We start from the raw sequence: 56,806 nt of genomic DNA, 5'->3' as shown, positions 1-56,806 counted from the left end.
TGGCGGCAGTGGTTGTGGATAACCGGGTTATTCACAATCAGGGCCTGAAGATGCGGCAGTTGAAGTTCCTGCACATCAGCCGTGCCTGGCGCGGGCAGGGATTGGGCGGGCGCTTGTTTGCGATGGCCTGCGCCCATGGCCGAGAGGTCGGCGCCGAGGCGTTGTATGTCTCGGCGACCGAGTCGCGCAATACCGTGGAGTTCTATCAGCGCCAGGGTTGCCGGTTGCTGGCGCAACCGGATCCCGAGCTGTTTGCACTCGAACCTCACGATATCCACTTTTACTGTCGCCTGGGCTGACGCCCTCGAAAGCGAGCTCCCACAGGTTTTCGGTTGTACACAAACTCGGTGATCAATCGATATCCATGTGGGAGCTGGCTTGCCAGCGATGAGGCCCGATCTGACGCTAGAGAATCATCAAGGGTATTTGCGCTTGTCCGGTGCCGGCGGGAAGTACTGGTACAACCAGGTCTCGCTCAGCGTGCGGTCGTTGGTGCGGATGAACAGACGCAGTTCTACAGGATCCACGCTGTCATTGGTCGGGTACCAGTCGAACAGGATGCGGTAACCCTTGATGTCATCCAGCACCAGCACGCTGAAGTCCTGCACCTTGCCGTTGGAGCACGTCACCACCGGTTCGATCCCGGTGCCCTGCGGCAGGCGATCCAGACCGCCACCGGTGAAGTCCACGGCAAAACGACGGGCCCAGACCGGCGGGTAATGCTCGCCCGGTGCCCAGCCTTCGACAAATCCACCCATGCCCGAACGGGTCGCATGAACCCGCGCCAGCGGCGTGCCGACCGGCGGCAGGGCGCTCCAGTAGAGCTTGTAGCCGTAGTTCAGCGAATCGCCGGCCGCCACCGGTTTCTTCGGCGTCCAGAATGCAACGATGTTGTCGAGGGTTTCGCCGGTTGTAGGAATTTCCAGCAGATCGATAGAGCCTTCGCCCCACGCGGTTGTAGGTTCTACCCACAGGCTCGGACGTTTGCTGTACCAGTCGACGGTGTCCTGGTAGTTGGCGAATTCGTGGTCGGTCTGCACCAGACCGAAACCTTTCGGATCGGTGTCGGCGAAAGCGTTGAATTGCAGGGTCGCCGGGTTGTTCAGCGGGCGGCAGATCCACTCGCCGTTACCGCGCCACATGGCCAGACGATCCGAGTCGTGGATTTGCGGGTGAATGGTGTCGCACATCCGGCGCTCGTGGGTGCCGCAACTGAACATGCTGGTCATCGGCGCGATGCCCAATTGCTCGATGGCAGTGCGGGCATTGATGTGGGCGTCGATCTCCATCACCACGCGCTCGGCCTGGCAATCGATGTCGAAGCGATAGGCGCCGGTCGCGCTCGGCGAGTCGAGCAGGGCGTAGACCACGAAGCGGGTCGCGTTCTGATCCGGGGTCTCGAACCAGAACTTGGTGAAGTCAGGGAATTCTTCGCGTTTCTTGGCGTAGGTGTCGACGGCCAGGCCACGGGCGGAGAGGCCATATTGGCCAGTGGCATCCACCGCGCGGAAGTAGCTGGCGCCGAGGAACGACACCACGTCATGCCGATCCAGTTCCGGCGCCTTGAACAGCTTGAAGCCGGCAAAACCCAGGTCGCCCTTGAGCTGCTGGGTATCGACCGAAGTGTTTTCGTAGTTGAACAGTTGAGGGCGGAAATGCACCTCGCGCGCCATGCGCGTCTTGGGATCGACGCTGTACATGCGCACTGGTTGGCGGAAACCCATGCCGACGTGGAAAAACTGCACATCGAGCTGACCCTTGTTTTCCTTCCACAGCGAATGCTCGCCGTCGTAGCGGATCGCGTTGAAGTTCTGCGGGGTCATGGTCGCCAGGGTCGGCGGCAGCACCTGTTTGGTGTCCTGATACGCGCTGCCGGCCAGTTGTTTGGCCTGGCGCTTCAGCGTTTCAAAGTCGAAGGCCTGGGCTTCACCGTCGGCGGCACCGCCAGAGGCGGCCCAGGCGCGAGCAGCGAGCAGGCCCGAGGCGGATAGGCCGGTGTAAGCCGCAATGGCCATGGACGCTTTGAGCAAATTCCTGCGGTGCATAGATACAACCTGTCGTGGACAATCCCGCGCCCTTCCTGGCACGTACTGGATCAGAAATTACGGTTCGGACAAGCCTTCGGCCAAACGCTACGGACTAGTAACAGATGCGCGCTAGCTTAATCCGTTCGCTGATTTTGCAAAATTCCCTGATAGCACGGCGCTAGCCTCTCAATGAAACAAGACGTTACGGTTACTTATCCCACAGCCTTTTCTGATTTATAGGGCATATCTGCTTTTTTCGACTAATTACTCTAAAAACAGCTTTTCAGCGCCGATTTAATTTCTATTCTATGGGCATCGCCGGTCATGACCCATCCGACCGGCAGGGCTCAAATCGCTGCTTAAGGAGCGGGGCGATGCGGTTTTCGAAAATTTCTGACGTACTGGAAAAGGACATCGTCCATGACAAAAGGACAAGGCATCACCGAAATGTTGGGCATCTTTCCCTGCCTCACCAACGTCCGGCGAAGACGCCGGCTCAGCCCTGACGAACTGAAACTGGTGGAGCGTTACCGCGAGTTGTCGGAAAGCGACCGGATTGCGATGCGGTATCTGGTGGATGCGATGAGGAGTGTTTCGCGGTTTTGAAGTGAAAAACCAAAGGGGCGGACTGTGAAGTTCGCCCCTTTTTCATTCTTGAGGTTTACCGGGGACGCTGTGCCTGCATCAACTCAGGCATGTCCCGCCATTTCACCCACGCCTGTTGTTGCCAGTGCAGCAGCGGCACGGTGACGCCGGCCCAATGCATCGAGCTCAGGCTCGGGCAGTTCTCCGCTGTTACTGAGCTGGTTTCCCGCAGGATGGGAATCACCTCATTGCTCAGCCATTGCCGCAGGTTGCGGTTTTCCGGGATGAAATGATGGACGAGCAGCGCGTACATGCCGGACTCACTGACCATTGGCGTCTCGATAACTTTGCCGTACTTGCGCAGCCGGACGGTGCGGCGTTGGTCGGGGTCGAGTTTCAGGGTGACGCGTACGTTCAAGGGATGGCCCATCATGCGGCCGAGATCCTGAGCGCAGAACCAGGCTTGGTGATCGAGGAGGAGAGCGTGGAGGAAGCGGTTGTGGCGGGTGAAAACCGTAGGGATGAAGTGCGTCTGGGTCTCAGGTGAATTTTGCGCGTGCATAGTCATTTTCTACTCCATGTTGAAATGAGAGTCGCCACTAATCCTTCGACAGATTTGGGTGGCGAACCGCGCGGCGTTCGAAGTCGGAACATTCTCGATCAACATGGAAGCCGAGAGGCCCGCGCCACACGGTCCGCCATAACGCGAATCCGAAAGGCAAAAAAGCCTCGGTTTCTATGGAGGACGCAGTTGCGCCATGTTGATGATGTACCGGCTTCGACCCCGGGCCGCTGATTGGGCAGCGACGGGACAAAGCCTATCGGTCAGGCGCTAGCGGCGCCAAGTCTACGCTGTGGACGCGTAGCGTAGGAAATGTGGCTTTCTTTTGAAGCCTGCATCTGTAGGAAATGCCTGTTTTTGTATGGCCGCCAGCCAGACTGCACCTGAGGCGTGACTTTTCCTTTATGAATCTCCGGCATCCTCCGGGGTGGGCGGCAGCTCAAAGGATTCTTCCGAAGGCGGGGAAGATCTACGTAGCGGCGCTAACCTGGAAGTGAATTCAATGACGACTGTATTTATTGCTGGCTCTATCAATATCAAGAACCTTGATCCGAAGGTTAAGGAGCGTATCAGTAATATCGTTGCGTCTGAATTCGAGGTGGTCGTTGGTGATGCAGGTGGCGCCGATACCTCCATTCAGGAGTATCTGCTGAGTCTCGAACGATCCAGAACCACTGTGTTCTGTAGCGGTCCGGCGCCGCGTAACAACCTCGGACAGTGGCCCGCCAGAACAGTGGACTCCAAACATTCCAAAGGATCGAGGGCTTTCTTCACCGAGAAAGACGTGGTGATGGCCGAAGCTGCTGACTACGGATTGATGATATGGGATGCGAAGAGCACCGGTACGCTCAGCAACGTCATAGAACTGCTGTCTAGAAAGAAGAAGTCCCTTGTCTTCGTCAACAAGGAGAAGGAATTCAAAGTGGTGGGAGACGTCAATCAGCTCGAAGAGTTGATTGCATTCATGTCTGATCACGCCAAGCAAAAAGCCAACGAAAAAATCAAATTGTTCGATCGTATTTCCTCGCTGAAATACGATCAGTGCGAACTTTTGTTTTGATGTTTTGCGTCGGCTTTCTTGAACCCCGGCACTCTATCGGTGCCGGGGCCAAACGTTTTTAGCGACTCACCTTCCAGGCATCCCCAGCCGGCGCCTTCCCATGGTCATACGGCTTGCCAATCCACATGTAAACCAGCCCCAGCCCAACCACGATCGCCGTGCTCAGCACCATCGCGTAGTTGATGTACCACGCGGCATCCGGCGTGCGGGGCCAGGCCATGTTGATGATTGCGCCGACGCCGTACACCAGCGCGCCGATGTTCACCGGCCAGCCCCAGGCGCCGAGGGTGAATTTGCCGCTGGGTTTCCAGCCTTTGCTGCGGGCGTACAGGGCGGCGAGGACGATCATCTGGAACGCGAGGTAAATGCCGATGGCGGCGAAGCTGACGATGGTGGCCACGGCGTCTTGCAGGAAGAAGCCGAGGGCGATGATCAGGCCGGGCAGTACGCCGGACACGAACAACGCAGCGACCGGAACCTGGGTCGTAGGAGAAATCTTTTTCAGCAGTCGGCTGCCGATGACCATTTCATCGCGGGCGTAGGAATACAGCAGACGACTCGCCGCCGCTTGCAGGCTGATGACGCAAGAGATGAAGGAAATCATCACCACGCCCATCACCACTTTCGAACCGACCGGGCCGAAGGCGTTGTTGAGGATGGTGGTGACCGGATCCTTGTCGGTGCCGTTGATCACCGCTTGCATGTCCGGCACGGCGAGAATCAGCGCCAGGCAAGCGAACATCGCTGCGATGCCGCCGATGTAGATGGTCATGCGCATGGCCACCGGGATTTTCTTGCTCGGGTTCGGAGTTTCTTCGGCCACGTCGCCGCAGGCCTCGAAGCCGTAATAAAGGAACATCCCCGCCAACGAAGCGGTGAGGAAGGCCGGCAGGTAGGAGCCGTCGACGCTGATATCGAAGGTGTTGAACAGCACGCTGATCGGCTGGTGACGCTCGAAAATCAGCAGGTACACGCCGACGATCACCGCACCCACCAATTCGCAGAGGAAGCCGAACATGGCGATCCGCGCCAGCACTTGGGTGCCGCTGAGGTTGACCAGTGTGGCGAACAGCGTCAGCACCAGGGCGATGACGATGTTGGTGTTGTTGCTCGGCTCAAAACCCAGCATGGCGGCGAGGTACGGGCCGGCGCCGACCGCAACGGCGGCGATGGTTACGCACAGGGCGATGGAGTAGATCCAGCCGACCATCCATGCCCATTTCTTGCCCACCAGACGCCGCGCCCAAGGGTAGACACCGCCGGAAATCGGGAACTGCGACACCACTTCGCCGAAGATCAGGCACACCAGCAATTGCCCGCAACCGACCAGCAAATAGGCCCAGAACATCGGTGGCCCGCCAGCGGCCAGGCACAGGCCGAACAGGGTATAAACCCCTACGACCGGTGAAAGATAGGTGAAGCCCAGCGCGAAGTTTTCCCACAGGCTCATGCTGCGGTTGAAGTTGGAGGTGTAGCCCAGTTGGCGCAGTTGTTCGGCATCGCTGTCGGCAACGGCGGCTGAGAGATCGGGTGATGCACTCATGTGTGTTTGCTCCGTGAAATCGGCAGATTTCGGATGGCCGAAACCGTGGCGGGGCTTGGTGAGCGCCGCCCGGATCGGTAGTTATTGTTTTGAATGCCTTGTGGTGCGGATAACCGGCTTCTGCCATGAAACCGGGGGGATGCCTTTAGTGCTTGAACATCACATGCCGAACCGTGGTGTAGTCCTCCAGCCCGTACATGGACATGTCCTTGCCGTAGCCGGACAGTTTCTGACCGCCGTGAGGCATTTCGCTGACGAGCATGAAGTGGGTATTCACCCAGGTGCAGCCGTACTGCAAGCGTGCGGACAGGCGATGGGCGCGTCCTACATCCGCCGTCCATACCGAGGACGCCAGGCCGTAGTCCGAATCGTTGGCCCATTCCAGCGCTTGGGCTTCATCGGTGAATTGAGTCACCGACACCACCGGCCCGAACACTTCGCGGCGGACGATTTCGTCATCCTGCTGGGCGTCGGCCAGAACGGTCGGTTCGAAGAAGAAACCATTGCCTTCGACAGCCTTGCCGCCGGTGATCAAGCGAATGTGCGGTTGCGCCACGGCGCGCTCGACAAACCCGGCCACGCGGTCGCGATGCTGGGCGGTGATCAGCGGCCCCAGCTCGGTCGAAGGATCATCCTGCAAGCCGTACTTGATGCTGCTGACCGCCGCGCCGAGCTTCTCGACGAACTTGTCGTAAATGCCTTGCTGCGCGTAGATCCTGCACGCAGCGGTGCAATCCTGGCCGGCGTTGTAAAAGCCGAAAGTACGAATGCCTTCGACGGCGGCATCGATATCGGCGTCGTCGAAGATGATCACCGGAGCCTTGCCGCCCAGTTCCATGTGCATGCGTTTGACGCTGTCGGCGGTGCTGGAAATGATGTTCGAGCCGGTCGCGATGGAGCCGGTCAGCGAGACCATGCGCACTTTCGGATGGGTCACCAACGGGCTGCCCACGCTCGGCCCACGACCGAACACCAGATTGAGTACACCGGCCGGGAAAATATCCGACGCCAGTTCGGCCAGACGCAACGCGGTCAGCGGGGTTTGTTCCGACGGCTTGAGCACCACGGTATTACCGGCGGCGAGGGCCGGGGCGATTTTCCAGGCGACCATCATCAGCGGGTAGTTCCACGGCGCGATGGAGGCGATCACGCCCACCGGGTCGCGGCGGATCATCGAGGTGTGGCCGGGCAGGTATTCGCCACCGGCCGAACCGCTCATGCAACGGCTGGCGCCGGCGAAGAAACGGACCACGTCGGCAATCGCCGGGATCTCGTCGTTCAGCGCGGCGCTGTAGGGTTTGCCGCAGTTGTCGGATTCCAGTTTCGCCAGTTCTTCGCCGTGGGCTTCGATGGCGTCGGCGAGTTTGAGCAACAACAGCGAACGGTCTTTCGGCGTGGTCTGCGACCATTCGGCGAAGGCACTGTCGGCGGCGCGCACGGCGGCATCGACCTGGGCCTCGGTGGCCTCGTTGATTTCCACCAGCACTTCGCCACGCGCCGGGTTGAGCACCGGTTGCGCCGGGCCTTCGCCGTTGACCAGTTGGCCGTTGATCAAGAGTTTGGTTTGCATGTTGTTGTCCTCTTTGCAGCCATCGTTATTTTTCAGAAGAAACCGAAAATCCTGTGGGAGCGAGCTTGCTCGCGAAAGCGGTGTGCCAGTCGACATCAATGTTGGATGTCATGGCCTCTTCGCGAGCAAGCTCGCTCCCACAGGGGAAAGTGGTGTCTGTTATGAGTTCATTTGCCGCCGCTGCCGGCCACGCTCTCGCCACCCCGGGTCAGGTAGTAGGCGCCGAGGATCGGCAGCATGGTCACCAGCATCACGAGCATCGCCACGACGTTGGTCACCGGCACGTCCCGTGGGCGGCTCAACTGATTGAGCAACCACAGCGGCAAGGTGCGTTCATGCCCGGCGGTGAAAGTGGTGACGATGATTTCGTCGAACGACAGCGCAAACGCGAGCATGCCGCCGGCGAGCAGCGCCGAGCCGAGATTCGGCAGGATGATGTAGCGGAAGGTCTGCCAGCCGTCTGCGCCAAGATCCATCGACGCCTCGATCAGACTGTGCGAGGTGCGGCGCAAACGGGCGATGACGTTGTTGTAGACGATCACCACGCAGAAGGTCGCGTGACCGACGATGATGGTGAACATCCCCGGCTCGATCCCCAGTGTCTTGAAGGTCGCCAGCAGCGCGATCCCGGTGATGATCCCCGGCAGCGCAATCGGCAGGATCAGCATCAGCGAAATGCCTTGTTTGCCGAAGAAGTCCCGGCGGTAGAGCGCGGCGGAAGCGAGGGTGCCGAGCACCATGGCGATCAGCGTGGCGATGGCCGCGATCTGCAACGACAGCTTGATCGCCTCCAGCACATCCGGCCGGGAAAACGCCACGCTGAACCAGTGCAGCGTGAAGCCTTTCGGAGGAAAGCTGAACGCCGCGTCTTCGGTGTTGAAGGCGTAGAGGAAGATGATCAGGATCGGGAAGTGCAGAAACACCAGCCCGCCCCAGGCTGCGATGCGCAGACCGAGAGATGCTTTTTCAGAGTGCATCGAAAGCCCCCAGTCGTTTGACGATGGACAGGTAAATGGCGATCAACACGATCGGCACCAGCGTGAATGCGGCAGCCATTGGCATGTTGCCGATTGCGCCTTGCTGCGCGTAGACCATGCTGCCGACGAAGTAGCCCGGCGGGCCCACCAGTTGCGGCACGATGAAGTCGCCCAACGTCAGCGAGAACGTGAAGATCGAACCGGCCGCAATCCCCGGCACCGACAGCGGCAGAATCACTTGCATGAAGGTTTGGCGCGGTTTGGCCCCGAGGTCGGCGGAGGCTTGCAGCAACGACGGCGGCAGGCGCTCCAGCGAGGCCTGGATCGGCAGGATCATGAACGGCAGCCAGATGTAGACGAACACCATGAACCGCCCCAGATGCGAGGTCGACAAGGTGCTGCCGCCGACCCCGGGAATCCCCAGAATGAACTGCAACACCGGCTCCAGCCCCAGGTGCTGAACGAACCACTGCGCCACGCCGCCCTTGGCCAGCAGCAACGTCCAGGCGTAGGCCTTGACGATGTAGCTGGCCCACATCGGCATCATCACCGCGATGTAGAAAAACGCCTTGGTCTTGCCGGTGGTGTAGCGCGCCATGTAGTAGGCAATCGGGAACGCGACGATGGCGCTGGCGATCGATACCACGACGGCCATGCTCAGCGTGCGCAGGATGATGTCGAAGTTCGATGGCTGGAACAGTGCGGCGAAGTTGGCCAGGGTCAGGTCGGGCGTGACCGCCATGGTGAAGTCGTCGAAGGTGTAGAAACCTTGCCACAACAGCACCAGCAGCGAGCCCAGATAGATTGCGCCGAACCACAGCAGCGGCGGCACCAGCAGCATCGACAGATACAAATTCGGTTTGCGATAGAGCAGGTTGGAAAACCTGCGCAACGGCGCCGATTGAGGGAGGGCGAGGGCGGTCATGTCACACCTCGCTCGCAACGGTGTCGTGCAGCGCGATCATCGCTTCCCGCGCCCAGCGTGCGCTGATGCGCTGACCGGTCTGGTGCTGCGCGCTGCTGTCGATCCACTGATTGTTGGCCTGACTGATGCTCAGGGTCTGGCCGTTTTCCAGTTTCAGCTCGTAGCGCGTGGCGCTGCCCTGATACTGGATGTCGTGGAGCAGGCCACTGACTTCGATTTCATGGCTGGCCAGCGGGCCTTCGGCGAAACGCACATGTTCCGGGCGGATCGAAAACGGCTGCGGATGGCCGCTGAGCTGGCGCGCCAGATCACCGCGAATCACGTTCGAAGTGCCGACGAATTCGGCGACGAACGTGGTGGTCGGTTTCATGTACAGAGTGCGCGGCGTGTCGACCTGTTCGATGCGACCCTTGTTGAACACGGCCACGCGGTCGGACATCGACAGCGCTTCAGTCTGATCGTGGGTGACGAAGATGAAAGTGATGCCGAGCTGGCGTTGCAGCTTCTTCAGTTCGCTCTGCATCTGTTCGCGCAGCTTCAAGTCGAGAGCGCCCAACGGCTCGTCGAGCAACAGCACTCGCGGGCGATTGACCAACGCGCGGGCGAGGGCGACACGCTGGCGCTGACCGCCGGACAACTGCACCGGTTTGCGCGCGCCGTAGCCGCCGAGGGCGACCATGTCCAAGGCTTCTTCGGCGCGTTTATGGCGCTCGGTCTTGCTTACGCCTTTGACTTTCAAACCGTAGGCGACGTTGTCCAGCACGTTCATGTGCGGGAACAGCGCGTAATCCTGAAACACCGTGTTGACGTCGCGCTGATAGGGCGGCAGACCGGCGGCTTCGGCGCCGTGAATGCGGATCGAGCCCGCGCTCGGTTGCTCGAACCCGGCGATCAGGCGCAGGCACGTGGTCTTGCCCGAGCCGGAGGGGCCGAGCATGGAAAAGAACTCGCCGTCCTGGATATCGATGGAAACCCGGTCAACGGCCTTCACTTCGCCGAACTGCCGGGAAACGTTGGTGAACTGGACTGCAAGCGTCATGGTGCGGTGCTCCAAAAAGGCGAGGGCCGTCGCAGCGGCCCTGCCTGGACTTCTGAAAAACGAACAACGGTTATCTGTTGCCAGGTGAGATCGCGGTATTGGCGGTGATCTCATGTGGGAGCGAGCTTGCTCGCGAAGACGGTGGGTCAGTCACCTGCAATGTTGGATGTGATACCCACTTCGCGAGCAAGCTCGCTCCCACAGGAAAGATCGATTACCTACCGCCCATGATCGCAATGTAGTCCTGCGTCCACCGGCTGTACGGCACAAACTTCCCACCCTCGGCCTGCGGAGTTTTCCAGAAAGCGATTTTGTCGAACTGGTCAAACCCGTTGGTCTTGCAGCCTTCAGCGCCGAGCAACTCACTGCCCTGACACGCCGCCGGAACCGCCGGCAACGAACCAAACCACGCCGCCACATCACCCTGGACTTTCGGCTGCAGCGACCAGTCCATCCACTTGTACGCGCAGTTCGGGTGCTTGGCCTCGGTGTGCAGCATGGTGGTGTCGGCCCAGCCGGTGGCGCCTTCTTTCGGCACGGTCGAAGCGATCGGCTGTTTGTCGTTGATCAGACCGTTGACCTGATACGGCCAGGCGCTGGACGCCACCACGCCTTCGTTCTTGAAGTCGCTCATCTGCACCGTGGTGTCGTGCCAGTAGCGGTGGATCAGCTTCTGCTGGGCACGCAACAGTTCCAGAACTGCCTTGTACTGATCTTCGGTGAGCTGGTACGGATCCTTGATCCCCAGCTCAGGCTTGATCGATTTCAGATAAAGTGCCGCGTCGGCGATGTAGATCGGGCCGTCGTAGGCTTGCACGCGACCCTTGTTCGGCTTGCCGTCGGGCAGGTTCTGTTCCTCGAACACCACGTTCCAGCTGGTCGGGGCGGTCTTGAACACACTGGTGTTGTACATCAACACGTTCGGGCCCCACTGGTACGGGGTGCCGTAGGTCTGGTTGTTGACCACGTACCACGGCGCGTCTTTCAGGCGCGGGTCGAGGGATTTCCAGTTCGGGATCAACGCGGTGTTGATCGGTTGCACACGCTTGCCGACGATCAACCGCAGCGACGCATCGCCCGACGCGGTCACCAGGTCGTAACCACCCTTGGCCATCAGGCTGACCATTTCGTCGGAGGTGGCGGCGGTTTTCACATTGACCTTGCAGCCGGTTTCCTTCTCGAAACCGGTCACCCAGTCGTAGGCCTTGTCGCTTTCACCGCGTTCGATGTAGCCGGGCCAGGCGACGATATCCAGCTGGCCTTCGCCGGCGCCGACGGCTTTCAGCGGCTCGGCGGCCTGCAGGCTGGCGCTGGCCAGCAGGGCCGTGGTGATTGCACTGAGCAGTGCGGTCTTGTGCACGAACATGGTGAACCCTCTTCTTTAAATTATGGTCGGGGCAGTTGTGAACGCGGTGAAGCATGCCGTCAGCGGCTTGTTATTAGCGTAGTCAGAGATGCTGGCCGTGGCGGGCCATGATGTGCCGCACCACGCTGTAGTCCTGTAGCGAATCGCTGGATAAGTCTTTGCCGTAACCGGAGCGTTTCAGGCCGCCGTGGGGCATTTCGCTGACCAGCATGAAATGGCTGTTGATCCAGGTGCAGCCGTATTGCAGGCGCGCGGCGACCTGCATCGCCTTGTCCAGGTTCTGGGTCCACACCGACGAGGCGAGGCCGTATTCCGAGTCGTTGGCCCAGTCCACCGCTTGCGTCAGTTCGTCGAAGCGGGTCACGGTCACCACCGGGCCGAACACTTCGCGCTGGACGATTTCATCGCTCTGTTTGCAACCGGCCAACAGCGTGGGTTGATAGAAGAACCCGGCACCCGAATGCACCGCTGCGCCTGTGACCCGCTCGATGTGCGGCTGACCGAGGGCGCGTTCGACGAAGCTGGCCACGCGGTCGCGCTGGCGCGTGCTGATCAGCGGGCCGATTTCGTTGTCGGCGTCACGCTTGCCGGCGAAACGCAGCCTGCTTACCGCCGCGCCAAGTTCGGCCACCAATTTGTCGTGAATCCCGGCCTGGGCGTAGATCCGGCAAGCCGCCGTGCAATCCTGCCCGGCGTTGTAATAACCATAAGTGCGCACGCCTTCGACCACAGCTTTAATGTCGGCATCGTTGCAGACGATTACCGGAGCCTTGCCGCCGAGTTCGAGGTGCGTGCGTTTGAGGGTTTTGGCGGCGGCCTGGAGGATTTTCTGGCCGGTGACGATATCGCCGGTTAGCGACACCATGCGCACTTTCGGATGCCCGACCAGATGACTGCCAACGCCTTCTCCGCCGCCGCAGACGATGTTGATCACTCCGCGCGGCAGGATTTCGGCCAGTGCCGGAGCCAGCGCCAGGATCGACAGCGGCGTGTGCTCGGACGGCTTGAACACCAGCGTATTGCCGGCGGCGAGGGCCGGGGCGATCTTCCACGCAGCCATCATGATCGGGTAGTTCCACGGCGCAATCGACGCGACGACGCCAATCGGATCGCGACGCACCATGCTGGTGTAGCCCGGCACGTATTCGCCGCTGAGCTGGCCGGTCTGGCAGCGTACGGCGCCGGCGAAGAAGCGGAACACATCGACGGTCGCGGTCAAATCATCCTGCCGCGCCAGATGCAGCGGCTTGCCGCAGTTCAGTGCTTCGAGGCGGGCGAGGTGGTCAGCGTGCTTTTCGACGGCGTTGGCGATTTCCAGCAGCAGATTCGAACGTTGTTGCGGGGTGGTGCGCGACCACTCGGCAAAAGCGCGGTGGGCGGCGAGGATGGCGGCTTCGACTTGCTCGGTGCTGGCTTCGGCGATCTGGGTCAGGACTTCGCCGGTGGCCGGGTTGAGGATCGGTTCGACAAAACCCTGGCCGGTGACCAGTTCGCCGTCGATCAGCAACGCGGTATGCATGTGGGTCTGCGCGCCAGCCATTTTGAGGGTTCTCTTTTCTTGCGTTTCTTTTTGTTTGAAAGGCATGTTGCTCCCTGTTCCGGGAGCCGACCGTCTTATCGATGCAGCAAGACTAGTGCGCGGCTCCGGGGTCGACAAATTCTAAATACTGAAGGTGGCATTCGATTAAATAGATGGCTTGCGTCCGCCGTGGGGCTGCTCGCGGGCCACGGTCAGGAACGGATCGACCAGCGCGGGGCGGGCGGTGCCGCGACGCCAGGCCAAGCCGACGTCGAGGGTCTGATTGAGGTCGGCAATCGGCCGCGCTTCGATGATGTCGCCTTCCAGCGACCAGGGGCGGTAGGTCATGTCCGGCTGGATCGAAACGCCGAGACCCGCCGCCACCAGACTTCGCACTGCTTCGGTGGACGCGGTTCTGAGGGTGATCTTCGGTTGCAGCCCGGCGCCGCGCCACAGGCGTTGGGCATTGCGATCCATCTCGTCGACGTACAGCTGAATCAACGGCTCCCGGGCAACATCGGCGAGGTTGATGCTGTCGTGTTCCAGCAGCGGATGCTGGGCCGGCAGCCACAAACGGTGCGGCGAGTGGGTCAGCACTTCGGTCTGCAAGGCATGGCGGTCTTCGAGGTTGGAGAGAATCAGCACACCGACGTCGATCTCGCCGCTGACCAGCAGATGCTCGATGTACGGCCGTTCGTCCTCCATCACCCGTATCTCGACATTGGGATAGGCGCGCTGGAAACGAGTGAGCAAATCCGCCAGGTAATAACCGGCCACCAGGCTGGTCACGCCGACAATCAACTGCCCCGCGACCTGATCGGTGCTTTGTTGCAGGCTGCGTTTGGCGTTGTCCACGGTGGCCAGAATCAGGTGCGCCTGGCGCAGGAACTGGTGGCCCTGATGGGTAAGGGTCATGCCCTTGGCGTGGCGGTTGAACAGACTGACCCCGATTTCTTCCTCCAGTTGCTGGATGGCCAGGGTCAGGGTCGATTGGGAAATGAACGCGGTTTGCGCGGCGGCGGAGATCGAGCCGGTCTCGGCCACGGCGATGAAATGGCGGATCTGACGCAAGGTCATCATGGACGTTTTACCCGGTGGGCGGTTTTTATAGATTGCCCCGAGTGTATATCTATTTTCGCGAATGGCTGCTCCGGGCCAGGCAACATCTGGAAGCACACTCGCACCCGAGTGACGGGCACTTTCGAACTAGGCTGAGGGCCTTATTGATCCGGATAAAACCAGTTTGGAGACGGAACATGAACACCCGTGGATTGCTCGATCAACTCCTCAAGTCCGGCCAGGATCTGCTGCAGAACAAGGCGGGCGGGGCGCAGAACAAACCGGCTGCCGGTGGCTTGGGCGGCTTGCTGGGCGGATCTTCCGGTAATGGCGCACTCGGCGGTTTGCTCTCAGGCGCAGGCGGCGGTGCCCTGGCGGCCGGCGCCATGGGCCTGCTGCTGGGCAGCAAAAAGGCCCGCAAGGTTGGCGGTAAAGTCGCCCTCTACGGCGGCCTCGCTGCACTGGGCGTAATCGCCTACAAAGCCTACGGCAACTGGAACGCCCAGAAAGGCACCGCTCCACAAAACGAACCGCAAACCGTCGATCGCCTGCCACCGGCGCAAGTCGAACAACACAGCCAGGCCATCCTCAAAGCCCTGGTCGCCGCCGCCAAGGCCGACGGCCACATCGACGACCGCGAACGCCAACTGATCGAAGGCGAATTCACCAGACTCGACAACGATCAGGATCTCAAGCACTGGCTCCACGCCGAACTCAACAAACCCCTCGACCCCACCGACGTCGCCCGTGCAGCGAGCACACCGGAGATGGCCGCCGAGATGTACGTGGCGAGCGTGATGCTGGTGGACGAGGAGAACTTCATGGAGAAGAGCTATCTGGATGAACTGGCGCGGCAGTTGAAGCTGGAGCCGGGGTTGAAGGTGGAGCTTGAGAAGCAGGTTCGCGTAGCTACCCAGTAAAACCGGTGTCAGCGATATCAGAACCCGCAATCCCGCACAGGATGGCGGGTTCTTTCGTTGCAGCAGCTGAAATGACCAATCCATCGCCCCTTTTTGCCATTGCGTCACTGGCACGCCACCCTCCGATTCCTTGAAAGTCCCTGTCCAGAGCCCACCCCGTTGACTACCGGAAGGCCTGAGCGCGGCAAACCGTCTTATAAATGAACCACCGCCCTCAGCTATACTCCCCCGCAATTTCGATCTGGCCCTGAGGACTGACTGTGAAGAACTGGACGTTGCGCCAACGCATTTTGGCGAGCTTTGCGGTGATTATCGCCATCATGCTGTTGATGGTGGTCGTCTCGTATTCACGGTTGTTGAAGATCGAAGCCAGTGAAAACAGCGTCCGTGACGACGCGATTCCCGGCGTCTATTACAGCTCGATGATTCGTGGCGCGTGGGTCGACAGTTATCTGCAGACCCAGGAACTGTTGGGGCTCAAGGAAGGGCAGGGCATCAGCAGTGAAGATGCGGCCGATTACAAGGCTTTCGAATCCCGACTTCAGGAGCAGATGGCCAATTACCGCAACACGGTCGTTACGGACGAGGACAAGCTCGAATTCGCAGCGTTCGAGAAGTATCACGACTCCTACATGAAGATTCAGGACGCCGTGCTTGATCTGCACAAACGCAATCTTGAAGCCGAAGCCGTCAAACTGTTCAACGAGCAACTGACACCGACCTGGTACTCGGGCCGAATGAAACTCAACGACATCATCGGCGAGAACAAGCGAGTCGCCGACCAGGCCATGGCCAACATCGACGAGGCTGTGGCAGCGGCCAAAGTCAGCATGTTCGTCTCGCTGCTGGTGGCTGTGCTGGCTGCCGGCCTCTGCGGTCTGTTGCTGATGCGCGCAATCATGGCGCCGATGAACCGCATCGTGCAGATCCTCGACATCATGCGCACCGGCGACCTGAGCAGCCGCTTGAATCTCGAGCGCAAGGACGAGTTCGGCGCAGTGGAAACCGGCTTCAACGACATGATGACCGAGCTCACTTCGCTGGTGTCCCAGGCCCAGCGCTCGTCGGTGCAGGTCACCACGTCGGTGACCGAAATTGCCGCCACCTCCAAACAACAGCAGGCCACCGCCACCGAAACCGCCGCGACCACCACTGAAATCGGCGCAACGTCGCGCGAGATCGCGGCGACTTCCCGCGACCTGGTGCGCACCATGACCGAAGTCTCCACCGCCGCCGATCAGGCCTCGGTGCTGGCCGGCTCCGGGCAGCAAGGCCTGGCACGCATGGAAGACACCATGCACTCGGTGATGGGCGCGGCGGATCTGGTGAACGCCAAACTGGCGATCCTCAACGAGAAGGCCGGCAACATCAATCAGGTGGTGGTGACCATCGTCAAGGTCGCCGACCAGACCAACCTGCTGTCCCTGAACGCTGCGATCGAAGCGGAGAAGGCCGGCGAATACGGTCGCGGTTTTGCCGTGGTCGCCACCGAAGTGCGGCGTCTGGCGGACCAGACCGCTGTCGCGACTTACGACATCGAACAGATGGTCCGCGAGATCCAGTCGGCGGTGTCCGCCGGGGTGATGGGCATGGACAAGTTCTCCGAGGAAGTGCGTCGCGGCATGGCCGAAGTGCAGCAGGTCGGCGAGCAACTGTCGCAGATCATCCATCAGGTGCAGGCGCTGGCGCCGCGGGTGTTGATGGTCAACGAAGGCATGCAGGCCCAAGCCACCGGCGCCGAACAGATCAACCATGCGCTGGTGCAACTGGGTGATGCCAGCAGCCAGACGGTCGAGTCGTTGCGTCAGGCCAGTTTCGCCATCGACGAACTGAGCCAGGTGGCCGTGGGCCTGCGCAGCGGCGTTTCGCGATTCAAAGTCTGATGAGCGAAATCACCGCCAAACGCAGCGCTGCACCGGTGGCGAAGCAGGCGCTGTTCCTGCTGTTTCGCATCGGCAGCGAACGCTACGCCTTGCGCGCCACGGAAGTAGCCGAAGTGCTGCCGCGCCTGCCGTTGAAGCCGATTGCCCGGGCCCCGCACTGGGTGGCAGGGGTGTTCGCCTATCGCGGCACGGTGGTGCCGGTGATCGACCTCAGTGCCCTGACGTTCGGCCATCCTGCGCAAGCGCGCACCAGCACACGGCTGGTGCTGGTGCATTACCGCGCGGATGAATCGCAGCCGTCGCACTGGCTGGGCCTGATCCTCGAACAGGCCACCGACACCTTGCGTTGCAACCCGGATGATTTTCAGCCGTACGGCCTCGACAATCGTCAGGCGCCGTACCTGGGCCCGGTGCGTGAAGACGCGCAAGGGCTGGTGCAGTGGGTGCGGGTCAACGACTTGCTGGACGAGTCGGTGCGCACGCTGCTGTTCCCGTCGCCGCCGCTGGATCCGGCGCAGCTTGAGGAGCAGCCATGAGCAGCGATCAGCGCTTCTTCGATTTCCTCAAGGAACGCATCGGCCTTGACGTCGCCTCGGTCGGCCCGGCGATCATCGAGCGGGCTGTACGCCAGCGCATCACCCTGTCGCAAACGGTGAATGCCAATGAGTACTGGCAGACCTTGCTAGGCTCTCGGGATGAACAGCAGGCGTTGATCGAAGCGGTAATCGTCCCCGAAACCTGGTTTTTCCGTTACCCGGAATCCTTCGCCACACTGGGCAAACTGGCGCGCAAACGCCTGGGTGAGCTGAACAACATGCGCGCGCTGCGCATCCTCAGCCTGCCGTGTTCCACCGGTGAAGAACCCTATTCGATTGCCATGGCTTTGCTCGATGCCGGCCTCAAGCCCCATCAGTTCAAGGTCGATGGCATGGACGTCAGCCCCTTGTCGGTGGACAAGGCGCGGCGGGCGCTGTACGGCAAGAACTCGTTTCGCGGTCAGGAACTGGACTTTCGCGAGCGGCATTTTTTTGCCGAGAACGAGGGCTATCGGGTGAATGAAATCGTCCGCGAGCAGGTACGCCTGCATGTCGGCAACGTGCTCGATCCGTCATTGCTGGTCAACGAGCCGCCGTTCGATTTCGTGTTCTGCCGCAACCTGCTGATCTATTTCGATCAGCCGACCCAGCAGCAGGTATTCGCGGTGCTCAAACGCCTGACCCATGTTGATGGCGTGCTGTTTATCGGCCCGGCCGAGGGCAGTCTGCTCGGGCGGTTGGGCATGCGATCGATCGGGATCCCGCAGTCGTTTGCCTTCAGCCGTCACAGCGATCCACAACCCGAACCGTTGTCGATGCCGACCGCGATTCCCGTGCCGTTGCCTGTGCGCCAACCGGTACGCAGCACGCCACCGCCGCCGGTGCGTAACCGCCCGTTTGCGGGCGTGACGCCTTTGCCCGCGACGGCTAAAAGCAACAATCCCGATGCCGCAACGCTGCTGGCCAACATCGCCGCCCTGGCCAACGAAGGCAAAAGCGCCGACGCCCGTGCCGCATGCGAACAGTATTTGCGCAGCCACGAGCCGGTGGCCCAGGTGTTTTACTGGCTCGGCCTGCTGAGCGATGTCGCCGGCAGCGCCCTCGAAGCCCAGGGTTTTTACCGCAAGGCGCTGTACCTCGAACCGCAACACCCTGAAGCCCTGATGCACCTGGCTGCGCTGTTGCAGGCCCAGGGCGACGCGGCCGGCGCCAGACGATTGCAGGAGCGTGCCGCCCGCAGCGACCGCACCGCCGACAGTGAGCGTAAACGATGATCCCGTCCGACACCTTGAATGTCACCCACGAAGACGCCCGGGCCATCGACGATTGCTGGAACCGCATCGGCATTCACGGCGACAAGTCCTGTCCGCTGCTGGAGGAGCACATCCATTGCCGCAATTGCTCGGTGTATTCCGCCGCCGCCACGCGCCTGCTCGACCGCTATGCGTTGCAGCAGGACGAGCGCGATCCGGTGGCGACCCAGGTTGAAACCGAGCTGAAGACCCGTTCGCTGCTGATGTTCCGCCTTGGCGAAGAATGGCTCGGCCTGGCCACCCGCAGTCTGGTGGAGGTCGCGCCGTTGCAGGCGATTCACTCGCTGCCGCACCAGCGCTCCCGGGCCTTGCTCGGCGTGGCGAACGTGCGCGGTGCGTTGGTGGCGTGCCTGTCGCTGGTCGAACTGCTCGACCTCGACAGCAACGCGGCCCCGGCGACCGGCGCGCGGATCATGCCGCGCATGCTGATCATCGCGGCCCAGGGCGGGCCGGTGGTGGTGCCGGTGGACGAAGTCGACGGGATTCACGCCATCGACGAGCGCATCCTCGACGCCGCGTCGCGGTCCGGCGCACAGGCCAGCGCCAAATACACCCGAGGCGTGCTGCCTTTCAAAGGTCGCAGTCTGCGTTGGCTGGATGAAGAACAGCTGTTGTCCGCCGTCTCCCGGAGCCTCACATGACCCCCGAGCAAATGCGCGACGCCTCCCTGCTCGAGCTGTTCAGCCTCGAAGCCGAAGCCCAGACCCAGGTGCTCAGCGCCGGGCTACTGGCGCTTGAGCGCAACCCGACTCAGGCCGATCAGCTCGAATCGTGCATGCGCGCGGCGCACTCGTTGAAAGGCGCGGCGCGGATCGTCGGCATCGACAGCGGCGTCAGCGTCGCCCACGTGATGGAAGATTGTCTGGTCAGCGCCCAGGAGGGACGGTTGTTCCTGCGCCCGGAACATATCGACGCGCTGTTGCAGGGCACCGATTTGTTGATGCGCATTGCTACACCGGCCAACGGCCCGCAACCGGCGGACATCGAGGCTTACGTGGCATTGATGGGCGGGTTGCTCGATCCGACGGCGCCGGCAGTGGTCCCTGCGGTTCCAAGTGCGCCACCGATGGCCGAGTTGCAGATTCAGCCACCGCCGGTGGCTGAGCCCGCGCCCGTTGAAATCCCCGCCGAGGTGGCCGAGCCGGAGCCTGCGCCCGCGCCGCGCAAGAGCAAACGCACCCCTGAGGGCGGCGAGCGGGTGCTGCGGGTTACCGCCGAGCGCTTGAACAGCCTGCTCGATCTGTCGAGCAAATCCCTGGTGGAAACCCAGCGCCTCAAACCGCACCTGGCCACCATGCAGCGCCTCAAGCGCATGCAGAACAACGGCCTGCGGGCGCTGGAAAGTCTCAACGTTCATCTCAAGGAACATGCCCTGAGCCTTGAAGCTCAAGAGGCACTGGAAGACGCGCGCCGTTTGCTCGCCGAATCCCAGCAGTTGCTGGCAGAGAAAAACGCCGAGCTCGACGAGTTTGCCTGGCAAGCCAGTCAGCGCGCACAAGTGCTGTACGACACCGCCCTGGCCTGCCGCATGCGCCCATTCGCCGATGTGTTGTCGGGGCAGGTGCGGATGGTCCGCGACCTCGGTCGCAGCCTCGGTAAACAGGTGCGGTTGGAAATCGAGGGTGAGAAGACTCAGGTCGATCGCGATGTACTGGAAAAACTCGAAGCACCGCTGACGCACCTGCTGCGCAATGCAGTCGATCACGGCATTGAAACTCCGCAGGAGCGCCTGCTCAAAGGCAAGTCCGAGGAAGGGCTGATTCGTCTGCGCGCCTCGCATCAGGCCGGTCTGCTGGTGCTGGAATTGAGCGACGACGGCAACGGCGTGGATCTGGAAAAAGTCCGCCGCAGCATCGTCGAACGCCAGTTGTCTCCAGCGGAAACCGCCGCTCAGTTGAGTGAAGAAGAACTGCTGACCTTCCTGTTTCTGCCGGGCTTCAGCCTGCGAGACAAGGTCACCGAAGTGTCCGGTCGCGGCGTCGGCCTCGATGCCGTTCAGCACATGGTCCGCCAGTTGCGCGGCGCGGTGGTGCTGGAGCAGACGGCGGGCGAGGGCAGTCGCTTCCATCTGGAAGTGCCGCTGACCCTGTCGGTGGTGCGCAGCCTGGTGGTGGAAGTCGGCGACGAGGCCTACGCCTTCCCGCTGGCGCACATCGAACGCATGTGCGATCTGGCGCCGGACGACATTGTGCAGGTCGAAGGCCGCCAGCATTTCTGGCACGAAGGTCGACATGTCGGGCTGGTTGCGGCCAGTCAGTTATTGCAGCGTCCGGCCAGCCAGAACAGCGGCGACACCTTGAAAGTCGTGGTGATCCGCGAGCGCGATGCGATCTACGGCGTGGCGGTCGAACGCTTCATCGGCGAGCGCACGCTGGTGGTGCTGCCGCTGGACGAGCGGCTGGGCAAGGTGCAGGACATTTCCGCCGGGGCCTTGCTCGACGATGGCTCGGTGGTGCTGATTGTCGACGTCGAAGACATGCTGCGTTCGGTGGACAAACTGCTCAACACCGGGCGTCTGGAGCGCATCGCACGCCACGGCAATCAGGCCGCAGAAGCCGCGCGCAAGCGGATTCTGGTGGTCGATGACTCGCTGACCGTGCGCGAACTGCAACGCAAGCTGCTGCTCAATCGCGGCTACGAAGTGGCCGTTGCGGTGGACGGCATGGACGGCTGGAACGCCCTGCGCTCAGAGGATTTCGATCTGCTGATCACCGACATCGACATGCCGCGCATGGACGGCATCGAACTGGTCTCGCTGCTGCGCCGGGACAACCGTCTGCAATCGCTGCCGGTGATGGTTGTTTCCTACAAGGATCGCGAGGAAGACCGCCGCCGTGGACTGGACGCCGGCGCCGACTATTATCTGGCCAAGGCCAGTTTTCATGACGACGCCTTGCTCGACGCGGTGGTTGAGCTCATCGGAGGAGCGCGGGCATGAAGATCGCAATTGTCAACGACATGCCTTTGGCGGTGGAGGCCCTGCGCCGCGCACTGGCCTTCGAACCGGCGCATCAGGTGGTGTGGGTCGCCGGCAACGGCGCCGAAGCGGTGCGCCTGTGCGCGCAAAATACTCCCGACCTGATCCTGATGGACCTGATCATGCCGGTGATGGATGGCGTCGAGGCCACCCGCCGGATCATGGCCGAGAGCCCTTGCGCGATCGTTATCGTCACCGTGGACCGCCAGCAGAACGTGCACCGGGTGTTTGAAGCCATGGGCCACGGCGCGCTGGACGTGGTCGACACCCCGGCCATCGGCGGCGGCAATCCTCAGGAAGCGGCGGCGCCGCTGCTGCGCAAGATCCTCAACATCGGCTGGCTGATCGGCGAGAAAACCGCCCGCGCGCGTCCCGCACCTGCGACCCCACGCAGTACCGCCTCGCGCCAGCGACTGGTGGCGATCGGCTCCTCGGCCGGTGGCCCGGCGGCACTGGAAGTCCTGCTCAAAGGCCTGCCGCGCCAATTTTCGGCGGCCATCGTGCTGGTGCAGCATGTCGATCAGGTGTTCGCCGCCGGCATGGCCGAATGGCTGGCCAGCGCCAGCGGCCTGGACGTGCGTCTGGCCCGCGAAGGCGAACCGCCGCAGGCCGGCGCAGTGCTGCTGGCCGGCACCAACCACCATATTCGTTTGCTCAAGAACGGCACGCTGGCCTACACCGCCGAGCCGGTCAACGAGATCTATCGCCCCTCGATCGACGTGTTTTTCGAAAGCGTCGCCAACTACTGGAACGGTGACGCAGTAGGGGTTTTATTGACAGGGATGGGACGCGACGGGGCTCAAGGGCTTAAGCTCATGCGCCAACAGGGTTATCTGACCATCGCGCAGGATCAGCAAAGTAGTGCGGTGTACGGCATGCCCAAGGCTGCCGCAGCCATCGACGCGGCCGTAGAAATCCGTCCACTGGAAAAGATAGCGCCACGATTGCTGGAGATTTTCCCCAAATGAACATGTTCGTCCGCAATCCTGGCCCCCGCAGCACTCAGGTGACCGCCCATGAATGACTTACAGATCGATGACATCAAAACCGACGAGAACGCCGCCATGGTGTTGTTGGTGGACGATCAGGCGATGATCGGCGAAGCCGTGCGCCGTGGGCTGTCGAACGAAGAGAACATCGACTTCCACTTCTGCTCCGACCCGCATCTTGCTGTGGCCCACGCGGTGCGAATCAAGCCGACCGTGATCCTCCAGGATCTGGTGATGCCCGGCCTCGACGGCCTGAGTCTGGTGCGCGAATACCGCAATCACCCGGCGACCAAGGACATTCCGATCATCGTCCTGTCGACCAAGGAAGACCCGCTGATCAAAAGTGCGGCGTTCTCCGCCGGGGCCAACGATTACCTGGTGAAACTGCCGGACAACATCGAGCTGGTGGCGCGTATCCGCTATCACTCGCGCTCCTACATGACATTGCTGCAACGGGACGCGGCCTACCGCGCATTGCGGGTCAGTCAGCAGCAATTGCTCGACACCAACCTGGTGTTGCAGCGCCTGATGAACTCCGACGGCCTGACCGGGCTGTCCAACCGTCGGCACTTCGACGAATACCTGGAACTGGAATGGCGCCGCTCGCTGCGTGACCAGAGCCAGCTGTCGCTGCTGATGATCGACGTCGATTACTTCAAGTCCTACAACGACACCTTCGGCCATGTCGAGGGCGACGAAGCGCTGCGCAAGGTCGCCACGGCGATTCGCGAGGCCAGTGCCCGGCCGTCCGATCTGCCGGCGCGTTATGGCGGCGAAGAATTTGCGCTGGTGCTGCCCAACACCTCGCCGGGCGGGGCGCGACTGGTGGCGGAGAAGCTGCGCCAGACGGTTGCGGCGCTGAAAATTCCGCACAATGCCCCGGCCGAAGGCTCGAGCCTGACCATCAGCATCGGTCTGGCGACCATGGTGCCGGAGTCGGGCAGCGACTGCCGGTTGCTGATCTCGGCGGCGGATCGCGGCCTGTACCTGGCCAAGAACAACGGGCGCAATCAGGTGGGGATCGAATGAACCATTGAGTTCATTCGCCTCAAGAGCCGCCAGACGGGCTGCCGTGACAGCGTGATTACGTTATACTCGCCGGCTTTCAAAAGTTCGCCAACGAGTGCTGCCCGTCATGGAAATCAACCCGATCCTGAACACCATCAAGGACCTGTCCGAGCGCTCCGAATCTATTCGGGGGTATCTTTGACTACGATCAAAAGCATGAGCGTCTGATCGAAGTCAATCGCGAGCTTGAAGATCCTGCAGTCTGGAACAAACCTGAATACGCCCAGGAACTGGGCCGCGAGCGCTCGACGCTGGCGCAGATCGTCGACACCCTGGACGAGCTGGCCACCGGCCTGGCCGATTCCCGCGAGCTGCTCGACATGGCCGTTGAAGAGAACGACGAAGGCGCCGTGAATGACGTCGTCGAAGTCCTCCAGGGTCTCGAAGAGTCCCTGGCCAAACTGGAATTCCGTCGCATGTTCAGCGGCGAGATGGACCCGAACAACGCCTACCTGGACATCCAGGCCGGTTCCGGCGGCACCGAAGCCCAGGACTGGGCCAACATCCTGCTGCGCATGTACCTGCGCTGGGCCGACAAACGCGGTTTCGACGCGACCATCATGGAGCTGTCGGCCGGTGAAGTCGCCGGGATCAAAGGCGCCACCGTGCACATCAAGGGCGAATACGCCTTCGGCTGGCTGCGAACCGAGATCGGCGTGCACCGTCTGGTGCGCAAGAGCCCGTTCGACTCCGGCAACCGTCGCCACACCTCGTTTTCCGCGGTTTTCGTCTCGCCAGAGATCGACGACAAGGTGGAAATCGAAATCAACCCGGCAGACCTGCGGATCGACACCTATCGTTCCTCCGGTGCCGGTGGTCAGCACGTAAACACCACCGACTCGGCCGTACGTATCACCCACGTACCGACCAACACCGTGGTGAGCTGCCAGAACGAACGTTCCCAGCACGCCAACAAGGACACCGCCATGAAAATGCTGCGGGCCAAGTTGTACGAGCAGGAAATGCAGAAGCGCACCGCCGCGTCCCAGGCGCTGGAAGACACCAAGTCGGACATCGGCTGGGGTCACCAGATCCGTTCGTACGTGCTCGATGCCTCGCGGATCAAGGATCTGCGTACCAACATCGAACGCAGCGACTGCGACAAGGTGCTCGACGGCGACATCGACGAATACCTGGAAGCCAGCCTGAAATCGGGCCTGTAAGCTTTCACCCGACCTCAAGTCCCCCGTCACCGGCGGGGGCAACGAACCTGTGATGGAATATTTAAAGACATGAGCGACCAACAACTCGACCAGGCCCTGCAACAGGAAGAAAACTCCCTGATCGCCCTGCGCAAGGAAAAGCTTGCTGCCGAGCGCGCCAAGGGCAATGCCTTCCCGAACGACTTCCGCCGCGACAACTACTGCGATGCGTTGCAAAAGCAGTACGCGGACAAGACCAAGGAAGAGCTGGCAGAGGCTGCGATCCCGGTCAAGGTTGCAGGTCGCATCATGCTCAACCGTGGCTCGTTCATGGTGATCCAGGACATGACCGGTCGCATCCAGGTCTACGTCAACCGCAAAACCTTGTCTGAAGAAACCCTGGCCGCGGTGAAAACCTGGGACATGGGCGACATCATCGCCGCCGAAGGCACCCTGGCCCGTTCCGGCAAGGGCGACCTGTACGTCGAGATGACCAGCGTGCGCCTGCTGACCAAATCCCTGCGCCCGCTGCCGGACAAGCACCACGGCCTGACCGACACCGAACAGCGCTACCGTCAGCGCTACGTTGACCTGATCGTCAACGAAGACGTGCGTCAGACCTTCCGCGTCCGTTCGCAAGTGATCGCGCACATCCGCAGCTTCCTGATGAAGCGCGACTTCCTCGAAGTCGAAACGCCGATGCTGCAGACCATTCCTGGCGGCGCCGCGGCCAAGCCGTTCGAAACCCACCACAACGCGCTGGACATGGAAATGTTCCTGCGTATCGCGCCAGAGCTGTACCTCAAGCGTCTAGTGGTTGGCGGTTTCGAGAAAGTGTTCGAGATCAACCGCAACTTCCGTAACGAAGGCGTTTCGACTCGTCACAACCCTGAATTCACCATGTTGGAGTTCTACCAGGCTTACGCCGACTACGAAGACAACATGGACCTGACCGAAGAACTGTTCCGCGAGCTGGCGCAGCTGGTTCTGGGCAGCACCGATGTGCCATACGGCGACAAGGTGTTCCACTTCGGCGAGCCGTTCGTACGCCTGTCGGTGTTCGACTCGATCCTCAAGTACAACCCCGAGCTGACCGCCGATGACCTGAACGACATCGACAAGGCTCGCGCCATCGCCAAGAAGGCCGGCGCCAAGGTGCTGGGCTTCGAAGGTCTGGGCAAGCTGCAGGTGATGATTTTCGAAGAGCTGGTCGAGCACAAGCTGGAGCAGCCGCACTTCATCACCCAGTACCCGTTCGAAGTGTCGCCGCTGGCCCGTCGCAACGACGACAACCCGAACGTCACCGACCGCTTCGAGCTGTTCATCGGTGGCCGTGAAATCGCCAACGCCTACTCCGAGCTCAACGACGCGGAAGACCAGGCCGAGCGTTTCATGGCGCAGGTGGCCGACAAGGACGCCGGCGACGACGAAGCCATGCACTACGACGCCGACTTCGTTCGCGCGCTGGAGTACGGCATGCCGCCAACGGCCGGTGAAGGTATCGGCATCGACCGTCTGGTGATGCTGCTGACCAACTCCCCGTCGATCCGCGACGTGATCCTGTTCCCGCACATGCGGCCGCAAGCGTAATTGTTTCAATAAAAAAGCCGCCTGAAATGGGCGGCTTTTTATTGCCTGTCTGGTACAAACGTATCAAATGGTTAATTTTGAAGAAAACAACAGAGGTATGCCTGTCGTGATCGGTGCAATGGCTCAAGAGGGTGCAGCGGGAATCGCCACTGCGGTCGCTGAAAGTGTTCAGTACCAGGGCCGCAAGGCCAGCCGGCAGGGCAGTGAACAGCGTCGACAGGACATTCTCGATGCGGCGATGCGCATTGTCGTACGCGACGGCGTACGCGCTGTGCGTCACCGGGCGGTGGCGGCCGAGGCCGGAGTGCCGCTGTCGGCCACCACGTATTACTTCAAGGACATCGATGACCTGCTCACCGATACCTTCGCCCAATACGTCGAACGCAGCGCGGCCTACATGGCCAAGCTGTGGATCAACAACGAAGGCCTGCTGCGCGAAATGGTGGTCAGCGGTGACGGCAGCCCGGAGTCGCGCTCGCAACTGGCTGACGATATCGCCCGGTTGATGGCCGACTACGTGCATCGGCAACTGGTCAACCGTCGCGAGCATTTGATGGCGGAACAGGCGTTCCGCCAGGAAGCATTGCTGAACCCGCGTCTGGCGGAGCTTGTGCGTTCCCATCAGCAGATTCTGCTGCAGGGCACCTGCCAGTTGTTCCAGGTATTGGGCTCGCGCGAGCCGCAGCAGGATGCCAAGGTGTTGACGGCGATTATCGGACGGATGGAATATCAGGGCCTGCTCAACGACGCCGAGCCTTTGGCCGAAGAGGACATGCTCGGCATTCTGACGCGCTATATGCACCTGGTACTCGCGTCGGTGTAACGCAATCCCCTGTGGGAGCAAGCTTGCTCCCACAGGTTCGCTGGTGAGTTCGGGTCTAGGGAGTGTCGAATGAAAGCCTGGCGTGGCGTGCTGATCGCCTTGTCGTTCCTGTTGCTCAGTGGATGTCTGGTGACCTTCAAGGATCCGCTGCCCGCCAGTGAACCGGCGCCCAAGGGCCTGCTCGGCCAATGGTCGAGCACCAATGCCTGGGGCGAGCCGATGAATCTGGAGCTGACGCGCCTGGGCAACGATCGCTATCAGGCGGTTGCGTACTTCAAGGCCAGACCCCGCGAGCGTGAAGCCTATCCGTTCACGGTGTCGCGCCATGGCAACCGCTGGTACCTGTCGGCGAAGGTGCCGGCGCAATACGGCGGGCACTTCACCATTGCCGGTTTCGAGATCACCGACAAGCGCGAGCTGGTGATCTACAACCTCGACCTTGAGCAGATCAACCAGGCCATCGACCAGAAAACCCTCGACGGCCAAGGCTTCCAGACCGATGACGGCGAGGGCGTGCAGGTCGACAGTCCGCTTGAAAAGGTCTTTGCTTACCTCGACGACCCGGCCAATTCCGACGTTTTCGTCGAAGCGGCGCGCTATCAGCATCAGGCCAAAGCCAAATAATCCAGTACGTCACGTTTTCTACAGGAGTTTCGGGTGGACGATTACCAGCAGACGATACGCACGTTGTCCGATCGCATTGTGCTGGCGCAGACGCCGATCCGCGTGCTCGACGCGGTCAAGTGGGACGAGAACATTCGCAAGGGTTTCCTCAAGGCCAAGGGCAAGGAATTGCCGGCGGTGGATCGCGACTACTACCTCAACCGGCCGCTGTCCTTCGACTCAAGCAGGGTCAAGCTGGAATTCCAGAACATCGAGCGCGACATCACCCGTCAGCTCGGTCAGTTCAACCCGGTCGGCCAGATCATGCGCCGCATGTGCAAGGAATACCGGATGGTGGTGCGCATGCTCGAAGCGCGCGGCACCGAGGACTTCGGCCTGATTTCCCAGGAACTGTACGGCGCCGCGTCGGATGCGTTCCACGCCGGTGACCCCACGCTGGCCGACCTCGGCCTGATGATGTCCGACTACCTGAACAACATCGATGGTCGTGGCGACCTGAAGGACGAACCGAAGGTCCTCACCGCCAAGGACGCCGTGCACCTGCTGCAAACCCGGCTGAACAAGGTGTTCGGTGAGGCCGAGGAAACCATCCGCGTGTTCGAGTCCGACGGTATCGTCGCCGATGCGGCGGCGGGCGCCGACTACATCAAGATCCGCACCGACGCGATGTTCAACGACCGCGACGTGCGCGCGCTGGAAGTCCACGAAGGCCTGGTGCACGTCGGCACCACGCTCAACGGTTTGAACCAGCCGATCTGCACCTTCCTGTCCAAAGGCCCGCCCTCGTCGACAGTGACTCAGGAAGGCCTGGCGATCCTGATGGAAATCATCACCTTCGCCTCCTACCCGAGCCGCCTGCGCAAACTGACCAACCGCACCCGCGCCATCCACATGGTCGAGGAGGGCGCGGACTTCCTGCAGATTTTCGAGTTTTTCCGCGAGCAGGGCTTCGAAATGGCGGAAAGCTATGGCAACGCCAGTCGGGTTTTCCGAGGATCGACGCCGACCGGTCTGCCATTCACCAAAGACTTGTCCTACCTCAAGGGCTTCATCATGGTTTACAACTACATTCAGTTGGCCGTGCGCAAGGGCAAGCTCGAGCAGATCCCGCTGTTGTTCTGCGGCAAGACCACGCTGGAGGACATGCGAACCCTGCGTCAGCTGGTGGACGAAGGCCTGGTGGTGCCGCCCAAGTACCTGCCGGACCAGTTCCGCGACATGAACGCGTTGTCGGCGTGGATGTGCTTCTCCAACTTCCTCAATCACTTGAGCCTGGACCGGATCGAGGCGGACTACTCGAATATCCTCTGAACTCGATGATGTTCTTTGTGGGAGCGAGCTTGCTCGCGAAGGCGGTGTGTCAGGTAACGCGTGAGTTGAATGTTAGATAGCATTCGCGAGCAAGCTCGCTCCCACATTGGAATGCATTCCCACCCTGTTTTTGCGAGGTTTCACCGGATGAGAATCCTCGGCATCCTTTGCCTGCTTTTGACCCTCGGCGGTTGCAGCTCCTTGCTGTTCTATCCAGAGCCGGGCCAGATCTTCACGCCGGAAAAGGCCAAACTCGAATACCGCACCGTCACTCTGACCACCGCCGACGGCCTCAAGCTGAATGCCTGGTGGCTGCCGGCCAAACCCGGTGTCGAGATCAAGGGCACGGTCCTGCACCTGCACGGCAACGGCGGCAACCTGCCGATGCACTTGGGCGGGAGTTGGTGGCTGCCGAAAAACGGCTATCAAGTGTTGCTGGTGGACTATCGCGGTTACGGCCTGTCCGAAGGCGAGCCGAGCCTGCCGGCGATCTATCAGGACATCGATGCCGCCTTCGCCTGGCTGGACAAGGCGCCGGAAGTCAAAGGCAAACCGCTGGTGCTGCTGGGCCAAAGCCTCGGCGGGGCGATGGCCGTGCATTGGCTGGTGCAACATCCGGAAAGACAAAATCAGCTCAAGGCCTTGGTGCTCGACGGTGTGCCCGCCAGTTACCGCAGCGTCGGCCAGTACGCCCTCAGCACGTCGTGGCTGACCTGGCCATTTCAGGTGCCGCTGTCGTGGCTGGTGCCGGATGGCGACAGCGCGATCAACGCCATGCCGCAGCTCAACGGCGTGCCGAAACTGATCTTCCACAGCCTCGACGACCCGCTGGTGCCCCTTTCCAACGGCATCCGTCTGTATCAAGCTGCGCCGCCACCGCGCGTGCTGCAGCTGACCCGGGGCGGGCATGTGCAGACCTTCGGCGACCCGGTGTGGCGCCAGGTGATGTTGCGCTACCTCGACGACCCCGAGCATTTCAACGGCTTGCGCCGCCTCGGCGAGATCCCGAATTATCCGACACCTCCGAATTCTGAAGACGAACCACCAGAGAGTCCGCAATGACTGAAGAACGCAACGCCATCCCGCTGATCATCACCGGTATCTGCAGCATCCTCGGCACCGTCGGTGCCCTGTGGTGGTATGGCTACCTGCACTTCGCCAAACCCGAGGATGCGTTGCTGCTCAACGAATTCACCATGCTCAAGACCATTCCCGGCGAAGACTACAAAGTCTCCCTGGAGCCAGCGGCGCAAGTGGCGCAGTGCATTGATGGGGTGTTGGTGTTGTTTGATACCGAGCAAAAGGGGCTGACTGGCGTGCTGGTCAACGACCGCAAGAAAGCCGTGCGGTGCATGGGGCAGGAGACGCCGCAGAAGCTGGCGCAGTAAAACAGGGTCTGTACGGGCGCCTTCCCTTTTTCAGATGAAAAATCAGGAGGCGCCCGTGTTTTTACAATGCTGCTTACAAAGAACAGTTGGCGAATTGGAAGCTCAAGGGGCTACGTCAAAAGATCCTATTCTTGGTGGTGCAAAGGTACTGCTTACCTGATGATATATAACTGCAATATATTTCCCTGGTGATAAATGAGGGAAGTTAGTTTTCCAGTTACCTAGCGCATCGGCGATGACTGTTAGTTCATGAGAGGTATTTTCACCGCTTTTTTGGTAGGAGATCTTTGTTGTTGCGCCAGGAATACCCTTCCCTGAGAAATTAATCGGATTTGGAGCAGCTGGCCCCTCTAAGGCCGGGGATGTAATTTTGGGTAACGGAAGTGGTGATGTGCATTTAGGCGCCGTCTCATGATTTACAGCGACGGCAATTGTCGCACCCTGCGAATCTGCACTACATGTTGTAACGGTGATACCTACCCCTGGATCTCTTAGAGTCTTGCCGGGGAGTAATGTCGGATCATCCGTCGTGGCTGTTTCCGGTGTACCATCGAGCTGGGTGTTTAAAACTGTGCCCCCCATCGTGGTGTATCTCACCCAAACGCCGTTTACCCGGTTATCGGTTGCAGGAAAATTATCGAATGGAGTGGGTTTTCGGTACTCCAACGCCAATTGTGCCGGAGTGGTTTCAGGTCGATTGATGAGATAAAGCTGAGGTCCGGCATCGCCCAGTTTTGCCAAGCGATAAAGGCCGCTGCGTTCGATGACTGCCACCTGTGAGTTGTCCAGCCATCCCGAGTACCACCGATTGTTGGCGGGATAGAGGGTTCCACCCCCAGAGACAGAGTCACCACTGTCGCCATAGCCAATCACCGCACACTCAATGGGGGCCATTTCCAGTGGGGCTAATACGGTATCGCCGTGTTTTGGGCACTTGATGTAGGTGCTTCCATGGCTGTATCCAAGATTGTGCCCGAATTCATGCTTGTAAACGTGAGGGCCTCCCGATTGTCCATATACGCCAATGAATTTCCCGGGCGTCCAGGCTGAAGCTGACCCGCCACAGTCAATTACGCTGATGCGGTAATCGTAGTTATTAGCGTCCAGTCCGTGCGCCTGCGCGGCTTTTATCCCCTCTGAATCTGCCAGGTTAATCGGCATTGGTGCCGAGTCTCCGGGTTTGAATGTGCATAGTTCAGGGCGAGGGCCGGATGTATGCTCAATGATCTGTCCGGTGAGTGTGAGCTTTCCGTTCGAGGCTGCGTGAATGTAAGCCGGCAGTGCGTTGGGATCCGTAGAAACTGTATGTTGCCTGATCAATGGAAAATCCAGAGCGTCGCCATCCTGCCAATGGGTTACGGTGACCAGTAGTGTTTTGGTTCCCACTACCGGACGCTGATTGACTTCCGGTTCAGGCAATGGAACCTCATTTGGGATGGAATCTCGTTCGTCATACCCAAAATCATTTGCAGTTGAGGCGTTCGATGGTGGTGCTACGCAGCCTGCCAGGAGCATGGCTGCACACAGTGTTTTCAGAAAGGCCCGAGTTCGCATGGTAACGCTCCTTGATTTCCAGCATTTGGTTTGGAGCTAAAGTGTTACGCGCACTCATTTGTTTCGCCTACTGTTATAAATGACAGGTCAAGACGAGTGGTAGTCAATCTCCGCTGCAAAAAAAAGCCCCGTCGGAGCAGATCCGGCGGGGCTTTCATGTTGCTTCGCGAATTATTTGGCGCTAACCGCCGAACGCGGCATCACTGGCTGGTTGTCGTTGGAAATGGTCACTTCCACCCGACGGTTCATTGCACGGCCCGAAACGCTGCCGTTATCCGCCACCGGGTATTCCTTGCCATAGCCCTGAGTCACGATGCGCGACGGATCGACGCCCATCTTGATCAGTGCGACCTGTACGGAAGTGGCACGACGCTCGGACAACGACTGGTTGTAGTTCGCCGAACCGGTGCTGTCGGTATAACCCTCGACGATCACTTTGCGATCAGGGTTTTCCTGGAGGAACTGCGCCAGTTTATTGATGTTCACCAGACCGCTGGATTTCAGATCGGCCTTGTTGGTGGCGAACAGCACGTCACCGAAGGTCACCAGCGTACCGCGATCGGTCTGCTTGGCGTTGAGGCTTTCCTGCAGCTGTTTGATCTGCTGATCGCGAGCATCCAAACGGGCCTGGGCACGTTGGGCGGCGGCGTTCTTCAGATTGTTCTCAGCAGTACGCAGGGCGATAGTCTGCTTGGCCACTTCCACGCGCTGGTTGGTCAGGTAGGCCAGTTGGTCGACCTTGCGCTGATCTTCCTTGTCCAGATAAGCCTTGTCGGCCTTGTCCAGATAATCACTGGCGTCCTTGGTTTCCAGCGCCGCGACCTTGCTGGCCTGCGGGTTGGCCTGCAGGCCGGCATAGTTGGTGCGCGCCTGTTCCAGATTCGGGTTCGGCGGTGTCGAGCAGGCAGCCAGGGCAACGCTTGCGGCCAGAAGAGCGGGGATCATCAGTTGTTTACGCATAATCGTTCGTCCTTTCTATCGATAAGAGTTTCAGTCTTGCGGTCGGGATGCGCGCTTACTGCACAGTGCGCTGACTTTCCTGACGCAGTTCCTGAACACCTTTCTGGGAATCCTTCACCGCTTGTTCGGCTTTCATCGCCTGAGCCTTGCGTTCAGCGACGCGGGCGTCCCACTCGGCCTGTTCGGCCAGGGTGCGGGCTTCGTCATACTTTTTATCGTGCATGGCGATTTCGGCTTGTTTGAGCTTGTCCTGTGCCTGCTTCATTTCCACGGCGGCGAATTCGGTACCGCCGGCGCTGACCGCGCTGTTGACCGCCGATTGAGTCACGGCGTATTGCTCGGTCGGAGGATTGCCGGCGCAACCGGCCAGTACGAAGCTGGTGCCGATCGCCAGGGCGGCCAGTTTCAGACCGCGCAGGTGGGAAAACGAGGTTTGGGTCTTCATGGTCTTCAACTCCATTGGTTAACTCCTTGGAAGCTTCGAAATCCATCCTGGTAGCGGAGCCGCAACCGTCATGTGCAAGTGCGTTTTGAAACGCTCGTTCCAGGCGTGGTTACCTGTTCCGACCGAAGGCATTTTTCAAAAGTTCAGAAAAGATGGCTCATCGCCAAAAAAAATGCTGACCAGGTGGACAGGGTCCTAAACCGGGAACTTTGGCGGGGGAGAGTGGTACGCGCGGGAGTAATAAGGCGTGTGATTTATGAGTTTGAATACAGTCAATGTGGGAGCGAGCTTGCTCGCGATAGCGTCGGATCAGTCACCACTAAAGTGCCTGACAAACCGCTTTCGCGAGCAAGCTCGCTCCCGCGTTTCGATTTATGTTGTGTCAGTGTTTCTGCTTGCCGGCTGCGGTCGACAAGTCATGCAAATGCCGCCGTGACAACGCGAGAAAACGCGGCGTCGGGCCGACATCTTCATACAGCGGATCACCTTCCTCGTCGGTGGCAACCACGGTCGAACCTTTCACATATGGCAGGCTCGCTTCGAACTCTTCGAGGGCGGCGCCGATCAGCTCGCCGAGCAGTTCTTCGGCGTGACGTTTGGGGTACATTTCGGCGATTGCCGCCAGCCGTGCGGCGGCTTCCACATCCAGATGAATCGTGTAGCCGGTATCGGTCAGGCGACCCTTGGCGGTTTCTTCCCAATGCTGGGCGAGTTCACGGATTTTCATATAGACCTCATGTCGCACCTGCTCATGGCAGGTCTTGGTGAGTGTCCGCCGTCAGCCGGCGGCAAGCCGTTGTGGGGCTTACTGTTGAGACTAGCTTCAAGCCTCAAGGTTTAAAGTCCCTTCGTCGTCTGCTTGTAAGAAGCGTTCCAGAGCGGCACTCTCTGTTCATCCACTCACTTGCGATCCGTCACCGATTACTGCTGGAGAGATGCTGATGACCGATATTGATGCACGCTTGCGCGAAGACGTTCACCTGCTCGGTGAGCTGTTGGGCAACACTATTCGTGACCAGTACGGCGAGGCGTTTCTCGACAAGATCGAGCAGATCCGCAAGGGCGCCAAGGCCGACCGGCGCGGCTCGATGGACGCCGAACTCAGCGCCAGCCTCAATCAATTGAGCGAAGACGAACTGCTGCCCGTGGCGCGGGCCTTCAACCAGTTTCTCAACCTGGCGAACATTGCCGAGCAGTACCAGCTCATCCATCGCCGCGAAGAGACCCAGGCCGCACCGTTCGAATCCCGCGTACTGCCGGAACTGCTCGCCCGCCTGCGCAACGAAGGGCACAGCGCCGAATCCCTGGCCCGGCAACTGGCGCGGCTGGAGATCGAACTGGTGCTCACCGCGCACCCGACCGAAGTGGCCCGCCGCACGCTGATCCAGAAGTACGACGCGATTGCCGCGCAACTGGCGGCTCAGGATCACCGCGACCTGACCACGGCCGAACGCGAGCACATCCACAACACCCTGCAACGCCTGATCGCTGAAGCCTGGCACACCGAGGAAATCCGCCGCACCCGGCCGACCCCGGTGGACGAAGCCAAGTGGGGTTTTGCGGTGATCGAGCACTCGCTGTGGCAGGCGATTCCCAACCATATGCGCAAGGCCGATCAGGCGCTGTTTGCGGCCACCGGTTTGCGTTTGCCACTGGAAGCCGCGCCGATCCGCTTCGCTTCGTGGATGGGCGGCGACCGTGACGGTAACCCGAACGTGACGGCTGCCGTCACCCGCGAAGTGTTGTTGCTGGCGCGCTGGATGGCGGCCGATCTGTACCTGCGGGATGTCGATCACCTGGCGGCCGAACTGTCGATGCAGCAGGCCAGCGAAGCGCTCAAGGCTCGGGCCGGCGACAGTGCCGAGCCGTATCGTGCGGTGCTCAAGCAATTGCGTGAACGGCTGCGCGCCACGCGCAATTGGGCCCACGCATCCCTTACGGCGACCACCCCGGCGCCGGCCGATGTGCTGCACAACAATCGCGATCTGCTCGATCCGCTGGAACTGTGTTTCAACTCGCTGCACGAGTGCGGCATGGGCGTGATCGCCGATGGGCCGTTGCTCGATTGCCTGCGTCGGGCCGTGACCTTCGGCCTGTTCCTGGTGCGCCTCGATGTGCGTCAGGATTCGTCCCGCCACAGCGCGGCCATGACCGAAATCACCGATTACCTCGGCCTCGGCAAATACGAAGAGTGGGACGAAGAACAGCGCATCAGCTTCCTGACCCGCGAACTGCAAAACCGTCGGCCATTGCTGCCGGCGCATTTCAAACCCTCGGCCGACACCGCCGAAGTGCTCGCCACCTGCAAGGAAATTGCCGCCGCGCCGGCGGCTTCGCTGGGCTCCTACGTGATCTCCATGGCCGGCGCCGCCTCTGATGTGCTGGCGGTGCAATTGTTGCTGAAAGAGTCCGGCGTATTGCGGCCGATGCGTGTGGTGCCGTTGTTCGAAACCCTCGCCGACCTCGACAACGCCGGCCCGGTGATTGAACGCCTGTTGCTGCTGCCGGGTTATTGCGCACGGCTGCAGGGGCCGCAGGAGGTGATGATCGGCTATTCCGACTCGGCCAAGGACGCCGGCACCACCGCGGCAGCATGGGCGCAGTACCGGGCGCAGGAACGGCTGGTGGAAATCTGCCGCGAGCAGCAAGTCGAACTGCTGCTGTTCCACGGCCGCGGTGGCACCGTGGGGCGTGGCGGTGGTCCGGCACACGCGGCGATTCTGTCGCAGCCGCCGGGGTCGGTGGCCGGACGTTTCCGCACCACCGAGCAGGGGGAAATGATTCGATTCAAATTCGGCCTGCCGGACATCGCCGAACAAAACCTAAATCTGTATCTGGCGGCAGTGCTCGAAGCGACCCTGTTGCCACCGCCGCCACCGACCCCTGAATGGCGGCATCTGATGGACGAACTGGCCGCTGACGGCGTCGCCGCCTACCGTGCGGTGGTTCGGGAAAATCCGCAATTCGTCGAGTATTTCCGCCAGTCGACCCCGGAGCAGGAGCTTGGTCGCCTGCCATTGGGCAGCCGTCCGGCCAAGCGCCGCGCCGGTGGCATCGAAAGTCTGCGGGCGATTCCGTGGATCTTCGGCTGGACCCAGACCCGTCTGATGCTGCCGGCCTGGCTCGGCTGGGAAACCGCCTTGAGCAAGGCGCTGGAGCGCGGCGAAGGCGAGTTGCTGGGGCAGATGCGCGAACAGTGGCCGTTTTTCCGCACGCGTATCGACATGCTGGAGATGGTGCTGGCCAAGGCCGACGCCGACATTGCGCTGTCCTACGACCAGCGTCTGGTGCAGTCGGACCTGTTGCCTTTGGGTGCGCACTTACGCGACCTATTGTCGCAGGCGTGTTCCGTGGTCCTCGGCCTGACCGGTCAGTCGCAGCTGCTGGCACATAGCCCGGATACCCTGGAATTCATCCGTCTGCGCAACACCTACCTTGACCCGCTGCATCTATTGCAGGCCGAGTTGCTGGCGCGCTCGCGGCAACAGGATGTCGAGCAGGGCAGCCCGGTGGAACAGGCGCTGCTGGTGTCTGTGGCGGGGATTGCCGCCGGTTTGCGAAATACCGGCTAAGGTTTTCTGCGTGGGGCGGGGCACCCGGGGCGAACCCTTGGGTGCCGTTTGACGACCGTGGGAAAAATGCGGTCAGGCGACAGTTAATGATGGGGTTGCGACTTGGGGAACCGCGTCGCAAGGTCGCGGCGGGCGCCGGTTTCTCCGACTTTTGGCGTCTTGTGTGGGCGCAGCCTGCTGTGTATCTTGATCAGCCTTTGGCCGTTTGGGCGGCCACGACCCGTTTTATGAGATTGGCCCCACGAGGCGAATCCATTGTTTTTTATATAAAAAATTGAGGAGCACATCGATGCGCGTCATTCTGCTGGGAGCTCCCGGGGCCGGTAAAGGTACTCAGGCTAAGTTCATCACCGAGAAATTCGGCATTCCGCAAATCTCCACCGGCGACATGCTGCGTGCTGCGGTCAAGGCCGGCACCGAGCTGGGCATCAAGGCCAAGAGCATCATGGATGCCGGTGGCCTGGTGTCGGATGACCTGATCATCGCGCTGGTCAAGGACCGTATCGCTCAAGCCGATTGCGCCAAGGGTTTCCTGTTCGATGGCTTCCCGCGCACCATTCCTCAGGCTGAAGCGCTGGTGACTGCCGGTGTCGAGCTGGACGCCGTGGTCGAAATCGCCGTTGAAGACGAAGAAATCGTTCAGCGTATCGCCGGTCGTCGCGTTCACGAGGCCAGCGGCCGCGTTTACCACATCGTCTACAACCCGCCGAAAATTGCCGGTAAAGACGACATCACCGGCGAAGAGCTGGTACAGCGCAAGGACGACACCGAAGAAACCGTGCGTCATCGCCTGTCGGTCTACCACTCGCAGACCAAGCCGCTGGTGGACTTCTACCAGAAGCTGTCCGCCAGTAACGGTGGCAAGCCGAAGTACAGCCACATCCCTGGCGTCGGTTCGGTTGAAGCGATCACTGCCAAGGTGCTTGAAGCCCTGAGCTGAAAAACCTGATCCGCTGCATCATCCACGGCCCGCTTGCGGGCCGTAGTTGTTTATACTGGCGCACTTTTTCCCCACCTGATTTACGGACACATCGATGAGCACCTTGCTGGCCCTGGACACCGCGACTGAAGCTTGCTCCGTTGCCTTGCTGCATGACGGCAAGGTCACGAGCCATTACGAGGTGATCCCGCGCCTGCATGCGCAGAAACTGCTGCCGATGATCCAGCAACTGCTGGCCGACGCCGGCACCACCCTGCAAGCGGTGGACGCTATCGCTTTCGGTCGTGGCCCGGGCGCTTTCACCGGCGTGCGAATTGCCATCGGTGTGGTGCAAGGCCTGGCCTTTGCGCTGGATCGCCCGGTGTTGCCGGTGTCGAACCTGGCCGTGCTGGCGCAACGGGCGTATCGCGAACACGGCGTGAGCCAGGTGGCGGCGGCCATCGATGCGCGCATGGATGAGGTGTATTGGGGCTGCTACCGCGAGACGGCCGGAGAGATGCGCTTGGTCGGCGCCGAGGCGGTGCTGCCGCCGGAAGTCGCCGCGCTGCCGGAGGATGCCTCGGGTGAATGGTTCGGTGCCGGCACCGGCTGGGGTTATGGCGAACGCATCGCGGTAAACCTGAGTGGATCCGATGCCGCCATGCTGCCCCACGCTGAAGACCTGCTGACTCTGGCACGATTTGCCTGGGAGCGCGGAGAAGCGATTCCGGCTGACGACGCCCAGCCGGTTTACCTGCGCGACAAGGTAGCCACCCCGAAAGCCCGCTAAGGCCATTCACCCTGTGACATTCGCCGCAGGGTTCTCCCGCTCCTGCCAATCGTCCGTTTCTAACCCCGCGCTTTAAACCTTTTGTCTTTTATGTGTTCTAGTTATCACTCGGCGATTTGCTAAGTCGGTCAGGTGCCGCTAAATTGCCATCATCGATACCGAGCATGACTTTATGCGTATAGACGGCGTTTCCACTCATTCCTACCCTATCAAGCGCAAGCCTCGCAAAGGCAATCCGGCGCTGGATGAGTCCGTCGACGATATCGACGGCGAGCTGGAATTCCCGACCGAAGAGCAACTGGCCGCCCGTGCCGCCAAAGCCACCGCGCAACGCCTGAGCAATCTGCCCGCCCGCCAACAAGACATGATTTATCACCGCGCGATGAAGAAAAGCGTGGCCATGGCCCTGGCCAGCTACCTGAGCACCGCCGGTTTTGTCGATTGGGATGCAGACGTGCTGGGCCTCGATCTGTACATCTGATGGATCTGCCTTACTACCTCGGTTGCCCGTCCTGGAGCGAAAACGCCTGGCGCGAGTATCTGTATCCGGCAGACGCCAAGACCTCCGATTTCCTCGGACTCTATTCACAAGTCTTCAACGCGGTGGAAGGCAACACGACCTTCTACGCCAGCCCCTCGCCGGCCACCGTGCAGCGTTGGGCCGAGGTGATGCCGGAGCATTTTCGCTTCACCGCCAAGTTTCCCGGTGACATCAGCCACAGCGGCGACTTGCGCGATCAACTGACCGCCGCTGAAACCTTCCTCCAGTTACTCAAGCCGCTCGGTGAGCGCGTCTCGCCAATGTGGCTGCAACTGTCGAAAAGCTTCACGCCGCATCGCTTGCCGGAGCTTGCTGCGTTTATCGATGCACTGGATTGCCCGCTGGCGGTGGAAGTGCGCCACGAACAGTTTTTCGCCAAGGGCGAGAGTGAGCGACTGCTGAACCGGCTATTGCTGGATCGTGGCGTGGAGCGTATCTGTCTCGACCCGCGCGCGTTGTTCAGTTGCCTGTCGACCGAGTCGTCTGTGATCCACGCCCAATCGAAAAAGCCCCGCGTGCCCACACGGCCGGCAGCATTCACTCAATTCCCGCAGGTGCGCTTCATCGGCCACCCGGAGCTTGAGGCCAACGATCCGTTTCTGGTGCCGTGGGTGGCGAAAATCGCCGAGTGGATCGAAGAGGGCCGCACGCCCTACATCTTCCTGCACACCGCCGATAACCTCCTGGCGGCGAAGCTGGCGCAACGTTTTCACGCACAACTGATGCAACGTTTGCCTGGCCTGCGCCCCTTGCCTGAGCTATACAGAGAACCCGCCGCCGAGCAACTCGGCCTGCTCTGAGGCGGATTCCTTTTCTGCTCAGGAGCCTGCCGATGGACGTCCAAGCCCGTCAACAACAAGCCCGTAAAGCCGAATCCTTCAAAGCCCTGCACGAACGCCCGGGGATTTTCGTGATCCCTAATCCGTGGGATGCCGGTTCCGCGAAGATGCTCGCCAGTCTCGGCTATCAGGCGCTGGCGACCACGAGCGCCGGTTATGCGTTTTCTCAGGCCAAACCCGATGGCGGTCTTAGCCTCGACGATACGCTGACCAATGTTCGGGCGATTGTCGCGGCCACCGATCTGCCGGTGGCGGTGGATCTGGAAAACGGTTTCGCCGACGCTCCAGCGCAATCGGCGCAAAGTCTGATCCGAGCTGCCGAGGCGGGCGCCGTGGGCGGCTCGATCGAGGATGCCACCGGCCGGGAAGACTCGCCGATCTACTGCTTCGAACACGCGGTGGCGCGGATCGAAGCGGCCGTCGCGGCCGTGCGCACCTTGCCGTTTCCCTTCATGCTGACCGCCCGTGCGGAAAACTATCTGCATGGCAATCCCGATATCAACGACACCATCCGCCGCTTGCAAGCCTTCGCCGAAGCCGGCGCCGACGTGCTGTACGCGCCGGGCCTGCGCACCGCCGAAGAAGTTCTGGCGGTGGTGCGCGCGGTGGCGCCGAAACCGGTCAATGTGCTGATGTCCGGCGGCTTGAAACTGACGGTGCAGCAGCTCGAAGAAATGGGCGTGAAGCGGATCAGCACCGGATCGGCGCTGGCCCTGGCGGCGTTGGGTGAGTTTTACCGCGCGGCGGAAGAAATCCAGCAGTCCGGCGCGTTCACCTTCACCTCCCGTTCGATGCCGTACGCCAAAGCCAATCAATTGTTCAAGGGGTGAGCATGGGGCGCTGGACGCTGTTGACCGTGCTGCTGATCATCGGTGGCAGCCTGATCGGCGTCTGGCGCGGTTGGCTTGATGTGCCGCCGCAGTGGAACCCGTGGGCGCCACTGGACGTGCAGGCGACGCCCAACTGGCTCACGGGTTACAAGTTGATGCGCCTGCGCAGCGATCCGGCCTTGTGCGAGCAGGCGCTGGTCAGCTCCGGCCTGCGGGTTTCACCACAGGCCGACAGTCCCGAAGCCAAATGTCCGCTGATCGGTGCTTTGCGCGTGCAGGGCGGCGGGGTGGCGCTCAGCAGCAGCTTTCTCGCCAGTTGTCCCTTGGCGGTGGCGTTTGCGCTGTTCGAGCGCCATACGCTGCAACCGGCGGCGCAGCAGGCCTACGGTCAATCTGTGGCTCGAGTCGATCACCTCGGCAGCTTCGCTTGTCGCAATATCTACAACCGCGAGAGCGGTGCACTCAGCCGCCATGCCAGCGCCGATGCGCTGGACATCGCCGGCTTGCGCCTCGCGGATGGTCGCGTGATCAGCGTGCTCAAGGACTGGCCGAAGCAAAACCAGGACGCGCAGTTTCTACGTCAGGTGCGCGACGGTGCCTGCGAGGCGTTCAGTGTGGTGTTGAGTCCGGACTACAACGCAGCCCATCGCAATCACTTTCATGTCGATGTCGGGCGCTGGAGCGTGTGTCGCTGAGGGATCAGGCGGCGATGCGCAGGTTCTGCTGAACGATCGGGCGTACCCAGCCGTTATCGAAGTCCAGGGCTTTCTGCTGCTCGACGATTTCTTCCGGCGGGAACGGCGGGTAAGGCTGCAGCAGATCCAGGTCGAACTCGGCAATCGGCAGGTAGAGCGGCTTTTTCTGCGGGGCAGGGCCCGGTTCCGGAATCGGCTGGCCGTTGTTGATCACGATCGGACGAACCCAACTGCTGTCGAAATCCTGCTGCTTTTGCTGAGTCTTGATTGCTTCTGGCGGGAACGGAGGGTACGGCTCGGCAAGATCCAGTTCGAGCTCGGCGATCGGCAGGAACAGCGGCTCCGGAGGACGCACCTGGGTTTCGACCACATCGCATTCGCGCTGGCTGATGATGTGCGCGTGCAGTTCGCTGCCGACGGTTGGTTCTTCAGGACTTTCCAGATCAACCGGCGGGAAAGTGCCGCAGGCCGGCACCACATCACTCGATTGTTCGGCCAGTGCCTGGGCAAAGAAATCCTGCCACAGGTGGCTGACGCCGCCCAATGCTTGAGTGTTATGACGGCTGAAATCACCTGTGGGCGAAATGTAGCCAATCGATGTGGGAAGAATGCCTGACATTTTTTTCGGTTGACGCTCAGCTCTGGCAAAATGCGCGTTGATTGGGTTATCGGCGGTTTTTGCCGATCCTTAACTTTTTTGAGCGTGTTTTCCATGATTGAGCAACCCGCGGCCTGCCGCATCCATGTCGAGGCCCTCGGCCCGACGTTCGAAGCGCAGGCCGAGCAGTGGGCGCAACGCCTGGGCCTGCCGTTGCAGGTGGCAGACGGCGAGTTTGCCCTGCAGGTCGGTGAGCAGGGTTTGCAGCTGCAACAACTGGGACCGGATGCGCCGGGGCCGGTGCAGGTCGACTTCGTCGAGGGTGGCGCGGCCCATCGCCGGTTGTACGGCGGTGGCAGCGGACAGATGATCGCCAAGGCGGTCGGCATCGCTCAGGGCGTACGTCCACGGGTGCTGGACGCCACGGCGGGGCTGGGCAAGGATGCGTTCGTACTGGCCAGTCTTGGCTGCGAGATGAGCCTGATCGAGCGTCAGCCATTGATCGGCGCCTTGCTGGAGGATGGTCTGGCCCGCGCGGCAGAAGACTTCGACGTGGCGCCGATCGTGGCGCGGATGAAGCTGCTCAAGGGCAATTCCATCGAGGTGATGCGCAATTGGGAGGGCGAGCCGCCGCAGGTGATCTACCTCGACCCGATGTTCCCGCATCGTGAGAAAACTGCGCTGGTGAAGAAGGAAATGCGTCTGTTCCGTCCGCTGGTAGGCGATGATCCGGATGCTCCGGCCTTGCTGGAAGCGGCGTTGGCACTGGCCACGCATCGGGTAGTGGTCAAGCGCCCGCGCAAGGCACCGTGTATCGAAGGGCCGAAACCGAGTCATGCGCTTGATGGCAAATCCAGCCGTTACGACATCTACCCGAAGAAAGCGCTCAAGCCCTGAGACCGAGTCGTCCCTAATCGCTGGCTTGCCAGCGAAAGCGTCAGTGCAGACGCCGCAGAAATCAGGGTCGATAGGCCCGCATGAACAGCCCGACCACCTCCTGCACATGACTTTCCGCCGCCTCACCGGTCAGCGGTTCTCCGCAGCCGTATAACAGCCGGAAATTCCCCGCGCCCTTGATCAGGCAAAAGAAGTGCTCGGCGGCGTTGTGCGGGTTGTCGATGCTTAGCACACCGGTTTCGTGAATCCGCCGCAGCAAACGTTCCATGCCTTGCACCATGCGCTGGGGACCGGCCTCGAAGAAGATCAGCGACAGCTTCGGATCCTGACTTCCCAGCGCCATGATCAGGCGATGCAGGTTCACCGATTCATCGCTGTTGATGAGGTGGTGAAAGCCTCTCGCAATGTTCAGCAACACATTTTCCACCGCGATGCCTTCCGGCAATTCGAAGAACAGTGGCGGCAATTGCTCCTCGCATTTGGCCACCACGGCGGCAGAGAACAGCGTCTCCTTGTCGTTGAAATGGCTGTAGACCGTCAGTTTCGATACGCCCGCCTCGGCGGCAACCGCGTCCATGCTGGTGTTGGCATAGCCATGACTCAGAAACAGGATTTTCGCCGCCTCCAGAATCGCCTGGCGCTTGGCCGGATCCTTCGGTCGGCCAGGGCCGTTTGGAGTGGAAAGATTGTTCGACATTCTTCGCTTTTAATACTGGACTGGTGAGTTTGCTATTAATAACATACCGGCCAGTATAATTATTCCAAGCCTCCTTAGCGAAAGGTCCTTCACCATGTTCCGCCATGCGTTGTCCTTTGCGGTGACAGTCAGTCTGGCGTTTTTTTTGTCGGCGTGTGGCAAGGAAGAGGTGACGCAAGTCAGCGTGCGACCGGCCATGGTGGTGCAGCCAGAGCCTTCGGCGCAGGCGATGGAAAGTTATCCGGGCGAGGTTCGCGCCCGCTACGAACCCGATCTTGCGTTCCGCATCGGCGGCAAAGTCAGCCGACGACTGGTCGACGAGGGGCAGCGCGTGAAGGCCGATCAACCGCTCGCCGAACTTGATCCGCAGGATGTACGCCTGCAACTGGAAGCCACCCGGGCCCAGGTCGCGGCTGCCGAAGCCAATCTGAACCTGGTGCGCGCCGAGCGCGATCGCTACAAGACCCTGATGGAACGGCAGATGGTCAGCCGCTCAGCCTACGACAATGCCGAGAACCTCTACCGTTCCGGTGAAGCCCGCCTCAAACAGATCAAGGCCGAATTCAACGTCTCGACCAATCAGGCCAGTTACGCCGTGCTGCGCGCGCCTCAGGATGGCGTGGTGGCCAAACGCTCGGTGGAAGTCGGGCAAGTGGTCGCCGCCGGACAGACCGTTTTCACCCTCGCCACTGACGGCGAGCGTGAAGTGCTGATCAGCCTGCCGGAGCAGAGCTTCGGTCGCTTCAAGGTCGGCCAGCCAGTCTCGGTGGAACTGTGGACGCAACAGAACCAGCGCTTCGCCGGGCAGATCCGCGAACTGTCGCCGGCCGCCGATCCGAAATCCCGCACCTTCGCTGCACGCATTTCATTCACCTCCGGCAAAGTCCCGGCAGAACTGGGCCAGAGCGCCCGGGTTTTCGTGCAGACCGCCGATGTCATCCCGCTGTCGGTGCCGCTCTCGGCGCTGACCGCCGAAAACGGCGCGACCTACGTCTGGGTCGTCAGCGCCAACAACACTTTGAAAAAGACTCCGGTGCGCACCGGCCCGTTCGGTGAGAAAACCGTGCCCGTGCTCGAAGGCCTGAACGCCAGCGACTGGGTGGTCGCCGCTGGCGTCCATGTGCTGCTGGAAGGTCAGCAGGTGCGTCCGGTGGATCGCTCCAACCGCGTGGTCAATCTGGCGGACAAGGAGTAATCCCCGATGGGTTTCAATCTTTCCGCCTGGGCGTTGCGCAATCGTCAGATCGTACTGTTCCTGATGCTTTTGCTGGCGATCGTCGGCGCCTTGTCCTACACCAAGCTCGGCCAGAGTGAAGATCCGCCGTTCACCTTCAAGGCCATGGTGATCCAGACCCGTTGGCCGGGCGCCACGGCCCAGGAAGTCTCGCGTCAGGTCACCGAGCGCATCGAAAAGAAACTGATGGAAACCGGTGAGTACGAGCGAATTGTTTCGTTCTCGCGCCCCGGTGAATCCCAGGTCACGTTCATCGCCCGTGACTCGATGCATTCGGTGGAGATTCCCGATCTCTGGTATCAGGTGCGCAAGAAGGTCAGCGATATTCGCCAGACCTTGCCGCCGGGCATTCAGGGACCGTTTTTCAACGATGAGTTCGGCACCACCTTCGGCAATATCTATGCGCTGACCGGTGACGGTTTCGACTACGCGGTGTTAAAGGATTACGCCGATCGCATCCAGATCCAGCTGCAACGGGTCAAGGATGTGGGCAAGGTCGATCTGCTCGGTTTGCAGGACGAGAAGATCTGGGTCGAGCTGTCCAACGTCAAACTCGCCACCCTCGGCTTGCCGCTGGCAGCCGTGCAGCAGGCGCTGGAAGAACAGAATGCGGTGTCCACCGCCGGCTTCTTCGAAACCGGCAGCGAGCGATTGCAGCTGCGGGTTTCAGGGAATTTTCAGACAGTCGAGGAGATCAGGAACTTCCCGATCCGGGTCGGTGATCGTACGTTCCGCATTTCCGATGTCGCCGATGTGCGGCGCGGTTTCAATGATCCTCCGGCGCCGCGCATGCGCTTCATGGGCGAAGACGCTATCGGTCTTGCGGTGGCGATGAAGGACGGCGGCGACATTCTGGTGCTGGGCAAGGCCCTGGAAATCGAGTTCGCCCGAATCCAGAAAAACCTCCCGGCCGGAATGCAGTTGCGCAAGGTCTCCGATCAACCCGCAGCCGTGAAAACCGGTGTCGGCGAGTTCGTCCAGGTGCTGGTCGAGGCGTTGGCCATCGTATTGCTGGTGAGCTTCTTCTCCCTCGGCGTGCGCACCGGCATGGTGGTGGCGCTGACGATTCCGCTGGTGCTGGCGATGACGTTCGCCTGCATGTATTACCTCGGCATCGGCCTGCACAAGATTTCCCTCGGCGCGCTGGTGCTGGCGCTGGGTTTGCTGGTGGACGACGCGATCATCGCCGTGGAAATGATGGCGATCAAAATGGAGCAGGGTTTCGACCGGATCAAGGCTGCCAGTTATGCCTGGACCAGCACCGCGTTCCCGATGCTCACCGGTACGCTGATCACCGCCGCAGGATTTCTGCCGATTGCCACGGCGCAGTCCGGCACCGGCGAATACACTCGCTCGATCTTCCAGGTGGTGACCATCGCTTTGCTCGCATCGTGGGTGGCGGCTGTGGTGTTCGTGCCATATCTGGGAGAAAAGCTCCTGCCGGATCTGGCGAAAATTCATGCGGCCAAACACGGGGCCGCTGACGGCCATGCTGACCCCTACGGCACTCCGTTCTACCAACGGGTGCGGCGTCTGGTGGAGTGGTGCGTGCGTCGGCGCAAAACCGTGATCGTGCTCACTGTGCTGCTGTTCGTGGCATCGGTGGCGTTGTTCCGGTTCGTGCCGCAGCAGTTCTTCCCGGCTTCCGGGCGACTGGAGTTGATGGTCGATTTGAAACTTGCCGAAGGCGCCTCGCTGGCCAATACCACGGGCGAGGTCAAACGCCTGGAAGCGATGCTCAAGGATCACGCCGGCATCGACAACTTTGTCGCTTACGTCGGCACCGGTTCGCCGCGTTTCTACCTGCCGCTGGATCAACAACTGCCGGCGGCGAGTTTTGCTCAGTTCGTCGTTTTGGCAAAAACCATCGAGGAGCGCGAAGCGCTGCGCACGTGGTTGATCGACACTTTGAACGAGCAGTTCCCGGCCCTGCGCTCGCGGGTCACGCGCCTGGAAAACGGTCCTCCGGTTGGCTATCCGGTGCAGTTCCGCGTCACCGGCGAGCACATCGAAGAAGTTCGTGCACTGGCCCGGAAAGTCGCGGCCAAGGTGCGTGAGAATCCGCATGTGGTGAACGTGCATCTGGACTGGGAAGAACCGAGCAAGGTCGTGTATCTGAACATCGATCAGGATCGCGCCCGGGCGCTGGGCGTGAGCACGGCAAATCTGGCGAAATTCCTCCAGAGTTCGCTGACCGGTTCCAGCGTCAGCCAGTATCGCGAGGACAACGAACTGATCGAAATCCTCCTGCGCGGCACCGTGCACGAGCGCACCGAGCTGTCGTTGCTGCCCAGTCTGGCGGTGCCGACCGACAACGGTCGCAGCGTCGCGCTGTCGCAGATCGCCACGCTGGAATATGGCTTCGAGGAAGGCATCATCTGGCACCGCAATCGCTTGCCGAACGTGACCGTGCGCGCGGACATCTATGGCAAGGAGCAGCCGGCGACGCTGGTGAAGCAGATCATGCCGACGCTTGATCCGATCCGTGCCCAATTGCCGGACGGCTATCTGCTGGATGTCGGCGGTACGGTGGAAGATTCGGAACGGGGGCAGAAGTCGGTGAACGCCGGTGTGCCGATGTTCATTGTCGTGGTGTTGACGTTGCTGATGGTGCAGCTGCGCAGTTTCTCACGCACGGCGATGGTGTTTCTGACCGCGCCTTTGGGGTTGATCGGGGTGACGCTGTTTCTGCTGGTATTCCGTCAGCCGTTCGGGTTTGTGGCGATGCTCGGGACGATCGCGTTGTCGGGGATGATCATGCGTAACTCGGTGATTCTGGTGGATCAGATCGAGCAGGATATTGCGGCGGGGCTCAAGCCCTGGCAGGCGATCATCGAGGCGACCGTGCGGCGGTTCCGGCCGATTGTGTTGACGGCGCTGGCGGCGGTGCTGGCGATGATTCCGCTTTCACGCAGTGTGTTCTTCGGGCCGATGGCGGTGGCGATCATGGGCGGGTTGATTGTTGCTACTGCTCTGACGCTTTTGTTTTTGCCGGCGTTGTATGCGGCTTGGTTCAGGGTGCGTAAGGAGTCCTGAAACCTTTTGAGCGTGGCGGCCTGTCTGCCGACCATGATCTATCGGTTAAACTCAATCCTGTCGGATCTGGCCTGCTGGCGATGTCAGCCTGACAGCTGAGCAAAACAATGGTGTAGGACTCTGCGACGCCTCCTACAAGTTTTCCAGAAGCCTCCGATATTGAGTCGCTGTGTGGGCGGTGCTGTACTCGATGCTGTTTTTCAGCCTTGGTTGAGCAGCGTTGATGAAGAAACCGCCAGTATTGAAGGGTCGGGCCGATCCGGTCTTTGAGTTATTGATGCGACCGCCTCACAAGCAGCGTCTGGCGGATTATCTTGCGCTGCTCAAGCCGCTGGATGATCAGGGACGGTATCTGCCTTTTGAGGATTTGCGGTATCGCTGGGCCAGCGGGCTGGATTCGCGTTTGTGTTGGGCGCTGGTCAAGAAGGCGCGGGCCGCTCAGTACATTCATCTTCTGCCTCTGGGGGAGCCGGCGCAGTGGGGGAAGTTTGTGCCGACGCCAACCGCGCAGAAGGCCCTTTCAGTGGTTGATCGGCAAACCACGACGGCATCGCTGGAATACATGACCAGCCAGATAGGCGAGCGGGCGCATTTCAGTTATCTGCTCAACGATTTGATCGAGGATGAGGCGATCAGTAGCAGTCAGCTGGAGGGCGCCGCGACCACCACTCGTGTCGCCAAGGACATGCTCAAGCAACGGCGTCAGCCGCGTACGCCGGATGAGCGGATGGTCATGGGTAATTACCGGATGATGAATTTCGCCTGGGAAAAACGTTACGAACCTTTGAGCGTGGAGTTGATTGCGTCGATGCATCGGGTCGGTGTCGAGGGTATTGATGACGAGCAGTACGACCCCGGGCTTTTCAGGACGAACGATGAAGTGGTGGTGCAGGACGGCGAAGGGAATACCGTGCACTCGCCACCGCCTGCGGTCGGATTGGTGAGGCGACTGGATTTGCTCTCGCAGTGGATCAATCAACCACAGGGCTCACCTCGACAAAAAAACTACCTGCACCCGCTGATCAAGGCGATCACGCTGCACTTTGCCCTGGGCTATGAACATCCCTTTCGCGATGGCAACGGGCGGGTCGCCAGGGCGCTGTTTTACTGGTTCATGTTCAAGCACGAGTTTTCGGCGTTTCGCTATATCGCGATCAGTCTTTTACTGCGCAACGCGCCGGTAAAGTACGGGCGGTCGTATTTGCACAGCGAGGCTGATGAGCTCGACCTGACGTACTTCATCGAGTTTCAGTGTTCGGTGATTTTGCGGGCGGTGGAGGGTTTTACCGATGTGTACCGCAAGAGTGTGGCGTACAGCGAAGGCTTCGAACGCTGGCTGACCTGTTCGGGCTTTTTTGATCGGCTGACAGAGCGACAGCGGTCGATTTATCAGGTGGCCAGGAGCGGGGTGGCGAAGGAATTTACGGCGGGGACGTCAAGGAGCATCTTGGTTGTGCCTACAACACAGCGGTGTTGACGTTGAGCGGGTTGGTTGAACTGCAGGTTTTCGAGAAGAAAAAAATGGGACGCGAGTGGGTGTACTTTTTACGTGTGTCTGCTGGCGACGGATTGAACAACGGGAGTGAAAAAGCTCACTCCCGTGTGGTGCCGGTTTAGAGGGTACCGAACACTTTTTTCGCCAGACTCGTCGCCGCAGCAGCCGGGTTCTTGCGGATGGTTTCTTCCTGTTTTCCGATCATCTCGAACAGGCCGTTCAGCGCTTGTTCGGTCACGTAGCTTTCGATGTTGGCGCTCTTCGCATCGACCACCCCGAAGGTCGCGGCCTGGCCGGCGAAGGCGTTGTATTTCTGGGCTACGCCGACTTTGTCGGTCGCCTGTTTGACGATGGGCAGGAACTTGGTGCGGATCTGTTCGCGGCTGGATTTGTCCAGGTATCGGGTGGCGGAGTCGTTGCCGCCGCTGAGGATACCCTTGGCGTCTTCCACGCTCATTTTCTTCACGGCGTCGACGAGGATCGGCTGGGCCTGGGTGACGGCGGTTTCCGCAGCCTTGTTCATGGCGGTTTCCAGTTCCTCGACCTGGGCGCCCATGCCGAAGGCTTTCATCTTGCCGGCGACTTTGCCGAGTTTGCCCGGCAGTTCGATCTTCACGTCCGGATTGTTGCTGAAGCCGCCCGGAGTGCCGAGTTGTTTGACGGCCAGTTGCGCGCCCTGGGTCAGAGCATCCTTGAGGCCGCCGGTGGCGTCGCCTTGCGACAGGTCGCTGAGGGACAGGGCCATGGCGCTGGCGGAGATCATCAGGCCCGCGCACAGGCCGGCGAAGCGAAGGGTAGGGCGGAGCATGAAGGCTTCCTTATTCATGGGTGCGTTAGCGGGCAGCGTCGACGCGGATCTTCAGCGGCTGGGGATCCTTGCCATCGAGCTGCACGGCATGGTTTTCGGTGGTGATGAACATCAGCTCGCCGTTGACTTCGATGCGTGCGCTGACCGAGTAGCGGTGGCCGGGTTTGACCTGGGTCGGATCGTAGCTCAAATGGAACGGCAGCGGCACTTGTCCCTTGATCGGGCCTTTCTGTTCATCGAGCACGACGGCCGGCGCATCGGCCAGCGAAACGTCCTGCAGGCTCACGCTCAAGGTCGCACTTGGCGGCAGGGCGATGCGCTGCAGGTAGAACACTTCGCCGTCGAGGCTCGCTTTGCCGCTCGGTGTGATGGATTGGCAAGCGCTCAACAAGGTGGCGGCGGCGAGAAGAGAAAGTTTTTTCATGGGGACCTCAAAAGACTTGAGCGCCAGAGGGGCGCCCAGAGAAATCTAGCGGATTTTGGATAATGAGTCAGTGAGCAAACGTAACGGTTCATTCAGCCACTGATTGATCATCCCCGACAGGCGCGATCGGGGCGCACGTGTCGCAGGTACAAGTTCAATATCTTCAGGAAATACGGACAGCCGTTGGTGATACCTGTTTTCTATTCCCGTCAGTGCATACCGTTTGCCCGGCACCACATGCTCCGGATCATATTTAAGATAAAACGAAGTGGCAGTTTCCTCATCGTGAGAAACGCGCGCCAGTTCGACATCGGGACTTTCGTTTTCATGCAGGCTGATGGTGATTGCCTGTTCGGGGGGAATCATTTTGGGTTCCTGCACTTCAACGTACAGGTAACCGATCGGACTCAGATGCAGCGTCTGGCGATGGGGCGCCTGATGAACAATGACGAAATGTGCCTGCTCCAGTAGCAAGGGTTGTCGATTGTGAAACAACTGGATGGTGATGCGGTATTTGACGCTGACTTCACTGTGTCGGTGCGGGAACCGGAAGTTCCACTGGCCGCCGACAATGGAGGGATGTCGCCAGTGTTTGATGTTTGTTGTTTGCCGGGTGTTGACCCGTTGAACATCGACAACGGTTTCATTGTTTCCGTCGAGAGGGGCATTGAAGTCAGGTGGAAGGCTGAACGTTATATTGATGGTCTGGGCGGATTCATCAATCAGGCTCATATCGATTTCCTTATCGATTAAAAAGAGCCCATTAATTCATAAAACAACTAACTGGAAAACGATCCGGTCTTCCGGTTAGTTGTCCTCAAGTTTCAGGAAGTCGGCGAGGTTGCAGTTTCCGCCGCATCCTCACTGCGATGTAGCGCCACCTGGCGGATCGACAATCGAATCTCCGCCGGCAACACCCGTTTGGCCGCGCCCTCGGCCAGTTCGCCTAGCAGTTCGTGATAACTCAACTTGCCTGCTTCGTCGCGACGCAGCACATCAAGATCGAGCATCGTCTGGATAAAGTGACGGAACAGGCTCTTGTCGAAAAACTCCGGCGCGTTCAGGCCATGCAGGATCGACAGGCGTTGGGCCATGACCGTGCACAGGTCTTCCAGTTCTTCGGCGCTGATGCTGTTCTGGCCGCTGTTGAGCAGCAGTGAAACCGTCATGTAAAAGCGTTGCAGGGTCTGGGCAATGCTCTTCGACAGCAACGTCAGCAGCACGAAATGCCGCGAGCTCGGCGCCGGGCGCAGGTACACGTCTTTCTCGAAGCGCAGCAGGCCTTGTTCGACGAAAGCCTCCAGCCACTGATCGATCACCGCATCCAGTTCGTCCAGGCTCCAGCGGATGAACAGCTCCGCTTGCAGATACGGATACAGCGCGCGGGTGTAACGCAGGATCTGCTCGCGGCTCATGCGCGAAGTGCTCTGGAAGAAGCTCGCCAGCAGCGCCGGCAGGGCGAAGATATGCAGCACGTTGTTGCGGTAGTAGGTCATCAGGACGGCGTTCTGCTCGTCCAGATAGAGAATCTTGCCCAGCGCATCGTTTTGCTCGGACAGCAGATCCATGTCTTTGACGTGTTCGATCAATGCCCGGCCATCACCCTCCGGCAGGGTGGTGTGCGGCGAGTACGGGACCTTGCGCAACAGCGCCAGATACAGATCCAGCACCCGCGCCATGGCCCGATCATCCAGCGCCAGACGAGTGGTCGACAGCAGCGCCAGCGCCACCAGGTTGACCGGGTTGATCGCTGCTGCTTCGTTCAAGTGCTGCGCGACTTTTTCGCCAAGACGATTGGTGGTTTCGTTGAGCCATGCCGGTTTGAACTGCGGACCGAGTTCCTGCTGGCGCCAGCCCGGCTGTTCACTGTCGAGGAATTCCGCGAGTTTGATCGGCTCGCCGAAGTTCACCGCCACCTGGCCGAAACGCTGCTTGAGCGCGCCAATGACTTTGAAGATGTCGAAGATCGATTCTTTCTTCTTGCTCGCGCCGCGCAGTTCGCCGAGGTAGGTCCGGCCTTCGAGCACCCGCTCATAACCGATGTACACCGGCACGAACACGATCGGCATCCGCGACGAACGCAGGAAGCTGCGCATCGTGATCGCGAGCATCCCGGTTTTCGGTTGCAGCATGCGTCCGGTGCGCGAGCGACCGCCCTCGACGAAATACTCGACCGGGAAACCTTTGGTGAACAGGGTGTGCAGGTATTCGTTGAACACCGAGGTATACAGCGGATTGCCCTTGAACGTGCGGCGCATGAAGAATGCCCCGCCACGGCGCAGCAGGCTGCCGATCACCGGCATGTTGAGGTTGATCCCGGCGGCGATGTGCGGCGGGGTCAGGCCGTTGCGAAACAGCAAGTACGACAGCAGCAGGTAGTCGATGTGGCTGCGGTGGCACGGCACGTAGATCACTTCGTGGCCCTGGGCGACCGCCTGCACGCCTTCGATGTGGTTGACCTTGATCCCGTCGTAGATCTTGTTCCAGAACCAGCTCAGCACCACTTCCAGAAAACGGATCGCAGTGTAGGTGTAGTCCGAGGCAATCTCGTTGCCGTAGCGCAGGGCCTGGGCCTTGGCTTTTTCCGGCGAGATGTTTTCGCGCTCGGCTTCGTCGAGGATCGCCTGCCTGACCAACGGCTGGTTGAGCAGGCCTTTGACCAGGTTACGGCGGTGGGAAATGTCCGGGCCGATCACCGCAGCTTTCAGGTTGCGGAAGTGTACCCGCAGGATCCGCTGGGCCATGCGCACGGTGCGTTCGTGGCCCTTGTTGTGCTCGATCAGTTCGCGCAGGTGGATCGGCGCCGAGAACTGCACGCGGGTCTTGCGCCCCAGAATCATGATGCTCAGCAGCCGACGCAGGCGCCCGGTGACAGCCCAGCTGTCGGCAAACAGCAGTTTCCACGGGCTGTTTTCGCTGTCCGGCGACTGGCCCCAGAACACGCTGACCGGAATGATCTGCGCGTCTTCGGCAGCGTTCTGGCTGAGGGCGCTGACCAGTCGGGTCAGGGTCGGCGGTGCGCCGCGCTTGTCCTGGCGGCCGAGCCAGTCCGGGTCCGGCGTCAGGTAGAAAAACGCCGCCGGCTCGATCAGCGAACCCACGGACACCGGCAGCACCGGGCGCGGCAGGCCGGCCTTGGTGCACTCGGTGTCGACCACCGCCAGATCAGTCAGCGATGGATTTTGCAGGACGTAGAACACCGGACGACTGCGGTCGAGGTTGAGGGTGAACGACGACTGGTTGATCGTCTCGGAGCGAACCCAGAGATACAACAGTCGGCGCAAGGTGCCAAACACAAGACGGCGGAACGGGGAACGGGTCATACGGCTTCTGCGTGAGTGAATAAACCGAGCGTTTGCTCGGGCGGTCGATAGTGTGCCGGATTCATGGAAAATCGGCAAAAAAGCGGCGAAGTAATCTCCTGTTGAGAGTTTCGTCGCCTGTCATATACTCGGCGGTCTGTCGCCGGGGCCCTTTTATGGACGTCGGACGCAGGCTGACGTTCCGCAAAGGCTTTCCTGCGAAAAGCCTGTTCAATAATAAAAAAGGAGTATGAACAGATGGCAACACGTGAAACCGGCAACGTGAAGTGGTTCAACGACGCCAAGGGCTACGGCTTCATTCAGCGCGAAGACGGGGTGGACGTGTTTGTGCACTACCGCGCGATTCGCGGCGAAGGCCACCGTTCGCTGACCGAGGGGCAGCAGGTTGAATACGCGGTGGTGGAAGGGCAGAAGGGGTTGCAGGCTGAAGACGTTGTAGGTCTGTAACGCAAATCTTCAGAACACCAAAAACACTGTGGGAGCGAGCTTGCTCGCGATGGGGCCCTTTCAGTCAACATTGATGTTGAATGTCCGACCGCAATCGCGAGCAAGCTCGCTCCCACAGGTTTTGTGCATTGTCTGTTACGCAGTCTTCCAGGTGATCTCTTCTTCACCATCGGCGCTGATCCGGATCCAGCGATCCGCCGTCTCTTCACCTTCTTCTTCAACCCACGTCCCCGGCGCGCAGCGTACTTCGACGTTCAGCGCGGCGAACGCGGCGCGGGCGCAGGCAATGTCGTCGTCCCATGGGGTCGCATCGCTTTCCAGGTACAGGCTGTTCCACTTGCCCACGGCTTTCGGCAGCCAGGTCACGGGGATGTTGCCGGCCTTGCACTTGTACGTCTGGCCTTTCTGTACCCATTCGCTGCACGGGCCAAGGGCGGCGCCCAGCCAGGCGGAAATGGCCTTGTGGTCGACGTCGGCGTCTTTCAGGTAAATCTCGATGTCCGGTTGGCGCATGGATGTCCTCACTGCGGGTCTGAAAAATCCATTCGCGGATTTAGCCGGCCCCGGGCTACTTGCCCGAGTCCAAAAGTTATTGAAGAACGAAATAATCGTAGCGCATCGATACGGTGGTCACGAACGGCTCGGCCTGCTCGATCACCGCCGCACGGCGCTCGGCACTGGCACGCCAGCCGTGGGGCGTCATCGCCAGCAGGTTGGCGCGATCCTCGGGCTTGTCCAGCGTCAGTTTGAATTCCAGGGTTTCACTGTGCGTCAGCGCCATGCCTTCCGGCACCAGGGTCAGGTGCTTGTCGTCGGTGTACTCGCGTACTTCGTCGTACAGGCGTTCGCGCAGTTCCATCAGATGGCCGCTGGTCGGGCCGACTTTCATCAGGCCGCCGCCAACGCTGAGCAGGCGCTTGGCTTCCTCCCAGTCCAGCGGACTGAAAACGCTGGCCAGAAACTGGCAGCTGCCGGAAGCCAAGGGCACGCGGGCCATGCTCGCAATCAACCAGGTCAGCGCCGGATTGCGTTTGCAGGCGCGTTTGACGGCTTCCTTCGAGATATCCAGTGCGTAGCCATCAGCGTCCGGCAAGGCCTCGGCGATCTGCGCGGTGTAGTAACCCTCGCCACAACCGATGTCGACCCAACGGGCCGGCGCATAACTCGCCGCCAGTTCCGCCAGACGTTTGGCCACCGGCGCGTAATGGCCTGCGTTCAGGAAATCGCGGCGGGCCTCGACCATCGCCTGATTGTCGCCGGGATCGCGGCTGTTCTTGTGCTGCACCGGCAGCAGATTCAGGTAACCCTGACGCGCACGGTCGAAGCGGTGGCCGGCGGGGCAGGCCACGCCGTTGTCCACCGCGTTCAGCGGTTCACTGCAGATCGGGCACGCGAGCATCAGGCGAGCAACTTGATCAGGGTCTGGTAGTAGATTTCGGTCAGCACATCGAGATCGGCCGCCAGCACGCGCTCGTTGACCTGGTGGATGGTCGCGTTGACCGGGCCCAGTTCGACAACCTGCGTGCCCATGGTCGCGATGAAACGACCGTCGGAGGTTCCGCCACTGGTGGACGGCTTGGTCTCGCGGCCGGTGATCTGTTTGATGCTCGACGACACCGCGTCGAGCAGTGCGCCCGGCTCGGTGAGGAACGGCAGACCGGACAGCGCCCAGTCGATATGCCAGTCCAGACCGTGCTTGTCGAGGATGTCGGCAACGCGTTTCTGCAGGCCTTCGACGGTCGATTCGGTGGAGAAACGGAAGTTGAACAACGCCACCAGATCACCCGGGATCACGTTGGTAGCGCCGGTGCCGGAATTGACGTTGGAAATCTGGAAACTGGTCGGCGGGAAGAAATCGTTGCCGTGATCCCAATGCTCGGCGGCCAGTTCGGCCAGGGCCGGGGCA

Annotated in this window: 52 protein-coding genes and 1 pseudogene (2 of these 53 running past the window's edge); 30 read left to right on the top strand and 23 right to left on the bottom strand. The window is 60.7% G+C overall.

The features are described from left to right. A protein-coding gene (locus MKZ87_RS10985) for a GNAT family N-acetyltransferase (protein ID WP_266200880.1) crosses the window boundary here: on the top strand, positions 1–299 show its 3' portion. Its footprint begins 235 nt before the window's first position; the window shows 299 of its 534 coding nt (coding positions 236–534); its start codon lies beyond the left edge, outside the window; the stop codon is at positions 297–299. A gap of 117 nt (positions 300–416) precedes the next feature. Here MKZ87_RS10985 and MKZ87_RS10980 read toward each other — a convergent pair whose 3' ends face one another. Continuing rightward, entirely contained in the window at positions 417–2,045 is a 1,629-nt protein-coding gene (locus tag MKZ87_RS10980) for a glucan biosynthesis protein D (protein WP_085697280.1), read from the bottom strand. A gap of 402 nt (positions 2,046–2,447) precedes the next feature. Between MKZ87_RS10980 and MKZ87_RS10975 the strand changes: the two genes are divergently transcribed. After that, entirely contained in the window at positions 2,448–2,633 is a 186-nt protein-coding gene (locus MKZ87_RS10975; protein ID WP_007954656.1) for a hypothetical protein, read from the top strand. A gap of 55 nt (positions 2,634–2,688) precedes the next feature. On the opposite strand, the gene MKZ87_RS10970 is transcribed toward MKZ87_RS10975, so the two are convergent. Next, entirely contained in the window at positions 2,689–3,180 is a 492-nt protein-coding gene (locus MKZ87_RS10970) for a Bro-N domain-containing protein (protein WP_266200878.1), read from the bottom strand. 496 nt (positions 3,181–3,676) lie between these two features. On the opposite strand from MKZ87_RS10970, the gene MKZ87_RS10965 reads away from it, so the two are divergent. Then, positions 3,677–4,234, top strand: coding sequence for a hypothetical protein (locus MKZ87_RS10965; RefSeq protein WP_085697283.1), 558 nt, complete (start codon positions 3,677–3,679; stop codon positions 4,232–4,234). 58 nt (positions 4,235–4,292) lie between these two features. Here MKZ87_RS10965 and MKZ87_RS10960 read toward each other — a convergent pair whose 3' ends face one another. The 8 genes from MKZ87_RS10960 to MKZ87_RS10925 all read right to left on the bottom strand — a co-directional run bounded on the left by MKZ87_RS10960 (position 4,293) and on the right by MKZ87_RS10925 (position 14,253). Next, a complete protein-coding gene (locus MKZ87_RS10960; RefSeq protein WP_085697284.1) occupies positions 4,293–5,777 on the bottom strand; it encodes an APC family permease in 1,485 nt (494 codons plus the stop codon). 145 nt (positions 5,778–5,922) lie between these two features. Next, positions 5,923–7,347, bottom strand: coding sequence for a gamma-aminobutyraldehyde dehydrogenase (locus tag MKZ87_RS10955; protein ID WP_266200877.1), 1,425 nt, complete (start codon positions 7,345–7,347; stop codon positions 5,923–5,925). A 167-nt stretch (positions 7,348–7,514) separates the two neighbouring features. Then, a complete protein-coding gene (locus tag MKZ87_RS10950; RefSeq protein ID WP_085697286.1) occupies positions 7,515–8,324 on the bottom strand; it encodes an ABC transporter permease in 810 nt (269 codons plus the stop codon). After that, entirely contained in the window at positions 8,314–9,249 is a 936-nt protein-coding gene (locus tag MKZ87_RS10945; RefSeq protein ID WP_007954664.1) for an ABC transporter permease, read from the bottom strand. Before MKZ87_RS10945 ends, MKZ87_RS10950 begins: the two co-directional genes overlap by 11 nt. A gap of 1 nt (position 9,250) precedes the next feature. Beyond that, a complete protein-coding gene (locus MKZ87_RS10940) occupies positions 9,251–10,288 on the bottom strand; it encodes an ABC transporter ATP-binding protein (protein WP_085702556.1) in 1,038 nt (345 codons plus the stop codon). 214 nt (positions 10,289–10,502) lie between these two features. Beyond that, positions 10,503–11,654 carry a putative ABC transporter substrate-binding protein YdcS gene (gene ydcS / locus MKZ87_RS10935; RefSeq protein ID WP_266200873.1) on the bottom strand — a complete coding sequence of 384 codons (1,152 nt, stop codon included), beginning with the start codon at positions 11,652–11,654 and terminating at the stop codon, positions 10,503–10,505. An 82-nt stretch (positions 11,655–11,736) separates the two neighbouring features. Beyond that, positions 11,737–13,194, bottom strand: a complete 1,458-nt coding sequence (locus tag MKZ87_RS10930) for a gamma-aminobutyraldehyde dehydrogenase (RefSeq protein ID WP_266200872.1) — start codon at positions 13,192–13,194, stop codon at positions 11,737–11,739. Between the two features lie 144 nt (positions 13,195–13,338). Then, entirely contained in the window at positions 13,339–14,253 is a 915-nt protein-coding gene (locus tag MKZ87_RS10925; protein WP_266200871.1) for a LysR family transcriptional regulator, read from the bottom strand. 176 nt (positions 14,254–14,429) lie between these two features. On the opposite strand from MKZ87_RS10925, the gene MKZ87_RS10920 reads away from it, so the two are divergent. The 15 genes from MKZ87_RS10920 to MKZ87_RS10850 all read left to right on the top strand — a co-directional run bounded on the left by MKZ87_RS10920 (position 14,430) and on the right by MKZ87_RS10850 (position 30,796). Next, positions 14,430–15,152, top strand: a complete 723-nt coding sequence (locus MKZ87_RS10920) for a tellurite resistance TerB family protein (protein WP_266200870.1) — start codon at positions 14,430–14,432, stop codon at positions 15,150–15,152. Positions 15,153–15,412: 260 nt separating this feature from the next. Then, the gene (locus MKZ87_RS10915) at positions 15,413–17,035 is read left to right on the top strand and encodes a methyl-accepting chemotaxis protein (protein WP_085697292.1); all 1,623 of its coding nucleotides are present in this window, start codon (positions 15,413–15,415) and stop codon (positions 17,033–17,035) included. Then, the gene (locus tag MKZ87_RS10910; protein WP_085697293.1) at positions 17,035–17,571 is read left to right on the top strand and encodes a chemotaxis protein CheW; all 537 of its coding nucleotides are present in this window, start codon (positions 17,035–17,037) and stop codon (positions 17,569–17,571) included. The genes MKZ87_RS10915 and MKZ87_RS10910 overlap by 1 nt, the downstream gene beginning before the upstream one ends. After that, a complete protein-coding gene (locus MKZ87_RS10905) occupies positions 17,568–18,845 on the top strand; it encodes a CheR family methyltransferase (RefSeq protein ID WP_266200869.1) in 1,278 nt (425 codons plus the stop codon). Before MKZ87_RS10910 ends, MKZ87_RS10905 begins: the two co-directional genes overlap by 4 nt. Then, entirely contained in the window at positions 18,842–19,525 is a 684-nt protein-coding gene (locus tag MKZ87_RS10900) for a chemotaxis protein CheW (protein ID WP_266200868.1), read from the top strand. The genes MKZ87_RS10905 and MKZ87_RS10900 overlap by 4 nt, the downstream gene beginning before the upstream one ends. Then, positions 19,522–21,822, top strand: a complete 2,301-nt coding sequence (locus MKZ87_RS10895; RefSeq protein ID WP_266200866.1) for a hybrid sensor histidine kinase/response regulator — start codon at positions 19,522–19,524, stop codon at positions 21,820–21,822. The genes MKZ87_RS10900 and MKZ87_RS10895 overlap by 4 nt, the downstream gene beginning before the upstream one ends. After that, the gene (locus tag MKZ87_RS10890; RefSeq protein WP_266200865.1) at positions 21,819–22,829 is read left to right on the top strand and encodes a chemotaxis response regulator protein-glutamate methylesterase; all 1,011 of its coding nucleotides are present in this window, start codon (positions 21,819–21,821) and stop codon (positions 22,827–22,829) included. The genes MKZ87_RS10895 and MKZ87_RS10890 overlap by 4 nt, the downstream gene beginning before the upstream one ends. 48 nt (positions 22,830–22,877) lie before the next feature. Continuing rightward, positions 22,878–23,879, top strand: coding sequence for a response regulator (locus MKZ87_RS10885; RefSeq protein WP_011332645.1), 1,002 nt, complete (start codon positions 22,878–22,880; stop codon positions 23,877–23,879). Positions 23,880–23,985: 106 nt separating this feature from the next. Further along, positions 23,986–25,081, top strand: a protein-coding gene (prfB, locus tag MKZ87_RS10880; RefSeq protein ID WP_139832565.1) for a peptide chain release factor 2 whose coding sequence is annotated in 2 segments (ribosomal slippage) — positions 23,986–24,057 and positions 24,059–25,081 — 1,095 coding nt in all. Because the reading frame shifts where the segments join, the coding sequence is not laid out codon by codon here. 69 nt (positions 25,082–25,150) lie between these two features. Further along, positions 25,151–26,650, top strand: coding sequence for a lysine--tRNA ligase (gene lysS / locus MKZ87_RS10875; RefSeq protein ID WP_011332646.1), 1,500 nt, complete (start codon positions 25,151–25,153; stop codon positions 26,648–26,650). A gap of 118 nt (positions 26,651–26,768) precedes the next feature. Beyond that, positions 26,769–27,473 carry a TetR/AcrR family transcriptional regulator gene (locus MKZ87_RS10870; RefSeq protein WP_011332647.1) on the top strand — a complete coding sequence of 235 codons (705 nt, stop codon included), beginning with the start codon at positions 26,769–26,771 and terminating at the stop codon, positions 27,471–27,473. A gap of 69 nt (positions 27,474–27,542) precedes the next feature. Further along, on the top strand, positions 27,543–28,097 hold the full coding sequence (locus MKZ87_RS10865; protein WP_266200863.1) for a hypothetical protein: 555 nt from the start codon (positions 27,543–27,545) through the stop codon (positions 28,095–28,097). Positions 28,098–28,130: 33 nt separating this feature from the next. Further along, on the top strand, positions 28,131–29,408 hold the full coding sequence (locus MKZ87_RS10860; RefSeq protein ID WP_085688808.1) for a flavohemoglobin expression-modulating QEGLA motif protein: 1,278 nt from the start codon (positions 28,131–28,133) through the stop codon (positions 29,406–29,408). Positions 29,409–29,555: 147 nt separating this feature from the next. Further along, positions 29,556–30,470 (top strand): alpha/beta hydrolase, encoded by a 915-nt coding sequence (locus tag MKZ87_RS10855; protein WP_085697299.1) that lies wholly within the window; start codon positions 29,556–29,558, stop codon positions 30,468–30,470. Further along, the gene (locus MKZ87_RS10850) at positions 30,467–30,796 is read left to right on the top strand and encodes a hypothetical protein (RefSeq protein WP_085697300.1); all 330 of its coding nucleotides are present in this window, start codon (positions 30,467–30,469) and stop codon (positions 30,794–30,796) included. Before MKZ87_RS10855 ends, MKZ87_RS10850 begins: the two co-directional genes overlap by 4 nt. Before the next feature lie 102 nt (positions 30,797–30,898). On the opposite strand, the gene MKZ87_RS10845 is transcribed toward MKZ87_RS10850, so the two are convergent. From MKZ87_RS10845 to MKZ87_RS10830, 4 genes are all read right to left on the bottom strand, one after another. Next, positions 30,899–32,350 (bottom strand): transposase, encoded by a 1,452-nt coding sequence (locus tag MKZ87_RS10845; protein ID WP_266200862.1) that lies wholly within the window; start codon positions 32,348–32,350, stop codon positions 30,899–30,901. 171 nt (positions 32,351–32,521) lie between these two features. Then, positions 32,522–33,310 carry an OmpA family protein gene (locus MKZ87_RS10840; RefSeq protein ID WP_085697301.1) on the bottom strand — a complete coding sequence of 263 codons (789 nt, stop codon included), beginning with the start codon at positions 33,308–33,310 and terminating at the stop codon, positions 32,522–32,524. A 55-nt stretch (positions 33,311–33,365) separates the two neighbouring features. Further along, entirely contained in the window at positions 33,366–33,770 is a 405-nt protein-coding gene (locus MKZ87_RS10835) for a DUF4398 domain-containing protein (RefSeq protein ID WP_085697302.1), read from the bottom strand. A gap of 367 nt (positions 33,771–34,137) precedes the next feature. Further along, on the bottom strand, positions 34,138–34,482 hold the full coding sequence (locus tag MKZ87_RS10830; protein WP_085688799.1) for a pilin assembly protein: 345 nt from the start codon (positions 34,480–34,482) through the stop codon (positions 34,138–34,140). A gap of 214 nt (positions 34,483–34,696) precedes the next feature. Here MKZ87_RS10830 and ppc point away from each other — a divergent pair, with 214 nt between their 5' ends. The 7 genes from ppc (at position 34,697) to MKZ87_RS10795 (ending at position 41,941) form a co-directional block, all read left to right on the top strand. Beyond that, a complete protein-coding gene (gene ppc, locus MKZ87_RS10825; RefSeq protein WP_266200858.1) occupies positions 34,697–37,327 on the top strand; it encodes a phosphoenolpyruvate carboxylase in 2,631 nt (876 codons plus the stop codon). Positions 37,328–37,616: 289 nt separating this feature from the next. Beyond that, positions 37,617–38,267, top strand: a complete 651-nt coding sequence (adk, locus tag MKZ87_RS10820) for an adenylate kinase (protein WP_085697304.1) — start codon at positions 37,617–37,619, stop codon at positions 38,265–38,267. A 94-nt stretch (positions 38,268–38,361) separates the two neighbouring features. Next, positions 38,362–39,036, top strand: coding sequence for a tRNA (adenosine(37)-N6)-threonylcarbamoyltransferase complex dimerization subunit type 1 TsaB (gene tsaB / locus MKZ87_RS10815; RefSeq protein WP_266200856.1), 675 nt, complete (start codon positions 38,362–38,364; stop codon positions 39,034–39,036). 172 nt (positions 39,037–39,208) lie between these two features. Then, positions 39,209–39,517 (top strand): hypothetical protein, encoded by a 309-nt coding sequence (locus MKZ87_RS10810; RefSeq protein ID WP_007954720.1) that lies wholly within the window; start codon positions 39,209–39,211, stop codon positions 39,515–39,517. Next, entirely contained in the window at positions 39,517–40,377 is an 861-nt protein-coding gene (locus MKZ87_RS10805) for a DUF72 domain-containing protein (protein WP_085702564.1), read from the top strand. The genes MKZ87_RS10810 and MKZ87_RS10805 overlap by 1 nt, the downstream gene beginning before the upstream one ends. A 32-nt stretch (positions 40,378–40,409) precedes the next feature. Beyond that, the gene (locus MKZ87_RS10800) at positions 40,410–41,246 is read left to right on the top strand and encodes an isocitrate lyase/PEP mutase family protein (protein WP_266200855.1); all 837 of its coding nucleotides are present in this window, start codon (positions 40,410–40,412) and stop codon (positions 41,244–41,246) included. 2 nt (positions 41,247–41,248) lie between these two features. Continuing rightward, on the top strand, positions 41,249–41,941 hold the full coding sequence (locus MKZ87_RS10795; protein WP_266200854.1) for an extensin family protein: 693 nt from the start codon (positions 41,249–41,251) through the stop codon (positions 41,939–41,941). A 4-nt stretch (positions 41,942–41,945) separates the two neighbouring features. Here the strand turns inward: MKZ87_RS10795 and MKZ87_RS10790 are convergent, their stop codons facing one another. Continuing rightward, positions 41,946–42,560 (bottom strand): energy transducer TonB, encoded by a 615-nt coding sequence (locus tag MKZ87_RS10790; protein ID WP_085697309.1) that lies wholly within the window; start codon positions 42,558–42,560, stop codon positions 41,946–41,948. A gap of 93 nt (positions 42,561–42,653) precedes the next feature. On the opposite strand from MKZ87_RS10790, the gene MKZ87_RS10785 reads away from it, so the two are divergent. Continuing rightward, a complete protein-coding gene (locus MKZ87_RS10785; protein ID WP_416383549.1) occupies positions 42,654–43,436 on the top strand; it encodes a class I SAM-dependent methyltransferase in 783 nt (260 codons plus the stop codon). A 61-nt stretch (positions 43,437–43,497) separates the two neighbouring features. Here the strand turns inward: MKZ87_RS10785 and MKZ87_RS10780 are convergent, their stop codons facing one another. Beyond that, a complete protein-coding gene (locus tag MKZ87_RS10780) occupies positions 43,498–44,133 on the bottom strand; it encodes a TetR/AcrR family transcriptional regulator (RefSeq protein ID WP_085697311.1) in 636 nt (211 codons plus the stop codon). Positions 44,134–44,227: 94 nt separating this feature from the next. On the opposite strand from MKZ87_RS10780, the gene MKZ87_RS10775 reads away from it, so the two are divergent. The 3 genes and pseudogenes from MKZ87_RS10775 (at position 44,228) to MKZ87_RS10765 (ending at position 50,020) form a co-directional block, all read left to right on the top strand. Then, complete coding sequence (locus MKZ87_RS10775; protein WP_266200853.1) at positions 44,228–45,328, top strand: efflux RND transporter periplasmic adaptor subunit; 1,101 nt, start codon at positions 44,228–44,230, stop codon at positions 45,326–45,328. A gap of 6 nt (positions 45,329–45,334) precedes the next feature. Next, positions 45,335–48,403, top strand: a complete 3,069-nt coding sequence (locus MKZ87_RS10770) for an efflux RND transporter permease subunit (protein ID WP_266200852.1) — start codon at positions 45,335–45,337, stop codon at positions 48,401–48,403. A 223-nt stretch (positions 48,404–48,626) separates the two neighbouring features. Continuing rightward, positions 48,627–50,020, top strand: a pseudogene (locus MKZ87_RS10765) (Fic family protein). Here MKZ87_RS10765 and MKZ87_RS10760 read toward each other — a convergent pair. The 4 genes from MKZ87_RS10760 to plsB form a co-directional block, all read right to left on the bottom strand. Then, positions 50,017–50,706 carry a DUF4197 domain-containing protein gene (locus MKZ87_RS10760; RefSeq protein WP_085697315.1) on the bottom strand — a complete coding sequence of 230 codons (690 nt, stop codon included), beginning with the start codon at positions 50,704–50,706 and terminating at the stop codon, positions 50,017–50,019. The pseudogene MKZ87_RS10765 and the gene MKZ87_RS10760 sit on opposite strands and share 4 nt — an antisense overlap. 25 nt (positions 50,707–50,731) lie before the next feature. Continuing rightward, entirely contained in the window at positions 50,732–51,130 is a 399-nt protein-coding gene (locus MKZ87_RS10755; protein WP_266200851.1) for a YbaY family lipoprotein, read from the bottom strand. Between the two features lie 45 nt (positions 51,131–51,175). Further along, on the bottom strand, positions 51,176–51,862 hold the full coding sequence (locus MKZ87_RS10750; RefSeq protein ID WP_266200850.1) for a hypothetical protein: 687 nt from the start codon (positions 51,860–51,862) through the stop codon (positions 51,176–51,178). Between the two features lie 92 nt (positions 51,863–51,954). Further along, complete coding sequence (gene plsB / locus MKZ87_RS10745; protein ID WP_085697318.1) at positions 51,955–54,453, bottom strand: glycerol-3-phosphate 1-O-acyltransferase PlsB; 2,499 nt, start codon at positions 54,451–54,453, stop codon at positions 51,955–51,957. 237 nt (positions 54,454–54,690) lie between these two features. Here plsB and MKZ87_RS10740 point away from each other — a divergent pair, with 237 nt between their 5' ends. Then, positions 54,691–54,900 carry a cold shock domain-containing protein gene (locus MKZ87_RS10740; RefSeq protein ID WP_007954750.1) on the top strand — a complete coding sequence of 70 codons (210 nt, stop codon included), beginning with the start codon at positions 54,691–54,693 and terminating at the stop codon, positions 54,898–54,900. 135 nt (positions 54,901–55,035) lie between these two features. Here the strand turns inward: MKZ87_RS10740 and MKZ87_RS10735 are convergent, their stop codons facing one another. The 3 genes from MKZ87_RS10735 to dapE form a co-directional block, all read right to left on the bottom strand. After that, positions 55,036–55,413: a hypothetical protein gene (locus MKZ87_RS10735; protein WP_085697319.1), complete on the bottom strand. Its 378-nt coding sequence runs from the start codon at positions 55,411–55,413 to the stop codon at positions 55,036–55,038. Positions 55,414–55,489: 76 nt separating this feature from the next. After that, positions 55,490–56,299 (bottom strand): putative RNA methyltransferase, encoded by an 810-nt coding sequence (locus tag MKZ87_RS10730; RefSeq protein WP_266200844.1) that lies wholly within the window; start codon positions 56,297–56,299, stop codon positions 55,490–55,492. Further along, a protein-coding gene (gene dapE / locus MKZ87_RS10725; protein ID WP_085697321.1) for a succinyl-diaminopimelate desuccinylase crosses the window boundary here: on the bottom strand, positions 56,299–56,806 show its final stretch. 644 nt of this gene lie beyond the right edge of the window; 508 of the gene's 1,152 nt are visible here — the last part of the coding sequence; its start codon lies off the right edge, out of view — the gene reads right to left on this strand; its stop codon occupies positions 56,299–56,301. Before dapE ends, MKZ87_RS10730 begins: the two co-directional genes overlap by 1 nt.

It is taken from the genome of Pseudomonas sp. MCal1 (genome assembly GCF_026341415.1).
Classification (GTDB): Bacteria; Pseudomonadota; Gammaproteobacteria; order Pseudomonadales; family Pseudomonadaceae; genus Aquipseudomonas.
The sequence above is the reverse complement of the archived record's forward strand: the minus strand, read 5'-3'. Positions and strand labels throughout refer to the sequence as shown.

Coding starts and splice junctions, on each gene's coding strand:
- MKZ87_RS10945 (WP_007954664.1), bottom strand. CDS start 9,249: ATGACCGCCCTCGCCCTCCCTCAATCGGCGCCGTTGCGCAGGTTTTCC.
- MKZ87_RS10850 (WP_085697300.1), top strand. CDS start 30,467: ATGACTGAAGAACGCAACGCCATCCCGCTGATCATCACCGGTATCTGC.
- MKZ87_RS10730 (WP_266200844.1), bottom strand. CDS start 56,299: ATGCTCGCGTGCCCGATCTGCAGTGAACCGCTGAACGCGGTGGACAAC.
- MKZ87_RS10740 (WP_007954750.1), top strand. CDS start 54,691: ATGGCAACACGTGAAACCGGCAACGTGAAGTGGTTCAACGACGCCAAG.
- MKZ87_RS10905 (WP_266200869.1), top strand. CDS start 17,568: ATGAGCAGCGATCAGCGCTTCTTCGATTTCCTCAAGGAACGCATCGGC.
- MKZ87_RS10785 (WP_416383549.1), top strand. CDS start 42,654: ATGATTGAGCAACCCGCGGCCTGCCGCATCCATGTCGAGGCCCTCGGC.
- plsB (WP_085697318.1), bottom strand. CDS start 54,453: ATGACCCGTTCCCCGTTCCGCCGTCTTGTGTTTGGCACCTTGCGCCGA.
- tsaB (WP_266200856.1), top strand. CDS start 38,362: ATGAGCACCTTGCTGGCCCTGGACACCGCGACTGAAGCTTGCTCCGTT.
- MKZ87_RS10760 (WP_085697315.1), bottom strand. CDS start 50,706: ATGCTCCGCCCTACCCTTCGCTTCGCCGGCCTGTGCGCGGGCCTGATG.
- MKZ87_RS10900 (WP_266200868.1), top strand. CDS start 18,842: ATGATCCCGTCCGACACCTTGAATGTCACCCACGAAGACGCCCGGGCC.
- MKZ87_RS10965 (WP_085697283.1), top strand. CDS start 3,677: ATGACGACTGTATTTATTGCTGGCTCTATCAATATCAAGAACCTTGAT.
- MKZ87_RS10845 (WP_266200862.1), bottom strand. CDS start 32,350: ATGCGAACTCGGGCCTTTCTGAAAACACTGTGTGCAGCCATGCTCCTG.
- MKZ87_RS10830 (WP_085688799.1), bottom strand. CDS start 34,482: ATGAAAATCCGTGAACTCGCCCAGCATTGGGAAGAAACCGCCAAGGGT.
- MKZ87_RS10855 (WP_085697299.1), top strand. CDS start 29,556: ATGAGAATCCTCGGCATCCTTTGCCTGCTTTTGACCCTCGGCGGTTGC.
- MKZ87_RS10980 (WP_085697280.1), bottom strand. CDS start 2,045: ATGCACCGCAGGAATTTGCTCAAAGCGTCCATGGCCATTGCGGCTTAC.
- MKZ87_RS10810 (WP_007954720.1), top strand. CDS start 39,209: ATGCGTATAGACGGCGTTTCCACTCATTCCTACCCTATCAAGCGCAAG.
- ppc (WP_266200858.1), top strand. CDS start 34,697: ATGACCGATATTGATGCACGCTTGCGCGAAGACGTTCACCTGCTCGGT.
- MKZ87_RS10790 (WP_085697309.1), bottom strand. CDS start 42,560: ATGTCAGGCATTCTTCCCACATCGATTGGCTACATTTCGCCCACAGGT.
- MKZ87_RS10940 (WP_085702556.1), bottom strand. CDS start 10,288: ATGACGCTTGCAGTCCAGTTCACCAACGTTTCCCGGCAGTTCGGCGAA.
- MKZ87_RS10750 (WP_266200850.1), bottom strand. CDS start 51,862: ATGAGCCTGATTGATGAATCCGCCCAGACCATCAATATAACGTTCAGC.
- MKZ87_RS10950 (WP_085697286.1), bottom strand. CDS start 8,324: ATGCACTCTGAAAAAGCATCTCTCGGTCTGCGCATCGCAGCCTGGGGC.
- MKZ87_RS10895 (WP_266200866.1), top strand. CDS start 19,522: ATGACCCCCGAGCAAATGCGCGACGCCTCCCTGCTCGAGCTGTTCAGC.
- MKZ87_RS10805 (WP_085702564.1), top strand. CDS start 39,517: ATGGATCTGCCTTACTACCTCGGTTGCCCGTCCTGGAGCGAAAACGCC.
- MKZ87_RS10800 (WP_266200855.1), top strand. CDS start 40,410: ATGGACGTCCAAGCCCGTCAACAACAAGCCCGTAAAGCCGAATCCTTC.
- MKZ87_RS10870 (WP_011332647.1), top strand. CDS start 26,769: ATGGCTCAAGAGGGTGCAGCGGGAATCGCCACTGCGGTCGCTGAAAGT.
- MKZ87_RS10775 (WP_266200853.1), top strand. CDS start 44,228: ATGTTCCGCCATGCGTTGTCCTTTGCGGTGACAGTCAGTCTGGCGTTT.
- MKZ87_RS10840 (WP_085697301.1), bottom strand. CDS start 33,310: ATGCGTAAACAACTGATGATCCCCGCTCTTCTGGCCGCAAGCGTTGCC.
- MKZ87_RS10755 (WP_266200851.1), bottom strand. CDS start 51,130: ATGAAAAAACTTTCTCTTCTCGCCGCCGCCACCTTGTTGAGCGCTTGC.
- MKZ87_RS10960 (WP_085697284.1), bottom strand. CDS start 5,777: ATGAGTGCATCACCCGATCTCTCAGCCGCCGTTGCCGACAGCGATGCC.
- MKZ87_RS10795 (WP_266200854.1), top strand. CDS start 41,249: ATGGGGCGCTGGACGCTGTTGACCGTGCTGCTGATCATCGGTGGCAGC.
- MKZ87_RS10885 (WP_011332645.1), top strand. CDS start 22,878: ATGAATGACTTACAGATCGATGACATCAAAACCGACGAGAACGCCGCC.
- MKZ87_RS10735 (WP_085697319.1), bottom strand. CDS start 55,413: ATGCGCCAACCGGACATCGAGATTTACCTGAAAGACGCCGACGTCGAC.
- MKZ87_RS10890 (WP_266200865.1), top strand. CDS start 21,819: ATGAAGATCGCAATTGTCAACGACATGCCTTTGGCGGTGGAGGCCCTG.
- MKZ87_RS10920 (WP_266200870.1), top strand. CDS start 14,430: ATGAACACCCGTGGATTGCTCGATCAACTCCTCAAGTCCGGCCAGGAT.
- MKZ87_RS10930 (WP_266200872.1), bottom strand. CDS start 13,194: ATGGCTGGCGCGCAGACCCACATGCATACCGCGTTGCTGATCGACGGC.
- lysS (WP_011332646.1), top strand. CDS start 25,151: ATGAGCGACCAACAACTCGACCAGGCCCTGCAACAGGAAGAAAACTCC.
- MKZ87_RS10910 (WP_085697293.1), top strand. CDS start 17,035: ATGAGCGAAATCACCGCCAAACGCAGCGCTGCACCGGTGGCGAAGCAG.
- adk (WP_085697304.1), top strand. CDS start 37,617: ATGCGCGTCATTCTGCTGGGAGCTCCCGGGGCCGGTAAAGGTACTCAG.
- MKZ87_RS10770 (WP_266200852.1), top strand. CDS start 45,335: ATGGGTTTCAATCTTTCCGCCTGGGCGTTGCGCAATCGTCAGATCGTA.
- ydcS (WP_266200873.1), bottom strand. CDS start 11,654: ATGTTCGTGCACAAGACCGCACTGCTCAGTGCAATCACCACGGCCCTG.
- MKZ87_RS10780 (WP_085697311.1), bottom strand. CDS start 44,133: ATGTCGAACAATCTTTCCACTCCAAACGGCCCTGGCCGACCGAAGGAT.
- MKZ87_RS10975 (WP_007954656.1), top strand. CDS start 2,448: ATGACAAAAGGACAAGGCATCACCGAAATGTTGGGCATCTTTCCCTGC.
- MKZ87_RS10955 (WP_266200877.1), bottom strand. CDS start 7,347: ATGCAAACCAAACTCTTGATCAACGGCCAACTGGTCAACGGCGAAGGC.
- MKZ87_RS10865 (WP_266200863.1), top strand. CDS start 27,543: ATGAAAGCCTGGCGTGGCGTGCTGATCGCCTTGTCGTTCCTGTTGCTC.
- MKZ87_RS10925 (WP_266200871.1), bottom strand. CDS start 14,253: ATGATGACCTTGCGTCAGATCCGCCATTTCATCGCCGTGGCCGAGACC.
- MKZ87_RS10970 (WP_266200878.1), bottom strand. CDS start 3,180: ATGACTATGCACGCGCAAAATTCACCTGAGACCCAGACGCACTTCATC.
- MKZ87_RS10835 (WP_085697302.1), bottom strand. CDS start 33,770: ATGGAGTTGAAGACCATGAAGACCCAAACCTCGTTTTCCCACCTGCGC.